Source organism: Klebsiella sp. GG_Kp173, from assembly GCF_040062415.1.
Lineage (GTDB): Bacteria > Pseudomonadota > Gammaproteobacteria > Enterobacterales > Enterobacteriaceae > Klebsiella > Klebsiella quasipneumoniae.
Window position 1 is genome coordinate 167,638 of sequence record NZ_JBEAFZ010000089.1, and the last position, 56,908, is coordinate 224,545.

A 56,908-nucleotide genomic window follows, 5' to 3' on the forward strand; every position below is an offset into this window, starting at 1 on the left:
CTTCCGGATCGCCCTCGTTGGTGCTGGTGGAGAGCTTACGGCCATTGTGCGCGTAGCGGGTGCCGTCCAGCGGCAAAGAGCCATGATAGCCACCGGAAGGATCTTTTTGCAGATAGGCGCGTAGCAGCAGCGAGGTATCGCTGTCCGGCTGCCACAGCAGGGAAGGTGAAATGGCGTAGCGCTCTTCGCGGGTATGGTCATACTGCGTGTCGCTGCTGCGGGTCATACCGATCAGCCGCCATGCCCACTGCTCATTGATGGCGTCGGTGTAATCGAAGGCCGCACCTTTGGTATTTTGCGTCCCGCCAGTCAGGCGGACGTGGCCCTGCTGACTGAACTGCGGGCGCTTGGAGGTCAGGTTGACCACGCCGCCCGGCACGCTCTGCCCGTAGAGCGCGGAGGAGGGGCCGCGGATCACATCGACGCGTTCGATAAACCACGGGTCGATCTGCACCACGTTATGGCTGCCGCCGTCGCTCATCAGACGCATGCCGTCGAGGAACAGGTTATCGACGTCGCCGCCGTGGTAGCCGCGCAGGGAGATAGCGTCAAACCGGGTGGCGCCACCGCCGAAGCTGGAGTAGACCCCCGGGGTATATTCCAGCGCCTGGCTGATGGTATTCGCCCCCTGATCCGCCATCTGCTGGCGGGTGACAACCGACACCGACTGGGCGGTGGTGATTAACGGCTGGTCGGTTTTCGTCGCCCCGAGCGAGGTGCTGGCGCTATAGCCCTCAGTCGGCGCGCTGGCGGATGCCGGCGGGCTGGCCGTTACCACCACCGTCTCTTCGGCCTGCGCGGTGAAGGGAAGTGCGATCGCGAGGGCGTACAGCAGCCCCGGGCGTTTGCGAGAAATAGCCACGTTCATAAGATCATCCTGAACCTGCGCGGTCTGGTACTCCTGTACGCCGCCGCGGGAAAAACGAATCTGTCATTATTCGTTAAAAAGTAATGCGAATTATTATTGTTTGTATTTATGCGATCAAGCGAAAAGGTGATCTGTTCAGCGCGAGGGGATGGAGAAGGGTTTCCCGCGAGCCGCAGAATGGGCCTGCGCGGGACGGTAGTGAGCAGGGAGACCGCTTCCCCCTACCGATTTTGGTAGGGGGGCGGCAAAGCGTCAGGAGCCGGTCTTTTGCGGTTCCGCAGGGGCGGGGTCGTTAGCCGCGGGCGCCGCAACAGGTTTGTCCTGCGGTGAAGGCGTTGTCGCCGGACGGGTAGCAGGCAGCGCATCGCAGGGTTTCTCCTGCGGGCAGATCAGATCCAGCATCTTAAGGGTGACGCCGTTGGTCCAGCCAAAGCCGTCCTGCAGTGGATATTCCCCACCGCCGCCACCGGTGCCGGTTGAGCTTACGTCATACTTCTCCACCAGCTTTTGCTTGCTGTCATAGGTATGCTGCACATTGGTCAGGAAGCGCCAGGTGACCTCCATGGCGATCTTCTGCTGACCATAGTTTTGCAGCCCCTCGACGGCCACCCACTGCAGCGGCGCCCAGCCGTTGGGGGCGTCCCACTGCTGGCCGCTGTTGACGGTGGTGGTGGTCAGCCCGCCGGGTTTGAGCAGCCGCGACTCGGCGGCGGCCGCCACTTTCGTCGCCCGCTCGCGCGACGCGGCATTGACGTACAGCGGGAACAGCGCCGCGGCGGTCAGCTGATTGCGCACCTTGTGGGTTTTCAGATCGTAATCGGCGTACCAACCCTCTTTTTCATTCCACAGGTATTTCTCGATAGCCTGCTGGCGGGCGTTGGCCAGCGCGTCGTACCGGGTAGCGCCGGCGCTGTCCCCCGCTGCTTTACTGGCGCGGGCGAGGGTTTTCTCCAGATGGAACATCAGGGCATTGAGATCGACCGGGATAATCGAGGTGGTGCGAATGGTGGCGAGCTGCTGCGGATTGTCCATCCAGCGGGAGCTGAAATCCCAGCCGGAAGCGGCGGCGGAGCGCAGGTCGCGATAGATCTCGGTGGCCGGACGATTCGGGTTGCTTTTGGCGGTTTTGACGTCGTCAAGCCAGGACTCGGGGCGTGGGGTGTCATTATCGTCCCAGTAGCGGTTGAGCAGCGCGCCATCCGCCATCCGCACCGCCCGTTTGTCGGCGCTGCCGGGTGCCAGCGCGTCCGCCCCGGCCATCCAGTAGCGATACTCTTTCTCCAGCTGCGGCTGGTAGGTTTTCAGCACCTGGTCGCCATCGTGCGTCGCCAGCAGGCTTACCATAAAGGAGAAGAAGGGGGGCTGCGAACGGCTGAGGTAATAGGTGCGGTTACCGTTGGGGATATGGCCCCAGGTGTCAATTTCCGCAGCGAAGTTGGCGACCATATCTTCGACTTTATCCCAGTGACCGCTTTCGGCAAGACCCAGCATGGTGAAATAGCTGTCCCAGTAATAGACTTCGCGAAAGCGTCCTCCGGGGACCACGTAGGGCTTAGGCAGCGGCAGCAGCGAGTCCCACTTTTCCACCTCGACGGTGCTGCGGGTCAGGACCGGCCACAGGCCGTCGATATGCTGACGCAGGGTTTGCCCTTTGGGCGGCACATAGGCGTCGTTCTCTTTCGGCAGCGTGAAGTTCAGCTCAACGAAGTGACGCAGGTCGAAGCTGGCCTGGTTTTTTTGCATCCGGTAATCGGCAAGGATCATCAGCGGATCGCTGTTCGGAATGGCGTCAGCGAACGTTTTCTGATCAGAAAACAGTTTCGCGCTTTGCACATCATTAAACAGCGGACCGAGCAGGATATCGGGTGATTGCGGGATTGGACGGGTTTCTTCAGCCTCAGCGGTCAGCGTCGCCAGGGCGATAAACGCACCCCCTAGCGCCAGACGAAGAGCATAAGGCAGGGTAGCGGGGCGACGGGAAAAGGGACTCGTCATGGATTGTTCTCCTTATCATTGCAGACTCATGTGCCACTGCATTTGGCCATCAGAAAACCATAGACGAATATCCGCCGCTGCGCGTGTCGAAGCTAACATTTTGCGCTAAAACAGAGAATTTACCGCTCACCGGGTGCTATCCAGGCGGCACTCTTCTGCTCAGCCGAATATTATATCCTTAATTATATAAATGCTGGCTAGTGTTATTTTTGCTGTGAATGTTTCTGGGTAGATAATAAGCGTCATTCGATAGCGGCATCCGAAAAAAGAACGGATGTTTATCTGTAACAATAAGGTTCGTATTTATCGCATTTTAAAAATTGCGCAACGGATGAAGGCTGTGATCTGTCAGGCAAAAATACCGGGGTTAATATGACTGAAGGTCGGCAGGATCACATAAATTAAAAAACATAAATAATTAATAAAAAAACATAATGGCGCCGCGCATAGCGGATAAGTAAAAAATGCAGACACTACAGAAACCGGTTTCATTTTGCATAAAGGAGTGGTGTATGTCTGCTGGCGAAAAAATTTCTGTCAGAGAGAAAATAGGTTATAGCCTGGGGGACGCAGCCAGTCACATCGTATTTGACTCGTCTGTGGCTATTCTGGCTTATTTTTATACCGATATTTATGGCCTGCCGCCCGCCGTAATGGGGACGATGTTTTTGCTGGTGCGTCTGCTGGATGCGATTACCGATCCGATTATGGGCGCGATTGCTGACGCCACCTCAACCCGCTGGGGCCGCTTTCGCCCCTGGCTGTTGGCGATCTTCGTGCCCTTTGCGGTGAGCTGCGTGCTGGTGTATTCCATTCCCTCCTTTTCCGACTCCGGAAAAATTGCCTACGCTGTGGCGGCTTATATATTTATGACACTGATGTATACGGCGATTAATATTCCGTACTGCTCGCTGGGCGCGGCGCTGACCTCCGATCCGCGCGAAAGCCTCTCGCTGCAGTCCTGGCGTTTCGCTATCACCCCAATCGGCGGCGCGCTCGGTACTGCGTTTATTTTACCGCTGGCTGATTTTCTCTATCCCGGCGATCGCGCGACCGGTATTCAGGTCTCGATGGCCCTGTTTGGCGTTATCGGCTGCCTGATGTTTATCACCTGTTTCGCCACGACTAAAGAACGCGTGCAGCCGATTAAAGAACAGAACCTGAACATCGCGCGGGACGTGAAAATACTATTTCGTAACGATCAGTGGCGTATTCTTTCCGTTTACAATTTTATGATGCTGGTCGCCGTGGTAATTCGCGGTGGCGCCGTCGGCTATTATGTTAACAGCGTCCTGCATAAAGGCGCCGACGTGATTACCATATTCATGCTCGGCGGTATGTTTGCCTCCATGCTGGGTTCGGTGCTGGCCAAGCCCTTTGGGACGCGCTTTTGTAAGGTCCGATTCTCTTTCTGGATTAATCTTCTCACCGCCGCGCTGGGCGTGGTCTGCTTTATCGTCCCGGTACAATATTGGATTGCGGTGCTCGGCGTGCATATTCTGATTTCTATCATTCAGGGCGGCAACGGCGCGTTGCAGTGGTCGATGATTACCGACGTGAATAACTATGGCGAATGGAAAACCCAGCGGCGTATTACCGGTATGAATGTCGCAGCAAATATCTTTGTCATCAAGCTGGGCGTCGCCGTCGGCGGGGCCATCCTCGGCTGGATATTGGCCTATTTCCATTACGCCGCTAACACCACGGTGCAGTCGGCTTCAGCGGTGCAGGGCGTGGTGCTGTTGTTTACTCTGGTCCCTTCCGTGTTTTATGTGCTTACCGCCGTCTCGATTAAATTCTACGGCTTAACGGAAAACAGAATGAACGGCATCGTTGATGATTTAAAACACGGCACTTTCGCCGAATCCTGATTATTCCACGCTGTATTAAGAGGGCTATGCAGGTAATTCCCTGGATAGCCCGGCTATACCCTGGATGAAACATATAACAATGTAATTAGGGATGTTAATAATGAAAGTAAACTATATGGCTCTGATTATGAGTGGTCTGTTCTCCTCTGGCCTTTGGGCCGCGGCGAATAATCACCCGACGGATATTGAAAAACGTTTAGCGCAGCTGGAACAGCGCGTAATAAATGCTGAGCAACGAGCGGCCGATGCGGAAGCGAAAATCCAGACCTTAACCCGACAGCAGAACGTGGTGGCGAAAAGCACGCCAACTGTCAAAGTGGAGTCCGCCGAGCCCGTGGCACCGGGCGCGGAGCCGACAACACTAACGCTGTCCGGCTATGGGGATATCAAATTTTATGGTGATGTCGAATTTAACATGGATGGCGCCAGCAGCAGCGGGAGCCTGACTTCGGTAAAAACCACGGCAAATAAAGACTGGGCGCCGGGCAATAATGAACGCTGGGATATTAATGGCCGCCTGCTGTTAGGTTTTGACGGCATGCGCAAAATGGATAATGGCCGTTTTGCCGGTTTTTCCGTCCAGCCGCTGGCCGACCTGAACGGCAAAATGAATCTTGATGATGCGGTATTCTTTTTTGGCCAGGAGAACGACTGGAAGGTGAAGGTTGGTCGTTTCGAAGCCTACGATATGTTCCCGTTGAATCAGGATACGTTCGTGGAATACTCCGGGAACACCGCCAACGATCTGTACAGTGACGGCTACGGCTATATTTACATGATGAAGGAAGGGCGCGGTCGGAGCAACAGCGGCGGCAACTTCCTGATGAGCAAAACCCTTGATAACTGGTATTTCGAACTGAATACCCTGCTGGAGAACGGCAGCACGCTATTCCAGGACCAGCAGTATCATGGCACCGCACTGGAAAATGAGAAAAATGTGGCCTATTTGCGCCCGGTTATCGCGTGGAACAGCGGGCGTTTCTCCACTGCCATCGCCATGGAAAGCAACGTGGTAAATAACGCCTATGGCTATCACGATGCGAAAGGACGCTGGGTCGACCAGTCCAGCCGTACCGGCTATGGCTATACGATGACGTGGAATGGGCAAAAAACCGATCCGCAGGACGGCGTGGTGACCAACCTTAACGTCGCTTATATGGATGCCGAAGATGAGACTGACTTTACCGCGGGCGTTAACTCCCTGTGGCACGGTTTTGAGCTGGGCTACATTTACGCGCATAACAAAATCGACAGCTTTAACACCGCTGATTTTATCGCTAACTGCGACGATAATTGCTGGATCGCCGATCCGGGCAACTATGATATCCACACAATCCATGCGTCGTACCTGTTTCCGAACGTAATGAATATGAAGAACTTCAACATCTATCTTGGGGCCTACGCATCATGGATTGAATCCAACCCAAACAACGGCGACGGCCAGGAAGACTCCCGCTATGGCGGCCGGCTGCGCTTCAAGTATTTCTTCTGAGCAACACAGAGCCTGCACAGCGCAGGCTCTGTGCTATTCAGCCGCCTGTCGCTACGCGGCGTAGCTCGCGAAGCCTCAGCGTCCCGTGAATCCACTTGCCCCAAACTGGTGCGTTTAACGCTAACAACCGCCCACAAATAAGCAAAGTGTCTGGTTGTTTTTTAATCAACTCAAAGCCATGGCCTCACAGCGTAACGCTGCGCCGACGCGCTGTGTGACCTGGCATAATTAATGCTTATCTCTTATCGGGATTACCACAAAGTGAGTACAACCGGAGGAGACGGCCATGATAAAAATAACGCTTCCTGACGGGCATTATTATGACGAGATGCTGACCGCCCAGGGTGAGCAGCGGCCGCACTATAATGCCTGGTGGCAATGGTTTCGCAACACCGATCAATTCTCTATCCGGCAGAAAAAAGCGCAAGCGGAACTGCTTTTTCACCGTATCGGCATCACCTTTAACGTGTATGGCGAGGATGAGGGAACCGAGCGGCTGATCCCGTTTGATAGCGTGCCGCGGATCATACCCGCCGGGGAGTGGCAGCGCATTGACCGCGGCATTCGCCAGCGGGTGAAAGCGCTGAACGCTTTCCTCTATGACATCTATCATGAACAGAATATCCTGCGCGCGGGGCTGATACCGGCCGAGCAGGTGCTGGCCAACGAGCAGTATCAACCGTGCATGCAGGGCATCAACCTGCCAAACAACACCTATGCCCATATCACCGGCGTCGATATGGTGCGCAATAACGACGGCCAGTACTACGTGCTGGAGGATAATCTGCGCACGCCGTCCGGCGTCTCCTACATGCTCGAAAACCGTAAGATGATGATGCGCCTCTATCCGGAGATGTTCGAGCAGCATCACATTGCGCCGGTGGAGCGCTACCCGAGCTACCTCCTGCAGACCCTGCGCGAAAGTTCGCTGGTGGATGATCCCTGTGTCGTGGTGATGACCCCGGGTCGCTTCAACAGCGCCTACTTCGAGCACAGCTTCCTGGCGCAGCAGATGGGGGTCGAGCTGGTGGAAAGCGCCGATCTGTTTATTAAAAACGGCGCGGTGTATATGCGCACCACCGAGGGGCCGCGGCGGGTGGATGTGATTTATCGCCGCATCGACGACGCCTGGCTCGACCCGCTGGCCTTCCGCGCCGATTCGATGCTCGGCGTCCCGGGGCTGCTGTCCGTCTATCGCGCCGGCGGCGTAGTGCTGGCCAACGCCATCGGCACCGGGGTGGCTGACGACAAATCGATCTATCCGTACGTCCCGGAGATGATCCGCTTTTACCTCGGCGAACAGCCGATCCTCAGCAATATCCCCACCTGGCAGTGTCGGAAAGCGGAGGACCTGCGCTACGTGCTGAGCAATCTGGAGCTGATGGTGGTCAAGGAGGTCCATGGCGCCGGGGGCTACGGCATGCTGGTCGGCCCGCGTTCCACCAAAGAGGAGCGGGAGGCCTTCCGCCAGCGCCTTCTGGCCAATCCGGCCAACTATATCGCCCAGGACACCCTTGCGCTGTCGACCTGCCCAACCTTCGTTGATGAAGGGCTGTCGCCACGGCATATCGATTTACGCCCCTATGTGCTTTCCGGACAGGAGATGCGCCTGGTGCCCGGCGGCCTGACCCGCGTGGCGCTGACCGAAGGGTCGCTGGTGGTCAACTCGTCGCAGGGCGGCGGAACCAAGGATACCTGGGTGATGGAGGATGACGCATCATGCTAAGTCGTACGGCGAGTGAACTGTTCTGGATGGCCCGCTACCTTGAGCGGGCGGAGAGCTACGCCCGGGTGCTGGACGTGACCTGGAAATTATCAATGATCCCCCGCCACAGCCAGCAGTCGCGGGATCTGGCGCTACCGCTGAATTTGTCAATGACCCACGAGCTGTTTCAGGCGCGCCATGCCCGCTTTACCATGAGCAATCTGCTCAACTTTTTTGCCCTCGATGGCAACAACCCCTGCAGTATTTACAGCTGCGTGGAGATGGCGTGGAACAACGCGCACGCGGTGCGCGGCAGTCTCTCGGCCGAAGTGTGGGAGAGCATCAATGCCACCCGCATCGAACTGCGGACCCTCCGCCAGCAGGGGCTGGGCGAACTGGGGAGCGACGGCTTTTTCGAGTGGGTGAAAGAGCGGGTGCATCTGTTTCGCGGAGCGGTGATAGGCACGCTGCTGCGCAACGACGCCCTGAGCTTTATCGGTATCGGCACGCTGATCGAGCGCGCGTTCGCCACCACCCAGCTGCTGCTGATTAAGGATCAACAGCTGACCAACGATCCGGATCCGGTGCGCGAATACTACCGGCTGGATACCCTGCTCAATGCGGTCAGCGCCCGCGAGGCATACAACAGCCTCTACCGCCAGCCGGTCAGTCGCGAAACGGTGATGGACCTGCTGATCTTGCGTAACGATATTCCACGTTCGCTGCGCGCCAGCATTGCCGACCTGGTGGGCGAACTGGAGAAGATCGCCAACGATCGCTCTTATCAGCCGCTGCGCCTCGCCCATCAGCTCAACGTTGACCTGCGCTTCAGCACCCGTGACGACCTGGCGCAGGCGGACCTGCAGACCACGCTTAACGGACTGCTGGGGAGAATTAACGCCCTGTCCGACAGCATCAGACAAACCTATCTGGAGGCCTTATGAAACTGGTCATCGATCATCTCACTCGCTATGGCTACGATGAAGAAGTGAAGTTTTCCACCCAGTATCTGCGCCTGACCCCGCGCAGCACCGGACGGCAGACGATCACCGCCTGGACGCTGACCCTGCCGGACGGCGCGGCGGTGACCACGACCGACGGCTGGGGTAATGTGCTGCATGTGCTGACGCTGGATAACCCGCATAAAGAGATCACCATCCGCGCCAGCGGGATTGTCGATATCGCCGACGAGGGGGAAGAAACGCGTGATGAAGAGGCCGAGCTGCTGTCGCCGCTGGTTTTTCTGCGCAGTACGCCGCTGACCCGCGCCGATACGGCGATCCGTGAGTTCGCCCAGCGCCTCTATCGTCCCGATGCGGCGGAAGAGAGTTTGAATCAACTGATGGCGGATCTGCTGTTAAGAATGCCATACTCCCCCGGCGCGACCCAGGTCCAGGACTCCGCTGCCGACGCCTTCGCCCGGGCGAAGGGCGTGTGCCAGGATCATACCCATGTTTTTCTCGCCTGCTGCCGGGCGCTGGAGATCCCGGCGCGCTACGTCAGCGGCTATGTCTACAGCGATAACGCCCAGCATGTCGCGATGCATGCCTGGGCGGAAGTGTGGCTCGACGGCCGTTGGCTGTCGTTTGATATCACCAATAATACCCGTCGCCTGAATCAGCATCTGCGGCTGGCGACCGGACTGGATTATCTCGACGCCTGCCCGGTACGGGGCACCCGGCTGGGCGGCGGCGGGGAGATTATGTTAACCAACGCTGAAGTGCGCGAACACAGCCAGCAGGCGCAGCAGCAATAATACGGGAATAACCGCAATGACCTACTGTGTGGCCATGTGCCTGGTGGATGGACTGGTGTTTGCTTCCGACTCCCGCACCAACGCGGGCGTCGACCATATTGCCACTTTTAAAAAGCTGCACGTTTTCCATCAGGAAGGGGAACGGGTGCTGGTGCTGCAATCCGCCGGCAACCTGGCCACCACCCAGAGCGTGATAAGCCTGCTCAGCGCGCGGATCCGTACCCAGCAGGAGCCGAACCTGATGCAGGTAACTTCCCTCTACGACGCCGCCATGCTGATCGGTAAAACGCTGCTGGAGGTGATCCAGCGCGACAGCAGCAACCAGCAAAACTGCAGTAACACCAACTTCAACTGCAACCTGTTGCTTGGCGGCCAGATCGCCGGCGAAACCCATCGTCTGTTCCATATTTATCCGGAGGGCAACTTTATTGAAGCCACCCGCGACACGCCTTATTTCCAGATTGGCGAAAGCAAGTACGGCAAGCCGATCATCGATCGGGTGCTGACCATCGATACGCCGCTGGAGCAGGCGATGTGCTGCGCCTTGATCTCCATTGACTCGACGCTGCGCAGTAATCTGTCCGTTGGCCTGCCGCTGGATACGCTGCTCTACCGCAGCGGCAGCCTGAGCAGCGCCGGGCAGCATCGCATCACCGACAGCGATCCCTACTTCAACCGCATCCGCAAGGCGTGGTCCGAGGGGCTGTTGCACACCTTCCAGACTCTGCCGGCCTGGACGCCAGCAGAGCGGGAAGAGGAGTAGTTTCTTTGATGCGCTACAACTAACCTCGACGCGAAGATGGATAAGGCTATGGAGCCCTTAAGTGTCCTCGACCTGGCGGTAAAGTTACAGCGGTGTCGAGGCTGCCAACAGCGAGTTTCAACAAGAATGGTGAATTAATTAACGACAGGTCGCACGGATGGTAGGCCGGGCAAGGTGCCGTCGCCGCCCGGCACAAAAGCGACTCTACTGTTTTTGTCCGGCGGGGCTGCGCCTGCACCGGCCTGGATGGAGCGGGGGTGGGGATCATCCCGTAGGCCCGGCAAGCGCAGCGCCGCCGGGCAATGGATCTGTTTAAACGCCGCCAGCCTGTTGCGCCATGGACGGTATTTTTTGCCGTGCTCAATACAAACGCGCTTTTTGGCAAAGCTAAGTAAATTAAATACTTTGTTATTTAACGTGTTATCTCACATCTTCGTGGGGAATGAGGCAACACGGCAAGGTATCGGAAGTGACGGAAAAGAAGACGGCTGTCTATGTGGATGACCAACAGCGCATCCTGATCCGCCAGCTGGCGCGCAGCTGGCTGTGGCGCAGCGAGCTGCCGACCTGGCTGCTGTTGGTGACGGTTTACGGCGGCTGGTTTGCCTGCGTGGCGGGCTGGCGGACGCTGGGCCTGTTTCCGGCCACGCTGCTGCTGATCTGGTTTACCGCCTGGTATATGTCCTTACAGCATGAGCTGATCCATGGACATCCCACCCGGCTGGCATGGTTTAACCAGCTGCTGGGGACGCTGCCGCTGGCGGTCTGGTATCCCTATGGCGTCTATCGCGACAGCCATCTGGCGCACCATCGCAACCATCTGCTGACGCACCCCGAGGATGATCCCGAATCGTACTACGTGACCGCGGAAAGCTGGCAGCGCTTCTCAGCCTGGCAGCGCCGCCTTATCCACCTGCGCAATACCTTCTGGGGGCGTCTGCTGCTGGCGCCGCTGATGGATATCGTTCACACCCTGCGCAGCGCGCTGCGGGCTTTCCGCGAGGGCGACCGCCGCGCCATCGCCATGTGGAGCCTGCATCTGTTGCTGCTGACGGGCCTGCTGGCCTGGATGGCGGCGCAGGGTTTTTCCCCGCTGTGGTTTGTGCTGGCGGTGAGTTACCCGGCGCTGGCCCTGACCAAAGTGCGCTCTTTTCTCGAACACCGGGCCGCGGATGACCCGCTGGCCCGCTCGGTGATCAACGAGGCCGGGCTCCCCTGGCGAGTGCTGTTCCTCAATCTCAACTACCATGCGGTGCATCATGACCTGCCAGGGGTTCCCTGGTACGCTTTACGTCAGCTGTATCTGCATCGCCAGACGGCCTATCTGCAGCGTAATCAGGGGTTCCTGGTGCGTGGGTACGGTGAGTGGCGACGCCATTTTAGCCGCCGGGCGGTGGCGGTGAACGCCCATCCGGGCTTTGGCGAACAGGCGCAGGCGGGAGAAGAACATGGCTGAACGCATGACCTTTCCGATGTATGCCATCCACCGTCAACAGACCCAGGCTCTGTGGCAGGCGGTACAGTCGCTGCTGGCCGAACGCGGCGTGATGGTGGCGGGGGACCCGCCGGCGGATGACCCCGAGGATCTGCTAGCCCACTGGCGCCAGCCGAGGCTGTTGCTGAGTCAGACCTGTGGCTATCCGCTGGTGACCCAGCTGCCGGAGGTGCAGACGGTGGGCTGCTTCCACTACGCCGCGCCCGGTTGCGAAGGGCGCCGCTACCGCAGCCTGCTGGTGGTCCGCGAAGCGGATAGTCACCGGATGCTGGCGGACTTTTTTGGCCGCCGGGCCGTGTGCAATGCCGAGCACTCGCAGTCCGGTTACAACGTGCTGCGCAAAATGGTCGCGCCGCTCTCGCGGGAGGGGCGATTTTTTTCGGCTGTGGTGTTTAGCGGCAGCCATCGGCAATCGCTGCGCGAGCTGCAGCAGGAAAACGCCGATATCGCCGCCATCGACTGTGTGACCTACGCTCTGCTGCAGCGACATCAACCGCAGGCCCTGGCAGGACTGGTGGCGATCGGCTGGAGCCCGGATGCGCCAGGGCTGCCGCTGATCACTGCCGGCGCCACCCCGGCTTCGACGCTGAACAGCCTGCGCGAAGCGCTCCAGCAGTTAGTGAGCGATGCGCGCTATCGTTCCCTGTGCGACGCCTTGCTGATCTGCGGCTATAGCGATATGTCGCGGGAGGCCTATGCTCCGCTGCTGGCGTGGCGGGATGAGGCCGCGGCGCAGGGAGTCAGCCAGCTATAGGTAAAATGCTCCGGCCAGCGATCTGCGCCGGGGCGGGTCATGGCAGACTACGGCGTCGGCGGTAACGCGGGGCGGGAAGGGGCGGTAAAGCGGTTTGCCACCGCCGGCAGACCGAGCTTTTCACGCAGGGTGCCGGGCGGATAGCGGTCACGCATGACGCCGTTACGCTGCAGAAGCGGCACCACCTGGTCAACAAAGCGGTCAAAGTCTCCCGGCAGCAGCGGGAACATCAGGTTGAACCCATCGGCGGCGCCCGCCTGCCAGGTCTCCGTTAAGGTGGCGGCAATCTCCTCGGCGCTGCCCAGCAGCAGCCAGCTATCAGAACTCTGTAATAACAACTTCCCCAACTCCAGCAGAGTGAGCCGCGGATCGTACTGGCGGATAAGCTTCAGCGCGGTACGGATGCCGTCAAAGCTCTCTTCATCAGGGAGCGGCGGCAGGGGCTGGTCCCTCGGCAGGGCGCTGAGATCCATTCGAAGATAAGAGGAGAGCAGATCGATAGCCATCTGGTCACTCATCAGTTGCTCGTTAAGCTGCTGGCGGGCCGCCTTCTCCTCGTCGGAGTTCACCACCACCGGCAGGACCCCGGCGATGATTTTGAAATGGGCCGGATCACGCCCGTGCTGGCGCAGCCGCTGATTCATCTCTTCGCGATAGGCCAGCCCCTCGGCGATCGAGTGAATAAACACGAAGTGCATATCGGACCAGGCGGCGGCCAGCGCTTTCCCTGCTTCCGAAGAGCCGGCCTGCACCAGCAGTGGATGGCCCTGCGGCGGGCGAGGGACGTTGAGCGGGCCGCGCACGCGAAAGTACTCGCCCTGATACTCGAGATGATGCACCTTGTCGGCATCGGCAAATAATCCGCGCGCTTTATCGAAGATCGCCGCGCCATCTTCCCAGGAATCCCACAGACGAGTGACCACGTCGATGAATTCATTGGCCCGCTGGTAGCGCGTGCCGTGGCGGGGAAGCTGCTCCAGACCGAAGTTTGCTGCTTCTTCTTCCAGCCACGACGTGACCACATTCCAGCTTGCCCGGCCATTGCTGAGGAAATCCAGCGAGGCAAAGTAGCGAGCCAGGTTATAGGGTTCGTTATAGGAGGTGGACGCGGTGGCCATCAGGCCGATATGCTCCGTCACCGCGGCGAGGGCGGAGAGCAGCGTCAGGGGTTCAAGCCGGGCGTTGGCGTAGTGGGTCAGGCCGCTGGGCACCGTATCCCACACCGCGATATGGTCGGCGACAAAGATAGCGTCGAGGGTCGCCGCTTCGGCCTTGCGCGCCAGACTGGCGTAATAGTTGAGGGTAAATATGTCCGCTTCAGGCGCGTCAGGGTGACGCCAGGAGAAACGGTAATCCCCCTGTGGGTTATAAAAGAACAGGTTCAGGATCATGTGTCGGGTAGACATAGCGTGGACTCGCGGCTGAACGCCATCCGTGGCGGAGTGAAGGTCAGTGTTGGGATAGGTTGGCATTAACCCACTGGTCGGCGACGGCCGCTGGATCTTTATGCTGAAGATCTACCTGCTGGTTGAGGGCGATCAGCGTGGCATTGTCCAGTTTGCCGGAGACCTCATTGAGCACGGCGCCGATCTCCGGCGTCAGACTGGCTTTGCGCACCAGCGGCACCACGTTCTGACTCGGTTGCTCATGTTTATCATCTTCCAGAACCACCCATTTCTCTTTCGCCAGATTGCCCTGGGTGGAGACGACCGTCGCGACGTCGATTTTGCCCGAATTGAGCGCCAGCCGGGTCAGCGGCCCGCCCATGTCCAGCGATTTCACCGCTTTGAACTCAAGACCATAGACGCGTTTCAGCCCCGGCAGGCCCAGGGCGCGTACCGCCAGCTCCGGCGGTCCGCCGATCACCAGCTGCGGGGCGACGGGCTTCAGGTCGGAGAGGGTTCGCAGATGGTATTTCTCCGCGGTCTCGGCACGTACCGCCCAGGCGGTGATCGAGGTGGCCGGGGCCGGGTTCAACAGAGTGAAATCGGCAGGCAGGACCTGAGCCAACTCAGCGCTGACGTCCTGCTGGCTGGTGGCCTCGGTTTTGCCGTTATAGAAATTGAGCAGGGCGCCAAGATATTCCGGAACGATATCGATCTCACCGCTCTGCAGCGCCGGAATAATAATTTCCCGGTTGCCGAGGTTGAGACGGGTGTTGGCCTCGATATGATTTTTCTTTAGCGCGCTGGCGTAGATGTTGGCGAGAATGGAACTTTCGGTAAAGTTGGCCCCGCCCACCGTGACGCTGGCGGCATAGGTGTAAACGCTCAGGCTGAACAGCCCGGCGGCCAGCAACGAGAGACGAAATCGACGGGCGGTGACGGCCTTGCCAAATAATTGCTTCATAATACCTCTTTTATTTTCAGGTTAATCAGCGCCAGGCGCTGGGGTCATGTCAGTGTCACGCTAATAAGGCGCGGCAATACGGCGATGAACCAGGCGGCCGGCGCAGCGGGCGAAAAGCAGTTCGCCGCCTATCGCCAGCAGGGAAACCACCAGCGAGCCGCCGATCACCTGCGGGATATCCCGTTGCCCGAGTCCGTCGATCAGAAATCGTCCCAACCCGCCCAGACCGGCATAGGCTGCGACCACCGCTGTGGCGATAAGCTGAACCAGCGCGGTGCGCACTCCGGCGAGGATCAGCGGCGCCGCCAGCGGGATCCGCACCTGCCACAGGCTTTGCCAGGGGGTCATGCCCAGCGCGATGGCCGCATCGCACAGCGGGCGGTCGGCGTGATAAATCCCCACCCAGGTGTTAGTGAGAATCGGCGGAATAGAAAGCGCGATAAGCGCTGCCAGCACCGGGATATCGTTAAAGCCAAAAACGATGATGCATAATAAAATCAGCCCTAACGAAGGGATGGCGCGGCCAAGATTAAACAGGTTGATCACCACGAAGGCGCCTTTGCGCCAGTAGCCCAAGGCGATACCAAGCGGCAAGGCAATGGCGCAGGCCACGGCCATGCTGACCAGCACGTAATAAAGGTGTTGGCCCAGGCGCAGCAGGATGCCCTCGTCGCCCAGCCAGTGCTCCGGCTGGGTCAACCAGTGAAAGGTGGCGAGAAGCAGTGTCATCATTTCGTCCACGGCGTTAGCCAGTCCCCGAGACGGGCGATCAGCCCGTCAAAGACCAGCGACAGCAGCAGGCTCAGGACCAGGCTGACGATAATCGGCGTCAGAAAGTCCTGATTAAAACCCGCCAGCAGCAGCTGTCCCAGCCCGCCCTGGCCGATCAGCGCGGTGACGGTGACCAGGCCGACCAGCGTTACCGAGGCAATGCGCAGCCCGGCAAACAAGGAGGGCAGCAGCAGCCACAGCTCGATATCGAAGAAGCGGAATCCCCGGGTGTAGCCGAGCGCCCGCGCCGACTCCAGCGCCGCCTGTGGCAGCTTTTCTATGCCGGCCAGCATATTGCGCAACAGGATCAGCAACGAGTACAGCGTCAGGCCAATCAGCGAGGTAGTCAGCGACAGCCCGGTAAACGGCAGTAATAAAATAAAGAGCGCCAGCGAAGGAATGGTAAACAGCACGCCGCAAAGGGTGATGAGCGGCTGCGCCGTCGCGGGCCAGCGCAGGGTAATGGCTAACAGGCCGCCGGTGAGCAGGGAGCCGAAAAGTAGCGCCAGTAGGACCATCCGCGCATGCTGCCAGAGGAGATCGCCGATCATCGCGCGGTTATCGATAACCCAGCCCCAGTCAATCATGAGGTCTCACTCCCACCGCGCCGTCGAGCACTTGCTGCAGCAGGGCGTGAGACACCGCCCCCTGGTATTGTCCTTCGCCATCCACATGCACCAGCACGCCGGTCGCCACGTCGAGCAGCGCGCTATAGGCAAAACGCAGGCTGTGGCTGCTGGCGAGCGGGCGCTCCACCGGCAGGGTGAGACCCCGCTGCGGATCAAACCAGTGCAGCGGGCGTCGCTGGCGGTCAAGCACCAGGCGCAGCGGGCTGGCCAGCGGTGGATGGGCGCTGGCGATCGGCGTTAGCGCTTCGTCGAGCAGGGGGACATCGTGACGCGGCAGCTGGCCGACCTGTATCATGCCCAGCCGCTTCAGATTGGGTTCCGGGCCAATAAAGCGGCGCACGAACTCGCTTGCCGGGTGGGCCAGAATACGGTCGGGGGTATCAAACTGCGCCAGCACGCCGCCTTCTTGGAAAATGGCGATTTTATCGCCGAGACGGATCGCTTCATTGATGTCGTGGGTCACCAGTACAATGGTTTTCTGCAGCCGCTGCTGCAACAGCAACAGCTCGTCCTGGAGGCGTTCACGGACCACCGGGTCGATGGCGGCGAAGGGCTCATCCATCAGTAAAATCGGCGGATCGGCGGCGATGGCGCGGGCGATGGCTACGCGTCCCTGCTGGCCGCCGGAGAGCTGATGCGGATAGCGGTGCAGCAGATGGCTGTCGAGCGACATCAGCGCCACCAGTTCGTCAATGCGCGCGCGGATCCGCGCTTTGCTCCAGCCCGCCAGCCGCGGTACGGTGGCGATATTTTGCGCCACGGTACGATGGGGAAAGAGCGCGGCGCTTTGCATCACGAAGCCGATCTGGCGGCGGACCTGGATAATATCAGCGTCAGCGAGGCGGACGCCCTGAATATAGACGTCGCCGCTGTCGGGAATATCCAGCTGATTAATCATGCGCAGGATAGTCGTTTTTCCGCAGCCGCTCGGGCCGACGAAGGTGCAGAATTCGCCATGATCAATATCCAGACTGAGGTCGCGAATGGCCGGCTGGGCGCTGCCTGGATAGGTTTTGCAAAGATGCGTTAATTTAATCATGGTGGAATTCAACACTCTGAATAATAAAGTCCTGACCCGGATAAAGTAGCGCCGGGATCCTGGCTCAAACTACAGAGCGCCTGCGGGGAGGGCAAATACGTTATTTGCATTTGCATAGTGAAAAGCTGGTTAATCAGTTGCGGTGGAAGAAAAGCCGGAAGGTTGTTTTATGGATTTGTGATCGGCAACACAAATGACTCTCAAGCGGCCACCGTAAAAAATAAATTACCAGGGTTGATTTTAATCAAAGTATGACCGCCTGCGATAGGGCGGAAAAAGCCGCACCGTCCGCCGCACAAGAAAAACCAAATTGTGAATATAATGTTTCTTTGATGTAAATAATGCCTGTGCCCTTTTCCCGCCCGCCGCAGATAAAATGTGATGCCAAACCGACTTGTCGCTAAATAAGGGCGTTGATTACGTCTGCTTTTTATTCTTTACAGCATTAATTTAATTTTCGGCTTTCTTCTCATCCTGACAATGTTGGTCAAATAGCGTGCAAAAGGCGTATTTTTTATCGCCATTTTGCCGTCGATGTTATTGCCATCAATTATTTTTATCCCCGCATTCGGTCACGGCAAAAGACGTGCAAATATCGTTTGTGGTGCTTGTAATGTATTGATTTTAATTTATTTATTCTGACTTGTGACGCCTGCTCATCCGCCGCGGCAGAGCCTTTGTGAGAGCTCTCACATAACCCGGCGATCGCGATTTGTTACACTTTCCGCCGTCAACAAAGGAATGAAAGTGAGACGTGATGAATACTTTTTCTCTGCCTAAAACTCAGCATCTGGTGGTTTTCCAGGAAGTGATCCGCAGCGGGTCAATCGGGGCTGGAGCAAAAGCGTTAGGACTCACTCAGCCGGCGGTCAGTAAAATCATTGGCGACATGGAAAGCTATTTTGGCAGCGAGTTAATCGTTCGGCGAAATACCGGCGTCTCGCTCACCGAGGCCGGGCAGGTATTTCTTAACTGGTCAGAGACAATCACCCGTGAAATGAAAAATATGGTCAATGAAATGAATGCCCTGACCAACAGCACGGTAGTGGATGTCTCCTTTGGTTTCCCCTCGCTGGTGGGGTTTACCTTTATGTCGGAGATGGTGCATCAGTTCAAAATGACCTTCCCCAAGGCGCGGGTCTCAATGTATGAGGCGCAGCTCTCCGCCTTTTTGCCGGCAATCCGCGACGGCCGCCTCGACTTCGCCATCGGGACGCTGAGCGATGAGATGAAGCTGCAGGACCTGCACGTCGAGCCGCTGTTTGAGTCTGAGTTTGTGCTGGTGGCGAACCGGGCGCGGATCGGCAACGGCACCGTCCGCCTGGCCTCGCTCCAGCACGAGCAGTGGGTGCTGCCGGAGACCAATATGGGTTACTACAGCGAACTGCTGACCACCCTGCAGCGCAGCGGCATCCGCCGCGAAAATATTGTCAATACCGATTCGGTGGTGACGATCTATAACCTGGTGCTCAATGCCGATTTTCTGACGGTCATTCCCTGCGACATGACCACGCCGTTCGGCTCGAGCCAGTTTGTCACCATCCCCATTAAAGAGGCCTTGCCGGTGGCGCGCTATGCGGCGGTGTGGTCGAAAAATTACCGGCTGAAAACCGCGGCGGCGTCGCTGGTGGAGATGGCGAAACAGTATTCATCGGGGCAGGGCAACCGCCACTGGCAGCCAATAGAAATTGCCTGACTGATAGTTATTAAATAACCCAACACCCATCCTCGCTGTTATCAGCAGGATGACGCCCGGTTATTGACTTTATCTTAAGAAACAGAGGCCATCATGCATATTACCTACGATCTTCCAGTATCGATTAACGATATTCTCGAAGCGAAACAACGCCTGGCAGGAAAAATATATAAAACGGGTATGCCGCGCTCGAATTATTTTAGCGAACGCTGCAAGGGGGAAATATTTCTTAAATTCGAAAATATGCAGCGCACGGGCTCATTTAAAATTCGCGGCGCCTTTAATAAGCTCAGCGGGTTAACCGCGGCGGAAAAACGCAAAGGGGTGGTGGCCTGCTCAGCGGGCAACCACGCCCAGGGCGTCTCGCTCTCCTGCGCCATGCTCGGCATTGACGGGAAAGTGGTGATGCCGAAAGGGGCGCCGAAATCGAAAGTCGCCGCCACCTGCGATTATTCGGCGGAGGTGGTGCTGCATGGCGATAATTTTAACGATACCCTCGCCAAAGCCAGCGATATTGTTGAACTTGAAGGCCGTATCTTTATTCCCCCCTATGACGACCCGCAGGTTATTGCCGGGCAGGGCACCATCGGTCTCGAAATATTAGAAGATCTGTATGACGTGGATAATGTCATCGTGCCGATTGGCGGCGGTGGCTTAATTGCCGGCATCGCGATTGCGATTAAATCCATTAACCCGACGATCCGTATTATCGGCGTGCAGTCGGAGAATGTTCACGGCATGGCCGCCTCCTGGTACGCCGGAGAGATCACCAGCCATCGCCACGCCGGCACTTTAGCCGATGGCTGCGATGTCGCCCGCCCGGGGAAACTGACCTATGAAATCGCCCGCCAGCTGGTGGATGACATCGTCCTCGTCAGTGAGGACGACATTCGCCAGAGCATGGTCGCCTTAATTCAGCGCAATAAAGTGATCACCGAAGGGGCCGGGGCCTTGGCCTGCGCCGCGTTATTAAGCGGCAAATTAGACAGCTATATCCAGAACCGCAAAACGGTCAGCCTGATTTCCGGCGGCAATATCGATCTCTCGCGGGTCTCGCAAATTACGGGTTTTGTTGACGCTTAATTCAATACAGAAGTGAGGACAGGATATGAGTACGACTGAGAGCATTGCATCCAGCCAGACAAGCCTTTCGTCCTGGCGTAAATCTGACACCACCTGGACCCTGGGCCTGTTTGGCACCGCTATCGGCGCCGGGGTACTGTTTTTCCCCATCCGCGCCGGCTTCGGCGGGCTGATCCCGATCCTGGTGATGCTGGTGCTGGCCTATCCCATCGCCTTCTATTGCCATCGGGCGCTGGCGCGGCTGTGCCTGTCGGGGGCTAATCCCTCCGGCAATATCACCGAAACGGTGGAAGAGCATTTTGGCAAAACCGGCGGGGTGGTGATCACCTTTCTGTACTTCTTCGCCATCTGCCCGCTGCTGTGGATTTATGGCGTCACGATCACCAATACCTTCATGACCTTCTGGGAGAACCAGCTACAGATGCCGGCCCTCAACCGCGGGGTGGTGGCGCTGCTCCTGCTGCTGCTGATGGCGTTTGTCATCTGGTTTGGTAAAGACCTGATGGTCAAGGTGATGAGCTATCTGGTGTGGCCGTTTATCGCCAGCCTGGTGGTGATCTCCCTGTCCCTGATCCCTTACTGGAATAGCGCGGTGATTGACCAGGTGAACCTCAGCGATATCGCCTTAACCGGTCATGACGGCATTCTGGTGACAGTCTGGCTGGGCATCTCCATTATGGTGTTCTCCTTCAACTTCTCGCCGATCGTCTCCTCGTTTGTGGTCTCCAAACGCGAAGAGTATGAAGCGCAGTTTGGCCGGGAGTACACCGAACAAAAATGTTCGCAGATTATCTCCCGGGCCAGCATGCTGATGGTGGCGGTGGTGATGTTCTTCGCCTTCAGCTGCCTGTTTACCCTCTCGCCGCAGAACATGGCGGACGCCAAGGCGCAGAATATCCCGGTGCTCTCCTATCTGGCGAATCACTTTGCCTCGATGTCGGGCACTAAATCCACCTTTGCCACCCTGCTGGAATATGGCGCGTCGATTATCGCCCTGGTGGCCATCTTCAAATCGTTCTTCGGCCACTATCTCGGCACCCTCGAGGGGCTGAACGGGCTGATCCTGCGCTTCGGCTATAAAGGGGATAAAACCCGCGTCTCCAGCGGCAAGCTCAATACCCTGAGCATGGTGTTCATCATGGGCTCGACCTGGGTGGTGGCGTATGCCAACCCCAATATCCTCGACCTGATTGAGGCCATGGGCGCGCCGATTATCGCCTCGCTGCTGTGCCTGCTGCCGATGTACGCCATTCGTAAAGCGCCTTCGCTGGCCAAATACCGTGGACGTCTCGACAACCTCTTTGTGACTGCTATTGGTCTGCTGACCATCCTCAACATCGTTTACAAACTGTTCTAATCCGGCTCAGGCCACGCGGAGTACAACATGACTGAATTTCCGGTAGTTCTGGTGATCAACTGCGGCTCGTCGTCGATCAAATTTTCCGTGCTGGACGCCGCCAGCTGCGACTGCCTGCTCAACGGCGTGGCCGAGGGCATCAACGCAGACCAGGCGTCTCTCTCGCTTAACGGCGGCAAACCGGTGGCGCTGGCGCCGCGCGGCTACGAAGGCGCCCTGCAGGCGATTGCCGGGGCATTAGCCCAACGCGACCTCATCGGCAGCGTGGCCCTGATTGGCCACCGCGTCGCCCACGGCGGCGACCTCTTCACCGAGTCGGTCATTATCAGCGAGGAGGTTATCGACAATATTCGCCAGGTGTCGTCCCTGGCCCCCCTGCATAACTACGCCAGCCTCAGCGGCATCGCCTCGGCGCAGCGGCTGTTCCCGGAGGTGATGCAGGTGGCGGTCTTTGATACCAGCTTTCACCAGACCCTGGCCCCGGAAGCTTTTCTCTATGGTCTGCCGTGGGAGTATTACCAGAACCTCGGGGTGCGCCGCTATGGCTTCCACGGCACCTCGCACCGCTATGTCTCCCGGCGCGCCCTGGCGCTGCTCGGGTTGCCGGAGCAGGAGAGTGGTCTGGTGATCGCCCACCTGGGCAATGGCGCTTCGGTCTGCGCAGTGCGCAACGGCCGCAGCGTGGACACCTCGATGGGGATGACGCCGCTGGAGGGGCTGATGATGGGCACCCGCAGCGGCGATGTCGACTTCGGCGCCATGGCGTGGATTGCCGCGGAAACCCGGCAGACCCTCAGTGACCTGGAGCGGGTGGCCAACACCGCCTCCGGCCTGCTGGGGATCTCCGGCCTTTCCTCCGACCTGCGGGTGCTGGAGCAGGCCTGGCATGAGGGCCATGCCCGCGCCCGCCTGGCGATCAAAACCTTCGTCCATCGCATCGCCCGCCATATCGCCGGCCACGCCGCCGCGCTGCAGCGTCTCGACGGCATTATTTTTACCGGCGGGATTGGCGAAAACTCGGTGCTGATCCGCCGGCTGGTAAGCGAGCGGCTGGCGGTCTTTGGCCTTGAGATGGACGCCGCCCGCAACCAGCAGCCCAATTCGGACGGCGAGCGTCTGATCTCCGCCGACGGCAGCCGGGTGCGCTGTGCGGTTATCCCCACCAATGAAGAGCGCATGATTGCCCTCGATGCGATCCGCTTAGGCCGGATCCATACCGCGGCGGCGCTGGCCTGATTTTTTATTCTGTAGAGAGACGATGTTCATGAAAGTAGATATCGACACCCACGACGCACAATACGCCGACGCCTGGCAGGGCTTTCGCGGTACGGCGTGGCAAACGCAGATTAACGTTCGCGACTTTATTCAGCATAACTACACCCCTTACGAGGGCGATGAGTCTTTCCTCGCCGACGCGACGCCGGCCACCACCGCCCTCTGGGAGCAGGTCATGGCCGGGATCCGCGTCGAGAACGCCACCCATGCGCCGGTGGATTTCGACACCAATGTCGCTACCTCCATCACCGCCCACGCGGCGGGCTATATCAACCAGCCGCTGGAAAAGATCGTCGGCCTGCAAACGGACCAGCCGCTGAAGCGCGCTCTGCATCCCTTTGGCGGCATCAATATGATCAAAAGCGCCTTCGAGGCCTATGGTCGCGAAATGGATCCTGACTTTGAGTATCAGTTTACGGCGCTGCGCAAGACCCACAATCAGGGCGTTTTTGACATCTATTCCCCGGATATGCTGCGCTGCCGTAAATCCGGGGTGCTGACCGGGCTGCCGGACGGCTACGGTCGCGGACGGATCATCGGCGATTACCGCCGCGTGGCGCTGTACGGCATTCGCTTTCTGGTCCGCGAACGTGAGCTGCAGTTTGCCGACCTGCAGCCGGCCCTTGAACGCGGCGAGGCGCTGGAGGCCACCCTGCGCCTGCGCGAAGAGCTGGCCGAACAGCGGCGCGCGCTGCAGCAGATGCAGGAGATGGCGTCCCGCTACGGCTGCGATATTTCCCACCCGGCGCGCACTGCCCGTGAGGCGGTACAGTGGCTCTACTTCGCCTACCTGGCGGCAGTGAAGTCGCAGAACGGCGGCGCCATGTCGCTGGGGCGCACGGCCACCTTCCTCGACATCTATATTGAACGCGATCTGCGCGCCGGCTTACTGAATGAGGAGCAGGCCCAGGAGCTGATTGACCACTTCATCATGAAGATCCGCATGGTGCGTTTCCTGCGCACCCCGGAATTTGATTCGCTGTTCTCCGGGGATCCCATCTGGGCGACGGAAGTGCTGGGCGGCATGGGGCTGGATGGTCGCACCCTGGTCAGCAAAACCACCTTCCGCTATCTGCATACCCTGCACACCATGGGCCCGGCGCCGGAGCCCAACCTGACCGTGCTCTGGTCGCAGGCGCTGCCGGTGGCGTTTAAAAAATACGCCGCCCGGGTCTCTATCGCCACCTCGTCGCTGCAGTATGAGAACGACGACCTGATGCGCAGCGATTTCCACAGCGACGACTACGCCATCGCCTGCTGCGTCAGCCCGATGGTCATCGGCAAGCAGATGCAGTTCTTCGGCGCCCGCGCCAATTTGGCCAAAACGTTGCTCTACGCAATTAACGGCGGGATGGATGAGAAACTGAAGATCCAGGTGGGGCCGAAAACCGCGCCGCTGCGCGATGAGGTGCTGGACTACGACACCGTGATGGCCAGCCTCGACCACTTTATGGACTGGCTGGCGGTGCAGTACATCAGCGCGCTGAACATCATCCACTGCATGCATGATAAATACAGCTACGAGGCGGCGCTGATGGCCCTCCACGACCGCGACGTTTACCGCACGATGGCCTGCGGCATCGCCGGCCTGTCGGTGGCGGCGGATTCGCTGTCGGCAATAAAGTACGCCCGGGTGAAGCCGGTACGCGACCATCACGGGCTGGCGGTGGACTTTGTCATTGAGGGGGATTATCCGCAGTATGGCAACAACGACGATCGCGTCGATGCCATCGCCTGCGACCTGGTGGAGCGCTTTATGCGCAAAATTCAGGCGCTGCCCACCTGGCGCCAGGCGGTGCCGACCCAGTCGATCCTGACCATCACCTCCAACGTGGTGTACGGGCAGAAAACCGGCAACACGCCGGACGGACGTCGGGCGGGGACGCCGTTCGCCCCGGGTGCCAATCCGATGCATGGCCGCGATCGCAAAGGGGCGGTGGCGTCGCTGACCTCGGTGGCGAAACTGCCGTTTACCTACGCCAAAGATGGCATCTCGTACACCTTCTCCATCGTGCCGGCGGCCCTCGGCAAAGCGCCGTCGGCGCAGGAAAACAACCTGGTGGGGCTGCTGGACGGCTACTTCCATCACGAGGAGACGGTGGAGGGGGGACAGCATCTCAACGTCAATGTGCTGAACCGGGAAAAGCTGCTCGATGCGATAGAACATCCGGAGCAGTATCCGAATCTGACGATTAGGGTCTCTGGCTATGCGGTCCGCTTTAACGCGCTGACCCGCGAGCAGCAGCAGGATGTGATCTCCCGAACGTTCACCAGCCAACTCTGAGCGGCCGCCGGGCCACAGGGGAGCCCTTAACGGGCTCTCCTGTTATCATCTTCACATTACCGCAACAAAATAATCACCACTGTTGATCATATTCGCATTTTTGCACCACGCTGGCGCGCAGCGAGCGCTAACTGCATCTATGTTTAGCTCACGGGCCGGTACGGATACCGCGTTGTCCGGCTCGCCACGTGATGGCAACCGATCTCCTGACCTGAAAGGGAATGCGCCCTTGCCGGATGCGGCACGGGTTGCCGTCGCGTGCGCACCGACCGGGGCGTCCGCTCTCCGGCGGGCCCTCTCTACCTGGCGGGATTTTTGCTTCTTCCACCCTGGCCGTCCTGGCGCTGCGCCTGCGTCGGCACCACACGGTAAGTGATATTTTCTGCGTCATTCCATGACGCCAGGCTCTAAATCGCTGAGGAATATCCGAATGTCTTTGAAACTGAAAACAATGACGCTTCATGTTGTGATAGCAGGTTGTATGAGCATGGCCTTTTACGCCCAGGCTGACGTGAAGATCGGCGTCGCCGGGCCCTTCACCGGCCCCAACGCTACCTACGGCGCCCAGTACTGGAAAGGGGCCTCGCAGGCGGTAGCTGATATCAATGCCGCCGGCGGCATCAAAGGCGAAAAAATTGTGCTGGTGCAGGGGGATGACGCGTGCGAACCGAAACAGGCGGTAGCGGTGGCTAACCGGCTGGTGGACGAAGCGAAAGTCTCCGCCGTGGTGGGGCACTTTTGCTCTTCCTCAACGATGCCGGCCTCCGAGGTGTATGACGAAGCCGGGATCCTGACCATTACCCCCGGCTCCACCAACCCGCAGATCACCGAGCGCGGCATGAAGGATCTCTTCCGCATGTGTGGTCGCGACGATCAGCAGGGGGCGATTGCCGCCAACTATATGCTGGACGTGCTGAAGGCGAAGAAAATTGCCGTCATCCATGATAAAGACACCTATGGCCAGGGGCTGGCCGATGCCACCCGCGCAGCGCTGGCGAAGCGGGGCACCAAAGAAGTTTTGTACGAAGGCCTCTCCCGCGGTGAAAAAGACTTTAACGCCCTGGTGACCAAGATCGGCGCCCTCAAGCCGGACGTGGTCTACTTTGGCGGCTGCCACCCTGAGGCCGGCCCGCTGGTGCGACAGATGCGCGAGCAGGGGGTGCAGGCGAAGTTCTTCTCCGGCGACTGTATCGTCACCGAGGAGCTGGTGACGGCCGCCGGCGGGCCGCAGTTCACCAACGGCGTGCTGATGACCTTTGGTCAGGACCCGCGCACCCTCCCGGAAGGCAAAGCGGTGATCGAGAAGTTCCGCGCCAGCGGCTTTGAGCCAGAAGGCTATACCCTCTACGCCTACGCCTCCATTCAGGCTATTGCCGCGGCCTGGAACGCCGTCGGCACCGATAACGCCAAAGCCAGCGACTGGCTGAAGAACCACGACGTCGAGACGGTGATGGGCAAGAAAGCCTGGGATGGCAAAGGTGACCTCAAGGTGTCCGACTACGTGGTCTATCAGTGGGACGACAAGGGCAAATATCACCAGCTCTGATCGGCCACGACCTGAGGACGCTCTGTCCTTTTGACTTGCGAATCGTCACATGACGGCGGTCGACCGGGTACCCATCCCGGCGGCCGTCGGCCTGGCGGCTGGAGGGGCTATGACGGCGTTTTTTCTGCAACAATTGATCAATGGGCTGACGCTGGGGGCGGTGTACGGCTTAATCGCCATCGGCTACACCATGGTGTAGGGGATCATCGGCATGATCAACTTCGCTCACGGCGAGGTGTATATGGTCTCCGCCTACCTGTGCGCCATCGGCCTGGCGCTGCTCTCTTTCTTCGGGATCCACTCCTTTCCGCTGCTGATTTTCGCCACCCTGGTGTTCACCATCGTGGTCACCGGCGTGTACGGTTGGGCGATCGAGCGCATCGCCTACCGGCCGCTGCGCAACTCGACGCGCCTGGCGCCGCTGATCTCGGCTATCGGGATGTCGCTGATCCTGCAGAACTATGTCCAGCTGAGCCAGGGGCCGAACCAGCAGGGGATCCCGACGCTGCTCAGCGGCGCGCTGCGGATGACGGTGGGCGATGGGGTGGTGCAGATCACCTGGACTAAGGTGTTTATTCTCGTCGCGGCGCTGGCGGGGATGCTGATCCTGACCTGGATTATTCAGTACACCCGGCTGGGGCGCATCTGCCGTGCCACCCAGCAGGACCGGCGCATGGCGGCGATCCTTGGCATCAATACCGACCGGGTGATCTCCCTGGTGTTTGTCATCGGCGCGGCGATGGCCGGCCTGGCCGGGGTGCTGGTGACCATGAACTACGGCACCTTCGACTTCTACATCGGATTTATTATCGGTATCAAAGCCTTCACCGCCGCGGTGTTGGGCGGGATTGGCTCGCTGCCTGGCGCGATGCTGGGTGGTCTGCTGCTTGGGGTGGCCGAAGCCCAGTTCGCCGGGCTGGTGAATTCAGATTACAAAGACGTTTTTTCCTTTGCGCTGCTGGTGGCGATCCTGATTTTTCGCCCGCAGGGGCTGCTGGGTCGTCCGCTGGTGGCCAAGGTCTGAGGGGGCTCTATGGGTGAACTGACGCGCCAGCCTGCGCGGGAAATCAAAAGCGCGCTGATCGACAGCGTGCTGGCCGGTCTTTGCGCATTAATTGTCTTTGGCCCGATCGTCGGCGTGGTGCTCAAAGGGTATGGCTTTACCCTCGCGCCCGCGCGGGTGGCGATTCTGGTGGCGGTGGTGATGGCCGGCAGGCTGGCGCTCAGCCTGCTGCTGCAGAGCCACAGGGGAAAAGCCTTTATTGCCCGCTTTGAGGGGGCGGATGACGGGGTGTACGTCCGGCCGCCGGGCTACCGCTCGCGGCTGCGCTGGATAATGCCGATGCTGGTGGGCCTGGCCATTGTCTTTCCGTTTCTCGCCACAAAATATCTGCTGACCGTGGCCATCCTTGGGCTGATCTACGTTCTGCTTGGCCTGGGGTTAAATATTGTGGTGGGCCTCGCGGGGCTGCTCGATCTGGGCTATGTGGCGTTTTACGCCATCGGCGCCTACGGCCTGGCGCTGGGCTACCAGTACCTCGGGCTCGGCTTCTGGGCGATGCTGCCGCTGGGGGCGGTGATGGCGGCCCTCGCCGGGGCGTTGCTCGGCTTTCCGGTGCTGCGTATGCATGGCGACTATCTGGCCATCGTCACCCTCGGCTTTGGCGAAATTATCCGCCTGGTGCTCAACAACTGGGTGAGCTTCACCGGCGGTCCCAACGGCGTACCGGTGCCGTCCCCTACGCTGTTTGGCCTCGAATTTACCCGCCGGGCTAAGGATGGCGGCATCCCCGTCCATGAGTTCTTCCACGTCAGCTACAACCCCAACCTGAAATTCATCTTTCTCTACGCCGTGCTGTGCCTGGTGGTGATGCTGGTGCTGCTGGTGAAGCATCGCCTGACGCGGATGCCCATCGGCCGCGCCTGGGAGGCGCTGCGCGAGGATGAGATCGCCTGTCGGGCGATGGGGCTCAACCACGTGCTGGTCAAGCTTTCGGCGTTTATGCTCGGCGCGTCGACCGCCGGCATCGCCGGGGTGTTCTTCGCCAGCTATCAGGGATTTGTTAACCCGACGTCGTTCACCTTTTTTGAGTCGGCGCTGATCCTGGCGATTGTGGTGCTGGGGGGAATGGGCTCCACCCTGGGGGTGGTGCTGGCGGCGTTTGTCCTGACGGTCACCCCGGAGCTGCTGCGCGGGTTTGACGAATATCGCGTGCTGCTGTTTGGCGTACTGATGGTGATGATGATGATCTGGCGGCCGCGCGGCCTGGTGCGCACCAGCCGCAGCGGGGTTGCGTGGCGAAAAGGAGTCGCGCCATGACCGACAGCATCTTACGCGTTGAGCATCTGATGATGCATTTCGGCGGCATCAAAGCGCTGAATGACGTCAATCTGGAGGTGGAGCGGGGGTCGATCACCGCCCTGATCGGCCCCAACGGCGCGGGCAAAACCACGGTATTTAACTGCCTGACCGGCTTTTACCGGGCGACGGGGGGGAGCATCGTGCTGCGGGCGCGGGAAAAGGTCACCGATGTCATTCAGGTGCTGGGGCAAAAGCTTCACCCGGACGATTTTCTCCACCCGGCGCAGCTGGGGCGGCGGATCTATTACAAGATGTTCGGCGGCACCCATCTGGTGAACCGCGCCGGCCTGGCGCGTACCTTCCAGAATATTCGCCTGTTCCGCGAGATGTCGGTGATTGAGAACCTGCTGGTGGCCCAGCATACCCAGGTTAACCGCCATCTGCTGGCCGGGATCCTCAATACCCGCGGCTATCGGCAGGCGGAGAGTCAGGCGCTGGATCGCGCTTTTTACTGGCTGGAGGTGGTGGAGATGGTGGACTGCGCCAACCGTCTGGCGGGAACGCTTTCCTACGGACAGCAGCGGCGGCTGGAGATCGCCCGCGCCATGTGCACTCGCCCGGAGATGATCTGTCTGGAGGAGCCGGCGGCCGGACTCAACCCGGTGGAAACCCAGGCGCTGAGCCGGATTATCCGCTTTCTGCGTCAGCAGCACGGCATCACGGTGCTATTGATCGAACATGATATGGGGATGGTGATGGAGATTTCGGATCATATCATCGTCCTCGACCACGGGGACGTCATCGCCCGCGGCGCGCCGCAGGCGATCCAGGCCAACGCCAGCGTGATTGCCGCCTATCTTGGCGCTGAGGAAGAGGAGACCCGCCGATGAGCCAGCCACTGCTTGCCTTTGATGAGGTGGATGTCTTCTATGGGCCGATCCACGCCCTGAAGCAGGTCTCCCTCACCGTCAACGAGGGGGAGACGGTGGCGCTGATTGGCGCCAACGGCGCCGGTAAATCAACGCTGCTGATGTCGGTCTTCGGCCAGCCGCGCATTGCCGGCGGGGAGATTTACTATCGCGGGGAGGCGATCAGCCGGAAATCGACTCACTTTATCGCCAGCAACGGCATCGCCCAGGCTCCGGAAGGGCGGCGCATTTTTCCCGATATGACCGTCGAGGAGAATCTGCTGATGGGGACCATTGCCATCGGCAACCGCTATCAGGCCGAGGACAAGGCCCGGATGTACCAGCTGTTCCCCCGGCTGGAAGAGCGGCGGGGACAGCGGGCGATGACCCTCTCCGGCGGCGAGCAGCAGATGCTGGCCATCGCCAGGGCGCTGATGAGCCGGCCGCGCCTGCTGCTGCTGGATGAGCCGAGCCTGGGTCTGGCGCCGCTGGTGGTGAAGCAGATATTTCAGATCCTGCGCGAGCTGACGGCCCAGGGAATGACGCTGTTTCTGGTGGAGCAGAACGCCCGCCATGCCCTCAACCTGTCGGACCGCGCCTATGTGATGGTGAACGGCCAGATCCGCCTGAGCGGTAGCGGCCAGGCGCTGCTCAACGACCCGGAGGTGCGTATGGCGTATCTGGGGATCAGCGGCGGAGAGAGTTAATCCTGCGCTTCGTTACGGGTTTTAATGTGCTGCCAGAAACGTTCGGCGGCCTGGTTAAGCCGCGAGCCGGAGCGGTAGAGCCAGGCGCCGATCGGCAGCGACAGGCTCTCATCGAGGATCGTCAGACGGCCTTCGTCCAGCTCGCGCTGAATAGAGTACTGCGGCAGCCAGCCCACGCCGTCGCCATTGAGGATCATGCGCTTGAGCAGCTCGCTCATGGAAGAGACAAAGGTAAGGGAGAAGGTGATCTCCGGCGTGCGGTCGATAACCTGGTTCACCTGGCGCCCCATATAGCTGTCGTTGGCGTATTTCATCAGCGGCAGCACGCCGCGATGTAAATGAAACAGCGGCCGGCCATGTTCGTCGCAGGGGGAGACCAGGTGCAAGTAAGAATCAAAAATTTTATGATTAATAAACGGATAGTTCATTAATTCTTCATTATAGAAGGAGAGGATAAAATCGCTTTTACCTTCTTTCAGGTTAAATACGGCGTCGTTGACGTTAATCGATTCAACATGAAAAGTCTTATTTTTACGGTCGGTGTAACCGGCGATAATTTCCGGCAGCAATAACACCGACAGCGAAGGCGCGGCATCGATTCTTATTTTTTGCGTGGTGTTATTTAAGCCTTTAATTCGGCTGATCTGAAAATCCATATCGTCGAGCATATTTCGCGCATAGCCGACAAAAATCTTCCCGCGATTGGTCAACTGCAGGGGGTTGGCGCTGCGGTCGAAGATGCTGAATCCGAGGGAAGCCTCCAGCGACTGGATGCGTCGGCTGAACGAGGACTGGGAGATATTGCGGGCTTTGGCCGCCAGGGTAAAGCTGCGTGACTCCTCGAGAGCAATCACATCATACAGCCATTTAACTTCCAGATTTGCCAACACCGATCCAGTCCTCAAAAACGCAATAAAGGCTATGCAATTTTAGCATAGCGCATAGAAACTATGCAATTAACATAATTATCGACAGGTGTTAACATTTTTTGGAAAGTTGAGATTTATGAATGCGTATCGGCGACCCTACATGAGCACGATATGAAATCGCGACTCCCAGTTATTTATTGCTTTATTTCATTGCCCCGGAATTATCTTATTCAATAGCGGGCGACGAAGATGAAAGCAATGAATAACCCAGGCCTCTTACCTTAAATAGTTTTTCAGGAGTTCCATGTCACAACAAATTGAATCAGTAAAAATGGCTCTGCAGGAGCTGGGGATTAATGCAAGCGGCGAATTGTTTTACAACCCTGATTACGATTTGCTTATTGCACATGAAACCTCCCCTGAGCTGACCGGCGCGGCCCGCGGCGTGATGACCGACTCTGGCGCTGTGGCAGTGGATACCGGTATCTTCACCGGCCGCTCGCCGCGCGATAAATATATCGTCAGAGACGAGCAGACGCGCGACACCGTATGGTGGGCTGACTCCGGCCTCGGCCGCAATGACAATAAGCCGTTATCGCCAGACGTGTGGCGCAGCCTGAAAAGCCTGGTCGCAGGCCAGCTGAGCGGCAAAAAACTGTACATCATAGATGCCTGGTGCGGCGCCAGCCCGGACACCCGCCTTGGCGTACGCTTCGTCACCGAGGTGGCATGGCAGGCCCACTTTGTCAAAAACATGTTTATCGTGCCGAGCGCCGACGAGCTGGCCAGCTTTACGCCAGACTTCGTGGTGCTCAACGGCGCCGGCTGCACCAATGCCAACTGGCAGGCGCAGGGCATGAACTCCGAGAACTTCGTCGCCTTTAACCTGAGCGAGCGTATTCAGCTCATCGGCGGCACCTGGTACGGCGGCGAAATGAAAAAAGGGCTGTTCTCGGTCATGAACTACCTGCTGCCGCAGAAAGGCATCGCGTCGATGCACTGCTCGGCCAACCGTGGCGAAGCAGGGGACGTCGCGCTGTTCTTCGGCCTCTCCGGTACCGGCAAAACCACGCTGTCCACCGATCCGCATCGTCAGCTGATTGGCGATGATGAGCACGGCTGGGACGATGACGGGGTGTTTAACTTCGAAGGCGGCTGCTACGCCAAGACCATTAATCTCGACCCGCAGGCGGAGCCGGAGATTTATGGCGCCATCCGCCGCAATGCGCTGCTGGAAAACGTGGTGGTGCGCGCCGACGGCAGCGTGGATTATGCCGACGGCAGCAAAACCGAGAATACCCGCGTCTCCTATCCGCTGTCGCATATCGACAATATCGTCAAGCCGGTGTCCCGCGCAGGCCATCCGTCGAAGGTCATTTTCCTTGCCGCTGACGCGTTTGGCGTCCTGCCGCCGGTCTCCCGTCTGACCACGGAGCAGATGCAGTACCATTTCCTGTCGGGCTTCACCTCGAAGCTGGCGGGCACCGAGCGTGGCATTACCCAGCCGACGCCGACCTTCTCCGCCTGCTACGGCGCGGCGTTCCTGCTGCTTCACCCGACCCAGTACGCCAGCGTCCTGGCGGCGAAGATGGCGGAATCCGGTGCGGAAGCCTGGCTGGTCAACACCGGCTGGAACGGCGAGGGCAAACGCCTGTCGCTGCGCGATACCCGCAGCATCATTAGCGCAATCCTCAACGGCACCACCGGCCCGCTGCGCGATGAGGCGATCCCGGTATTCAATCTTGCGATCCCGCAGAGCATTCCGGGAGTCGACAGCGCGGTGCTGGATCCGCGTAATGGCTGGAGCTCAGCGGATAAGTGGCAGGAGAAGGCGGAGAGTCTGGCTCAGCTGTTTATGGATAACTTTAAGCAGTACAGCGATACCGAAGCGGGCGCGCGTCTGGCGCTGGCCGGTCCGCAGCTGCAGAATAGCGCGGTCGAAGCCTGATCCGCGGCCAGCAGGTCGACGCCTGGCGCCGACCTGCTGGCGAGCCGCTTTACTCCGCAAAGGCCCGCAGCGCATCGCCCGTGAGGCGATAACGCACCCACTCATCCTGCGGCAGCGCGCCAATGCTCAGATAGAAATCAATCGCCGGCTGGTTCCAGTCGAGCACGCTCCACTCCAGACGCCCGCACTGACGCTGTACAGCATATTGCGCGATGGTTTTCAGCAGCGCTTTTCCGGCGCCGATCCCGCGATAGTCGGGGGTCACGTACAGATCTTCCATATAGATGCCATTGCGGCCAAGCCAGGTGGAGTAGCTGGTGAAGAACACGGCGTAGCCCACCGCTTTGCCCGCCACTTCGCAGATCAGCGCCTCAGTTTTGCTGCTGCTGGCAAACAGCGTCTCTCTGATCTCCTCTGCCGTCGTCACCACCTCTTCGGGGGCTTTCTCGTAGACCGCGAGTTCATAAATCATGTCGTAAATGGCGGTGGCGTCGTCCGGGGTGGCCTGGCGGATCGTGATGCTCATGGGTCGTCCTGTCTGAATGGTATCAAGGAAAGCAACATTGCTGACCCAGAGCATAAGCGGTATTGTGAAAAGAATTAAGTGCAATGAAATCAGCAAATGATGAATATTATGCATCCAGTCCTGCGCCGGATTGACCTCAACCTGCTGCCGGTCTTTGACGCGGTCTATCGCTCCCGCTCGGTGCGCCTGGCGGCGGAAGAGCTGGCGATGAGCACCTCGGCGCTGAGCCATGCGCTTTCCCGGCTGCGCAGCGCCCTCAACGACCCGCTGTTCTATCGCGAAGGCCACCGGATGTGTCCCAGCGTCTATGCCAGCCAGCTGGCGCCCTCTATCGCTTCGGCGCTGAAATTTCTCAATCAGGAGCTGACGCCGCCGGCGGCGTTTGTGCCGAGCGCCAGCACCGACTGCATGCAGATTGCGATCACCGATTTCACCGCATTCTGCGTCTTTCCGACGCTGATGCACCGCCTGCAGCGGGAGGCGCCCGGGCTGCGGTTTGAGCTTCGTTATCTGCCCCATAGCCCGGCGCTGACCGAGCTGCTGGCGGGCGAGGTCGACCTGGCTCTCGGGTTCAACACCCCTGACGAGCCAGCCCATCCCGATCTTGAGGAGATCAACTGGCTGCGGGACGAATATGTGGTCATCAGTCAGGCTGACCGCACGGCGCTGACCCTGGACGCCTATCTTGCGGCCCGTCATCTGGTGGTAACCCCGTGGAATGAGCGGCAGGGGGTGCTGGACTGCGAGCTGGAGCGGCAGGGCTATTCGCGGCAGGTGGCGATGAAAACCCCCTCGATGCTGAGCGCGCCCTTTATTATTGAGCAGAGCGACCTGTTGATGGCGCTGCCCCGGCGAGCGGCGGAGACGATGGCCCGCGCCGCCCGGCTGACCATTTTCCCGCTGCCGTTTCCGGTTCCGCCGTTTGACGTCAAGATTTACGCCCATAAACGCAGCGGGAAACGCGAGGCCACCCGCTGGCTGATCTCCCTGCTGCAGACGCTGGGGAACGTCGCCGCGGCGCCGGCACCCTGAGGTCACGTCCGGGTTATTAACCTGTCGCCGCTGCGTATCGCGTTAACCGTCCCGGACCGGGCATGTCTTATACCGTCTGGGGCGCAACCGCGTACCCTGGCCTCGGTCACAAAACGGAAAACTCACATTTTCATCTCCACCACCGATGCTGAGGGTACAGAAAGTGTTAAATGATTGTATATAAAAGTAATGTTAATTAGCTAAATGTTATTTATGCGTAAATTGCATCAATGGATGCGTTTATTACGCTTATTTCATACCGGGTTCTGTTTCAGTCTTCAGCAACAGGCGCGCGACAACGCGTGGATAACAAACTGGAGACCTGCATGCATTCGACAACCTCACTGATGAGTACCCGTGATCGGCTCGGCGCCATTCTGCGCGTCACGTCCGGTAACTTTCTCGAACAGTTCGACTTTTTCCTGTTCGGGTTTTATGCCACCTACATCGCACATACCTTTTTTCCGGCCAGCAGTGAATTCGCCTCGCTGATGATGACCTTTGCGGTCTTTGGCGCCGGCTTTCTGATGCGGCCCATCGGCGCCATCGTGCTTGGCGCCTATATCGACAAGGTTGGGCGGCGCAAAGGGCTGATTGTGACCCTGTCGATCATGGCCACCGGCACCTTCCTGATCGTGCTGATCCCCTCTTACCAGACCATTGGCCTGTGGGCGCCGTTGCTGGTGCTGATCGGCCGTCTGCTGCAGGGCTTCTCCGCCGGCGCTGAGCTGGGCGGGGTATCCGTCTATCTGGCCGAGATCGCCACCCCGGGCCGCAAAGGGTTTTACACCAGCTGGCAGTCGGGCAGCCAGCAGGTCGCCATCATGGTGGCGGCCGCGATGGGCTTTGCCCTCAACGCCGTGCTGGAGCAGAGCGCCATCAGCGACTGGGGATGGCGTATTCCGTTCCTTTTCGGCTGCCTGATCGTGCCGTTCATTTTTGTGCTGCGCCGTAAGCTGGAGGAGACCCAGGAGTTTACTGCCCGCCGCCATCACCTGGCGATGCGTCAGGTGTTCGCCACCCTGCTGGCGAACTGGCAGGTGGTCATCGCGGGGATGATGATGGTGGCGATGACCACCACCGCGTTCTACCTGATCACCGTCTATGCGCCGACCTTTGGCAAAAAAGTGCTGATGCTCAGCGCCTCTGACAGCCTGCTGGTCACGCTGCTGGTGGCGATTTCCAACTTCTTCTGGCTACCGGTGGGCGGGGCGCTGTCCGACCGCTTTGGCCGCCGGCCGGTGCTGATTGCCATGACGCTGCTGGCGCTGGCTACTGCCTGGCCTGCGCTGACCATGCTGGCGAACGCGCCGAGCTTTTTGATGATGCTGAGCGTGCTGCTGTGGCTGTCGTTTATCTACGGCATGTACAACGGGGCGATGATCCCGGCGCTGACCGAAATTATGCCCGCCGAAGTGCGCGTGGCAGGCTTCTCGCTGGCCTATAGCCTGGCGACCGCGGTGTTTGGCGGCTTCACGCCGGTGATCTCCACGGCGCTGATCGAATATACCGGTGATAAAGCCTCCCCAGGCTACTGGATGAGCTTTGCCGCCGTCTGCGGTCTGCTGGCCACCTGCTACCTCTATCGCCGCAGCGCCGTCGCGCTGCAGACGGCACGTTAATCAGGGAGAGGATGATGCGTAAAACGACAGGAACCCTGCTGGCCACGCTGCTGCTGGCCGCCACCGGCGGCAGCGCGCTGTCCGCTGAGGTCACCGTGATGATCTCCGGCGGCTTCAAAGCGGCGCTGGAAAAGCTGGCCCCGGCGTGGGAAAAACAAACTGGCAACCATCTCGTGGTGATCCCCGGCCCGTCAATGGGGAAAACGCCGCAGGCGATCCCTAACCGCCTGGCGCGGGGCGAACACGCGGACGTGGTGATTATGGTCGGCGACGCGCTGACCAGCCTCGAGAAAGCGGGCCGAACGCAGCCGGATTCGCGCCGGGAGCTGGCCGACTCGCCCATCGGCGTGGTGGTGAAAGCGGGAGCGCCGCTGCCGGCCATCCGCAGCGCAGACCAGCTGCGGGCGGCGCTGCTGGCTGCCCCGTCGGTCGCGTACTCCGACAGCGCCAGCGGACGCTATGTCAGCTCGACGCTGTTCCACCGCCTGGGCATTGATGAGGCGATGCAGAGCAAAGCGCAGATGGTGGAGCGTATTCCGGTGGCCTCGGAAGTGGCGAAGGGACGTTATGCGATCGGTTTTCAGCAGGTGAGCGAACTGCTGCCGGTGCCCGGCGTAACCTTCGTCGGCGAACTGCCGGATAACCTGCAGTACATCACCCGCTTTGCCGGGGCGGTGACCGTCAGCGCCGACCACCCGCAGGAAGGAAAGGCGCTGCTGACCTATCTGGCCTCACCAGCGGCGCAGGAGACCATCCACGCCACCGGTATGCGAAGCGTGGTCGCCGCTGCGCCGGTCAGCCAGAAGGATACTGTTCAATAATCAGCTTCTCCAGCTCTGCCGCTACGTAGGACTGAATACGGCCGCTGAGGCGGATCAGGCCTACCGTGCGGGTGACCACCGGGTCGGTGAGCGGCACGGCGCGGAGAACGGAATGCTCCCCAGCGGGCATTGACATCGCGGGTACGGCGGCAATGCCGATGCCCGCTTCCACCATCCCCAGCATCGTGGTGACGTGGCGGGTTTCGCAAATGCTTGGCCGCGCCGGCGTCAGATGCGCCAGCTCCCGGTCGAGCAGCGTCCGGTTGCCGGAGACCCGATCGAGGCCAATATAATCCTGTTCAAAATATGCCTGCCAGCTGAGGTGCGTCCTGCCTGCCAGCGGATGATCATGCCGACAGGCGGCGACATAGCGGTCGTCGGCCAGCGGGGTGAATTCGATGCTGGCCGGCAGGTTTTTGGCAAAGCAGAGCCCAAAGTCAGCCTGTCCGCTGCTGACCGCCTCGATCACATTCCCGACGCTGCTGTCAATCAGCCGGATACGCACCTGGGGATAACGCGCCTGAAAGCTGCGGATGATGTCCGGCATAAAGTAGTAGGCGGCAGAGGGTACCGTCGCCACCGTCACCAGCCCGGTGCGCGCCTTGCTGACCTGGCTGATATCCGCCAGCACCGTCTCGACGTGGGCCAGCAGCTGCTCTGAACGTTCGGCAAAATTCTGTCCATACAGCGTAAGGGTCACGCGTCGGGTGGTGCGCTCGAACAGCCGGTTGCCCAAGGCGGTCTCCAGCTTTTCGATGCGCCGGCTGAGGGCCGACTGCGACAGGCAAATGGATTCTGCGGCCAGCCGAAAGCTGCCATACTCCATCAGGGCGCGAAAGGCATAGAGATCGTTGAAGTCAAAATTTACGGGCATGGCGGCGGCATCCTTATCGGCTGTCTGACGCCTCGCCCCGTCCGGTGAGGGGCGATGGCGACGAAAATCGGCTCGGCAGGTGACTGGGCGCGCGGCTGACCGCACGCCGGGTCGTCAAACCTTGAGCAGTTTTACCGTGGCATCGATATCGATTTCGTCTTCCGAGAAGATCAGGGTTGTCCCCTGAAAGGTGGTGATCGCCAGCTTTTTCACCGAGCGCATCTCTCCCGGCTGCACCGTGGATTTTGGCCGGATGCTGTTCATCAGCAGCCCGACCGACAGCACTGCGTTTTCTTTATCCACGCGGGTCTCGACCGGCTCTTCTTCCCGGTAAACCACATAGGACTTAATGGAGGTCAGCTTCAGCCGCTCGCCGGCGATATAGATATATTTGCTCTCCGGAATGACCTTCACCGCGTAGGCCGACAGCCCTTTATTGTTGGTGGTTGGTTCGAAAGTCACCGCCGCGTCTTTCTTGATGAGATCGGGATTGGCGACCTTAATCACATGAAAATACCGGTTTTCGCCGTTTTCATCTTTGATAAATCCAAAACCTTTATCTTTAAACCACGTTGTGATTGTTCCGTTCATCGCCATTACCGTTCTTACTCGTTGGTTAACTCAAATTTTGCAGCGCGCAGTGTAAAGCACATTGCCTGCGCAGACCATGCCTTTACGATAAGTGTGGGTGATAAATGACACCGCCGCGAGGGCGGATCGTGCGCCAGCATCGTACCGGCGGACAAAATGGGGTACTATCGCCAGCCACTCCTTCTTCGGGCCGCCTGATGTCCACCATTATCGATACCTTTGTCGCGCCGCCGTGCCGCGACCAGATCACCCTCTTGTATCAGGATGAACACCTGCTGCTGATCAATAAACCGGCCGGGCTGCTGAGCCTGTCAGGCAAAGATCCGCGCAACCTCGACTCTGTCCATCATCGACTGGTCCAGCGCTTTCCGGGCTGTACCCTGGTACACCGCCTTGACTTCGGCACTTCCGGTCTGATGGTGGTCGCCCGCAACAAGGGGATTAACGCTGCGCTGTGCCAACAGTTCAGCCAGCGCACGGTGGGTAAGGTCTATACGGCGCTGCTGTGCGGCCATCTGCCGGAAGACGAGGGGGTCGTGGAGGCGGCGATCGCCAAAGACCCGGCCCGTTTCCCGCGCATGTCGATCAGTGTCCGGCACGGCAAACCGGCGCGTTCGCGCTACCGGGTTATTGACCGCCTGTACCAGACGCGGGAAGGGGAGAGGGCGCTGGCGCTGACGAGGGTGGCGCTTAGCCCGGAGACCGGGCGCACCCATCAGCTGCGGATCCACTGTCAGCTGCTGGGCTATCCGATCCTTGGCTGCGATCTGTATGGCGGCCGGGAATTGCCGGGCACGGAACAGGCTCCGCGGCTGATGCTGCACGCCAGCGAGCTGCGCTTTGTCCATCCCGTCAGCCGCGAGCCGATGCATATCCAGCAGGCAAGCTCGTTCTGATCGCCTGCCGCCGGAAGCCCGCGATCACCACATCAGGTCGTCGGGCACCTTAAAGTCGGCGTACGGATCGTCTTCATCCTGTTCATCCTGACTCAGGGCGCTGTGCAACACGATGCTGCTGGCATCGCGCTGGGCAATTTTCTCTGCCACGACCGCCGGAATAATCGCATATTCCCCTTCAGGTTTGTTATCCACCGCCAGGCGGGCAATCGCCAGGCGGCCGTTAATCAGCTGGGTTTGGGTGGTCTTGTCGACCATGATTTTTTTGATCAGATTATTATCGGTAAAGTTAAAGCCGATATCGCCCCGGGCGACCGTAATGCGGTTCATCTCAATCAGCTGCTTGACCTGGGCTTTATACTCTTTCGCCAGCACCGCCTGCTTTTGCTGCTCGCTGAGCAGTTTATCGCGCTCCAGCTGGGCTTTTTTATTCTCTTCCACCGCTTCCCGGGCCTCACGGGCCTGCACGCGGGATTTTTTCGCCGTTCTCTGGACTTTGGCCATTTTTTTGCTGCTGACCAGGCCGGCTTTGAGCATCTGCTCTTGTAAGGTAAGTTTTGTCATTTGCGTATCTGAAGCTTAGGAAACATCTGGCCAGTATACCTGCATTGGCGGAAACGACGCCAGACCCGCGGACGTGCTGGGCCGCTGTGGCCAGTAGCGCGAGACTGGCGGGGGATTACTCCCGGGGCTGGAGCTGATAAATCCAGGCGCTGACCTGCTGTCCATCGTCGGTGGTCACCTCAACCGACACCCGATCGTACCCCTCCTCAAACTCGTCCAGCATGGGCCAGTGCGCCGCCAGCCGGTCGGACAGAAACAGATAGCCGTTGACCCGCGGGCCGTTGGCGTCAAGGACGATCCCCGGAAAATCAGCGGCAGCGCCCCAGCCGCGCGCGTAAAAGGTGCCAGTGACGTAGCCCGGACGCCACTCGCCCCCGATCGTCTCCAGAATATGCGCATTGCTGCGACCGGGACAGAGCGTCCCATAGACAAATAACGGTTTCATTGTTCCTCTCGCGATCGTGACTTCACCCGCCCACAGCGGAAACCCAAAATACGGGGTAATGTAGCGCCTGGCAATGGCCGGGTGTTGATCCGCCACCTCAACCGCCAGCAGTACCTTGACGCTCGCTCCGCCCGCTAATTCTCGCGCTGACAGACATCATGATGACTACACATACAGACCTCCGCTATTAAACCAATGGCGACCCGCGCACCCTGGCCGACTTTATTGCGCTGCGTTCAGAAATGAACAAGCTCAACCACCCGGCGCGGCCGAATATTAACTGGCCGTATGCCGAGCAGCTTGCCCGCGGAACACCTCACCGGCTGGGCGGAGGGCATGCGGCAGCTGCAACGGCTCGCCGGTCAGCTCAATGCCCTCGACGAGCAGAAGGGGAAGCACCTGACGGTGAGCGAACTGAAAACGGCGGTGTTTGCCATCATGCAGTCGCTTAACCGCGCCGTTCCGCTGGAAGAGCAATTGCGCGAGCTGGCCGCGCTCCCCGTGGGTCAACCCTGGTCTGCCGCCCGCGGCAGCCTCGCCGAACTGCATTTGCAACAGCCGATCGTGGAGTATGCCCTGCTGAAGCGAAATCAGCCGGCCTCGCCGCCCGCTGCGCTCCCCGAAACCGGTGAGGCCTTGATGAGTGAGGCGGTGAAATAAAATGTGCGCATGGCAACATTTTCTTTACATCATGATTGCAAGAACCGAACGCCCTTCGTAGTCTGAAAATGATTTAAATATACCGTTTGTGTTTATATTGAAAATTTTATTTCGACCTCTGAGGGCATGCTATGAAGCACTGTAAAATCATCCTGTTAGTAGGCCTTCTGGCCAGTTCCGCTTCGGCGTTAGCGGAGAAGATCGGCGTCTCGATGGCTTACTTCGATCAAAACTTTCTCACCATTATCCGTCAGTCCATTGAGAAAGAAGCTCAAGCCCGTCACGTCGATGTGCAGTTCGAAGACGCCCGCGGCGACACCGGACGCCAGGCCGATCAGGTGCAGAGCTTCATCGCCTCCGGCGTGGACGCCATCATCGTGGACCCCGTGGACTCCGCCAGCACCCCGCAGCTGACGAAGATGGCGCAGCAGGCCAGAATGCCGCTGGTGTATGTGAACCGGACGCCGGGGGATAAAACGTTACCGCCTGGCGTGGTGTTTGTCGGATCGGACGAGCGGGAGTCCGGTACATTACAGATGGAAGCGCTGGCGAAGCTGGCAAACTACAAAGGCAACGTCGCCATCATGATCGGCAATCTCACCGATGCCGGCGCGCTGCAGCGCACCAAAGACGTAGAGCAGGTGGTGGCCAAATACCCGGCGATGAAAGTGGTGCAGAAACAGCCGGCCAACTATTCCCGCAGCGAGGGAATGGATCTGATGCAGAACTGGGCAGGTAACGGGGAAGAGATTGATATTGTGGCGGCGAACAACGATGAGATGGCGATTGGCGCGGCGATGGCGCTGGAGAAGAGCCAGAAGAAGTTGCTGATCGGCGGGATCGACGCCACGCCGGATGGGCTAAAAGCGTTGGCCAGCGATAAGATCCAGGTAACAGTCTTCCAGGATGCCGTTGGTCAGGGCAAAACGGCCTTAGCGGTGGCGCTGAAGCTGATTAAAGGAGAAAAAGTCGAGTCCCATGTCTGGATCCCGTTTGAGTTAGTGACCAAAGAAAATATGCAGACCTATGTGGAAAAGAGTCATTAACGGCAAGGCGGAAGTGTTCGAACTTTGCTGATAAAACCGGGCTGAGAATGTGTCGCCCGGGCAATGAAACCGGAGGATAAGACATGGCAATGGCAAAAAGCGGTTATACGCTGCAAGTGATAAAGGCAGGGCAGCAGGGGCATGTTGAAATGAGGTGGGGGCATCTCGCGGAAGTCGATACACGCGCGGCGGCGGCGACCATCGCGCAGCATATCGGGCGACCCTCGTCTGCGGCGGATCCGCAGGAGATTAGCCTGTCGCTGACCAATGCTTCCAGCGGCATCTCGGTGGAGCTTCATCACCCGGCCTCAGGGGAAAGCGCCACCCCGGCTTTTATTGAGGACGAGTTAAAAAAGATTGTGCAGATCGTTGATGGCTACGAAGCGGCAGAAGAGACCCATATCGTGGAGTAGCGCGCCGCCTGGCGCACGAAAAAAAATCCACGCCGGAGCGTGGATTTTTTATTACTCGATGGCGGCAGAAACGCCAGCCAGCGGGATCAGACGTTGAACAGGAAGTTCATCACATCGCCATCTTTGACGATGTAGTCTTTACCTTCAGCGCGCATTTTACCGGCTTCTTTCGCGCCCTGTTCGCCTTTGTAGGCGATAAAGTCTTCATAAGCGATGGTCTGCGCGCGGATAAAGCCTTTCTCGAAGTCGGTGTGGATCTTACCGGCTGCCTGCGGCGCGGTCGCCCCTACCGGGATGGTCCATGCGCGCACTTCTTTCACCCCAGCGGTGAAGTAGGTCTGCAGGTTCAGCAGGGCGTAACCAGCGCGGATCACGCGGTTCAGACCCGGCTCTTCGAGGCCCAGCTCAGCCATAAACTCGTCACGTTCTTCATCGTCCAGCTCGGCGATGTCCGCTTCAACCGCGGCGCACACCGGCACCACCACAGACCCTTCCTGCTCGGCGATGGCGCGAACCTGATCGAGGTACGGGTTGTTCTCGAAACCGTCTTCATTGACGTTCGCGATGTACATGGTCGGCTTCAGGGTCAGGAAGCTCAGATAGCGGATGGCGTCTTTCTCTTCTTTGGTCAGATCCAGCGCGCGCAGCATACCGGCGTTTTCCAGCTGCGGCAGGCATTTCTCCAGCGCGGCCAGCTCAACTTTCGCGTCTTTATCGCCGCCTTTGGCTTTTTTGGAGACGCGGTGAATCGCGCGTTCGCAGGTATCAAGGTCAGACAGCGCCAGTTCGGTGTTGATAACGTCGATATCTTCCGCCGGGTTCACTTTCCCCGCGACGTGAATGATATTGTCGTTTTCGAAGCAGCGAACCACGTGACCGATAGCTTCGGTTTCGCGGATGTTGGTCAGAAACTGGTTGCCGAGACCTTCGCCTTTGGACGCGCCTTTAACCAGGCCCGCGATATCAACGAACTCCATGGTGGTCGGCAGGATACGCTGCGGTTTGACGATTTCAGCCAGCTTGTCCAGACGCGGATCGGGCATCGGTACGACACCGGTGTTCGGCTCAATGGTACAGAAGGGGAAGTTGGCCGCTTCAATACCCGCTTTGGTGAGCGCATTGAACAGGGTGGATTTGCCGACGTTGGGCAAACCGACGATACCGCATTTGAATCCCATGATTTAAATCACCTTAATCTTTGGATAATCAATCTGTTACAAGGAACAGATTGCAGAAAATTGAATAGCTTTGCCTATTATACACGGTGCGCGGCAAAAATGCCGCACGACAACGGCTTATTGCGCCTTAAAGGCGTGTAAACGGTTGGTCGCTTTGGTGAGACCATCCTTTAACCAGATTTCCGTACAGCGCGCCGCTTCGTCGACGGCATCATCAATCAGTTTCTGCTCGCTGGCCGGCGGTTTGCCGAGCACAAAGCCGACAACCTTGTTTTTATCGCCCGGATGGCCGATCCCGACGCGTAAGCGGTGAAAGTTCGGGTTATTGCCGAGCTTGCTGATGATGTCCTTCAGGCCGTTGTGGCCGCCATGGCCGCCGCCAAGCTTAAATTTCGCCACGCCCGGCGGCAAATCCAGCTCATCATGGGCAACCAGAATTTCGTCCGGGTTGATGCGATAAAAGGTTGCCATCGCGGACACGGCTTTACCGCTAAGGTTCATAAAGGTGGTGGGCACCAGCAGGCGAACATCCTCGCCCGCCAGGTTGATGCGCGAGGTGTAGCCGAAGAATTTGCTCTCTTCGCGCAGCGGCGCGCGATGGCGATCCGCCAGTAAATCCACATACCAGGCGCCAGCGTTGTGCCGGGTGGCGGCATATTCCGCACCGGGGTTGGCCAGGCCGACAATCAGTTTAATGGTCACGTTTTCTATCCTGCATGGGGCATTCTCTGCCGCGTAGTGTACTGTCTGCGGGCGCGCTTGACAAAATTCTGGCTATAAGACAATACCAGTGTTGATGATTTACTCACTAAATCATTAGAATTTGATATGGTTCATAGACTTATTTGTAAATTTTTGTCTATTCGCTGTTCACTAATGTGATCGTGGGCGCACTCCGCAGAAGAGACCTTGTCTATACTACACCTATAAGATTTGGGGACATTCCCTGGCAACCCAAAGTCCGGAGGTGACACATGAAACGCAAAAACGCTTCGTTACTCGGTAACGTACTCATGGGGTTAGGGTTGGTGGTGATGGTTGTGGGGGTGGGTTACTCCATTCTGAACCAGCTTCCGCAGCTTAACCTGCCACAATTCTTTGCGCATGGCGCTATCTTAAGCATCTTCGTCGGTGCTGTGCTCTGGCTGGCCGGAGCCCGTATTGGCGGCCACGAGCAGGTCAGCGACCGCTACTGGTGGGTGCGCCACTACGATAAACGCTGCCGTCGTAACCAGCATCGTCACAGCTAACCGCAACCGCATTTTCCGCATCGGCCTTCCGCGGCCGATGCGTTTTCTCTGTCTCTCGTTATCGCTTCTTCTTTTTCCCGCCATATGACGACCCCCATTCCGACCTGAGCTTCGTGATGCTATGGTTGCCGCCAAAAGTGAATATTAAGCGCGTTTTATGCTTGACCCTGACGTTACGTCAGGCAGCAGAGTAGCGGACCTGGCCACAGAGAGGAGCAGTCATGTTAATTCAGGTGGGAGAGCTGGCGAAGCGCGCCGGACTGACGGTGCGTACGCTGCATCATTATGAACAGACGGGGCTGTTAACGCCTTCGGCCAGAAGCGAGGCGGGCTATCGGCTCTATAACCTGTCAGCGGTTCAGCGCCTGCATATGATAAAGGCGCTGGCGCAGACCGGGCTGACGCTCGCCACCATCAAGGACTATCTCGATCGGCAAACGCTGTCGCTGCCTGAGCTGCTGACGCAGCAGATAGAGACGCTGAATGACCAACTGCGTGATGTCGCCAGGCTGCGCGACCGGCTGTTGGCGCTGCGCGAGGCGCTGGCGAGCGGCAATGAACCCGATCTGGAGTCCTGGCTACAGACGCTGGAGTTAATGAAAATGTACGATCGTTGGTTTAGTCAACAGGAGTTAGCCGCGCTGCCGTTTGCGGCACAGGATGAACAGCGCGCCCAGGCGTGGCACGAGCTAACGGAGGAGGTGCAGACGCTGATGGCGAGCGGCTGCCCGACGGACAGTCCGCAGGCGATGAGTCTGGCGACGCGCTGGATGGAGCGCCTGGAGCAGGATACAGCAGGGCGCCCGGAGTTTCTGACCCGCCTGAACGCGATGCATGCCGCCGAGCCGCAAATGGTTGAACAGACCGGCGTCACCCCGGCCATCATCGCCTTTATCACCGAGGCCTTTGCCGAAAGCAAACTGGCCATCTGGGCGCGGTATCTCGACGACGAGGAGATGGCGTTCACCCGCCGGCACTATTTCGACCGGCTACAAGAGTGGCCTGCGCTGGTGGCGAAGCTGCATCAGGCGTGCCGGGAGGGCATAGCGCCGGATTCAGCGTCGGGTCAGGCGCTGGCCCGGGCGTGGCTTGAGCTGTTTCAGTCCTACGCCGGTACCCGGCCGCAGACGTTGCAGAAGTTTCGTCGGGCAATGGAGCAGGAGCCGCATTTGATTAAGGGCACCTGGATGACGCCGGCGGTGCTGAGCTGGCTACAACAGGCGACGGGGGCGTTGATGCGGCAGGCGCAGGGGCCTGCCGCCGGGTGATCACAGGTCAGCCAGCGCGGCCTGACGATCGGGGTAGAAGCTCAGGCGGCCTGGCAGCGGCTTGACGCCGGCGCGCGCTAACGTGCGTAGCGGCTGAAACTCGAGGTTAGATACGCGCAATTCACAGCCTTCCGGCAGCTTGTTCACAAAGCGCTGGAAGGCATCCAGACCGCCGGCGTCGAGAACCGGCACCGCGTCCCACTTCAGCACCACGATGCGCTTGCCGGCGATCCGGGTCTCCAGATCGTTGAATAAACCTTCGGCGGCGGCAAAGAATAGCGGACCGATCACCCTCAGCACCAGCACATCGTCTGGCACTTCGACGTTGACCGGCGCCAGATGCGTCATGCGCGCGATACGGCGCATAAACAACAGCGAAGCCAGCACGATCCCGACGCTGATGGCGATCACCATATCAAACAGCACCGTCAGCGACATGCACATCAGCATCACCACGATGTCGTCCTTCGGCGCGTGGCGCAGCAGATTGATGACTTTATGCGCCTCACTCATGTTCCATGCCACCATCAGTAGCAGGGCGGCCATCGCCGACAGCGGCAGCCAGGAGAGCAGCGGGGCGAGGATCAGCAGCGCCATGATCACCAGCAGGGCGTGGATCACGGCGGCAACCGGCGATGTGGCGCCGGCGCGCACGTTCGCCGCCGAGCGGGCAATCGCTGCGGTGGCGGTGATCCCGCCGAAGAACGGCGCAACGATGTTGCCCAGCCCCTGGCCAATCAGCTCGCTGTTGGCTTTATGCTTGGTACCGGTCATACCGTCGAGCACCACCGCGCACAGCAGAGATTCAATCGCGCCGAGCATCGCCATGGAGAAGGCGGCAGGCAGCAGCGCCTGCAGCGAAGCCCAGCTCAGGGTAAAGCTGGAGCCCGGCATATCCCAGGGCAGCACCAGCTGCGGCAGCAGCTGCGGAATGCCGTTGCCCTGAGTGCCGTCCGCCAGCTGATAGTGAAACTGCGAGCCGATCGTCGCCACATCGCCGCCGAGCAAGTTGACTACCAGCATCACCGCGCAGCCGGCCAGCAGCGCGGGGAGGTGGCCCGGCAGGCGGATACCCAGCCGCGGCCAGAAGATCAGGGTGCCGAGGGTGACGACGCCGATGGCGGCGTCCCCGACGTTAATGGTCGGCAGGGCCATCGCCAGCGCGGCCACTTTCTGCAGATAATGCTCCGGCACATGGGGCATCTGCAGGCCGAGAAAATCCTTAATCTGCATGGTACCGATAGTGATACCGATCCCGGATGTGAAGCCGAGGGTGACCGACAGCGGGATATATTCGATCAGGCGGCCAAAGCGCGCCAGGCCGAAAAGGATTAAAAAGATCCCCGACATCAGCGTCGCCACCAGCAGCCCCGCCAGGCCGAACTGCTGGGAAACCGGATAGAGGATCACCACAAAGGCGGCGGTCGGGCCGGAAACGCTAAAGCGCGACCCGCCGGTTAAGGCGATCACAATCCCTGCCACCGCTGAGGTATAGAGGCCGTACTGCGGCGGCACACCGCTGCCAATCGCCAGCGCCATCGCCAGCGGAATCGCAATGATCCCGACGGTGATCCCGGCGATCAGGTCACGCGTGAAGCGGGCGGTGGTGTACTGTTCTTTCCAACAAGCGTCGATGAGGGCGCGGAAAGGCATCACATGTGAGGAAAATAATCTGTTCACAATAATGTTTCATCCATGAGCGCATCATCTGTCAACTAAATGGCAGGTGAAGGAGGCATTGATCATTTCCACGTCATCCTTCGGGATGCCTCTGTGTTGGCTGCGTTCATTTACCCCGGTCACGTACTGCCTGTACGCTCCCGGGGATTCATTCACTTGCCGCCTTGATGCATGCCGAATGATGTTGTGGAAGAATTAAAAATGCAGAGACAAAAAAACCCGCCGCAGCGGGTTTTTGTGCTCGGCTCGATTAATGTTCGAACATAGCAGAGATTGATTCTTCATTGCTGATACGGCGAATAGCTTCAGCCAGCATACCGGAGAGCGTCAGAGTACGCACTTTATCCAGCGCTTTAATTTCTGGTGCCAGCGGAATGGTATCGCAGACGACAAATTCATCGATCACAGAGTTTTTGATGTTCTGGATTGCGTTGCCGGAGAAGATTGGGTGCGTCGCGTAAGCGAATACGCGTTTCGCGCCGCGCTCTTTCAGCGCTTCTGCCGCTTTACACAGGGTGCCGCCGGTGTCGATCATATCGTCGACCATCACGCAGTCACGACCAGCGACGTCGCCGATGATATGCATCACCTGGGAGACGTTGGCGCGCGGACGACGCTTGTCGATGATGGCCATATCGGTATCGTTCAGCAGTTTAGCGATAGCGCGAGCACGAACTACGCCGCCGATGTCTGGAGAAACCACGATCGGGTTGTCCAGGTTCAGCTGCAGCATATCTTCCAGCAGGATTGGGCTGCCGAACACGTTATCAACTGGCACATCGAAGAAGCCCTGGATCTGTTCTGCGTGCAGGTCAACGGTCAGCACGCGGTCAACGCCGACGCTGGACAGGAAATCCGCCACCACTTTCGCGGTGATTGGCACACGAGCAGAACGAACACGACGGTCCTGACGAGCATAACCGAAGTAAGGGATAACGGCGGTGATACGACCTGCCGAAGCACGACGCAGAGCATCAACCATAACAACCAGTTCCATCAGGTTGTCATTGGTGGGAGCACAAGTGGACTGGATGATGAAAATATCACCACCGCGTACGTTTTCATTGATTTGTACGCTGACTTCGCCGTCGCTAAAACGACCTACAGCGGCGTCGCCAAGAGAAGTGTACAGGCGGTTGGCAATACGTTGTGCTAGTTCCGGGGTGGCGTTACCAGCAAAAAGCTTCATATCAGGCACGAGAAGAACCTCAGGCATGCGTCCAGTGGTGGATGAATGGGCCAATAATGTGCGGGCTGGCGCCATTCGATCCAGTCGGTGTATTTAAAGAGCACGATGCAACGTCTGGAACAGGGTGACGTTGTCACCGTAACTCAATTTCCCCGGCTGACTCATGATCGTTGCGCCATCACAGCGCAGGAATCAGAGCAGGGCCTGCTTGAGCGGCGAGAGATTGACTCCGCGCGCCACAAAGCCATTTAGCCATGCCGGGGCAGTGTCCAGCACCTGACGGGCAGCGGATTCGGTGTTAAATTCAGCAAACACACAGGCCCCTGTGCCGGTCAGGCGTGACGGCGCATATTCTAACAGCCAGGAAAGCGCGGCATCAACCTCGCGAAAACGTTTTCTTGCGATAAGCTCGCAATCGTTGCTGAATTCACAATTTAATAACGTATTAATTGACCGGCGCGGGGTATTTCGTGGTAGCTCCGGGTCGCGAAAAATGATCGGCGTCGGAATACTGACGCCTGGATGAGCCACCAGGTACCATTTTTCCTCGGGGTCCACCGGCGTGAGAATTTCACCCACTCCCTCGGCAAAGGCGGCATGGCCGCGCACGAAGACCGGCACATCGGCCCCCAGCTGCAGGCCAAGGGTCGCCAGCTCATCTTCCGAAAGCCCGCAGCCCCAGAGATGGTTAAGCGCCACCAGCACGGTGGCGGCATTGGACGAGCCGCCACCCAGGCCGCCGCCCATCGGCAGGCGTTTATCGATACTGATATCAGCGCCGCTGCCCGTCGGCAGGCGGCCGCTTTCGCCGGCGGCGCGCATCAACAGACGCGCGGCGCGAATAATCAGATTTTCTTCATCCGGTACACCGGCCACCGGCGTCAGCAGACGCAGTTCGCCGTCAGCGCGCGGTTCGATGGCCAGCGTATCGCCATAGTCGAGGAACTGAAACAGCGTCTGCAGGGTGTGGTAACCGTCGGCCCGCTGGCCGGTGATATATAAGAACAGATTCAGTTTTGCAGGTGAGGGCCAGCGGCTCATCATTTCACGATCCAGTTATCCATCTTCAGCTTGATGCGCTGGGCGCCATTGTTTAGCTCGACATTAGACGGCAGGGCTGGCTGGGTATCGGTGGTGTAGCCGCCGTAGGTGACGTGCCAGGTTTTGCCGTTTTGCGTGTAGTTCAGTTCGCGCAGACGGTACCGATCGTCCAGCGAATAGTCGGTGGCGTCACCCGGCAGGCCGATGATCCACTGGCGCAGGCTGTTCAGCGGGATCGGCATCCCGGTCAGGCGGCCAATCATCTCTTCGGCATCGGTGGCGGTATAGGTCTGGCCTTTGTTGTCGATCAGCTGCACGCTGCCCGGCTGCGCTGTCAGCGACAGCTCGGTGCTGCCCAGCGGGTTAGTTAGCAGCAGGCGATAGCGGTCCTGACCGGTTTGCTGCCAGAAGAAGCGGGCATAGACTTTTTGCTCGTCGGAGAGATAGGCAAACGCCCCGCGGGTCTGGAACTGGTTGAGGCTGCGAACAGCCTGCTGGTGCTGGCGCCACTGCGGCGAATCCGGGCTTTTGCCAGGCCCCTGGGGGGTATGAACAGAACAAGCGGTCAGGACGAGGCTGGCCAGCGGCAGCAGGCGGAACAGTCGATTCATAATGATGACAAATCCTTGATGTCTACAGTGAAATCCGGCGGCAGGGGAACAGCGGGCCGATTTGTGTAGCAGGTTACATTTATAACCCTTAATGCTAGCGTCGCCGGGCGATAGCGTCTACGTTCAAGTTGTCTGAAATCAAAAAATTAACCTTAATGGCGGTCTTGCTTTGGCTATTACTCCAAAAGGGGAGCCTCTCTTTTATTGATTACGCGCATCCTGTATGATGCACTCAGACTAACCTTAGCAACGCTGGTACTACTCCCTCACAATGACCCTTTTAGCTCTTGGCATCAATCACAAAACAGCTCCGGTCGCCCTGCGAGAACGCGTCACGTTTTCGCCGGAAACGCTCGATAAGGCGCTGGAGAGCTTGCTGGCACAGCCGATGGTGCAGGGTGGAGTGGTGCTGTCGACCTGCAATCGCACGGAACTCTATCTCAGCGTCGAAGAGCAGGATAACCTGCAGGAAGCGCTGATCCGCTGGCTGTGCAATTACCACGGCCTCAATGAAGAAGACCTGCGTAAAAGCCTCTACTGGCACCAGGATAACGACGCCGTCAGCCATCTGATGCGCGTCGCCAGCGGCCTTGATTCGCTGGTGCTGGGCGAACCGCAGATCCTCGGTCAGGTGAAAAAAGCCTTCGCCGATTCCAGCCGCGGCCACCTCAACGTGAGCGAACTGGAGCGGATGTTCCAGAAATCGTTCTCGGTGGCCAAGCGCGTGCGTACCGAAACCGATATCGGCGCCAGCGCCGTTTCCGTCGCCTTCGCCGCCTGTACCCTGGCGCGGCAAATCTTTGAATCCTTGTCGAGCGTGACGGTGCTGCTGGTCGGCGCCGGTGAAACCATCGAACTGGTGGCGCGTCATCTTCGCGAACATCACGTGCGCAAAATGGTGATCGCCAACCGCACTCGTGAACGCGCCCAGGCGCTAGCGGAAGAAGTGGGCGCCGAGGTGATTGCCCTTAGCGATATCGACGAACGGCTGAAAGAGGCCGACATCATTATCAGCTCCACCGCTAGTCCGCTGCCGATCATCGGCAAAGGCATGGTGGAGCGCGCGCTCAAGGCGCGGCGTAACCAGCCGATGCTGCTGGTGGATATCGCCGTCCCGCGCGACGTCGAACCGGAGGTCGGTAAACTGGCTAACGCCTACCTCTACAGCGTCGACGATCTGCAAAACATCATTCAGCATAACCTGGCGCAGCGTAAGGCCGCGGCGGTGCAGGCGGAATCGATCGTCGAGCAGGAGACCAGCGAATTTATGGCCTGGCTGCGCGCGCAGAGCGCCAGCGAGACCATTCGTGAGTACCGTTCGCAGTCTGAGCAGGTCCGTGAGGAGCTGACGGCGAAGGCGCTGGCCGCGCTGGAGCAGGGCGGCGATGCCCAGGAAATTATGCAGGATCTGGCGCGTAAGCTCACCAACCGCCTGATCCATGCGCCAACCAAATCTCTTCAGCAGGCCGCCCGTGACGGGGACGACGAACGCCTGCATATTCTGCGCAACAGCCTCGGGCTGGAATAGCGCACCTTTCTCTTATTTTCAGGACAGGGTGAATTCACGCCTATGAAGTCTTCTATTGTTGCCAAACTGGAAGCGTTGTACGAGCGCCACGAAGAAGTGCAGGCGCTGCTCGGCGATGCCGCGACGATTGCCGATCAGGATAAATTCCGCGCGCTGTCGCGGGAGTATGCTCAACTGAGCGATGTGGCGCGCTGCTATACCGACTGGCGTCAGGTGCAGGAGGATATTGAAACCGCACAGATGATGCTCGACGATCCGGAAATGCGCGAAATGGCGCAGGAAGAGCTGCGGGACGCCAAAGATAAAGGCGAACAGCTGGAGCAACAGCTGCAGGTCCTGCTCCTGCCGAAAGATCCCGATGACGAGCGTAACGCCTTCGTGGAAGTACGCGCCGGGACCGGCGGCGACGAAGCGGCGCTGTTTGCCGGCGATCTGTTCCGCATGTACACCCGTTACGCGGAATCGCGCCGCTGGCAGGTGGAGATCCTCAGCGCCAACGAAGGTGAACACGGCGGCTTTAAAGAGGTGATCGCCAAGATCAGCGGCGACGGCGTCTACGGCCGGCTCAAATTTGAATCCGGCGGTCATCGTGTGCAGCGCGTGCCGGCCACCGAGTCGCAGGGGCGTATCCACACCTCCGCCTGTACGGTGGCGGTGATGCCGGAGCTGCCGGAGGCGGAAATGCCGGATATCAACCCGGCGGATCTGCGCATCGATACCTTCCGCTCCTCCGGCGCGGGCGGGCAGCACGTTAACACCACCGACTCGGCGATCCGTATTACCCACCTGCCCACCGGCATCGTGGTGGAGTGTCAGGACGAACGTTCTCAGCATAAAAACAAAGCCAAGGCGCTGTCGGTGCTGGGTGCGCGGATCCGCGCCGCCGAAGTGGCCAAGCGTCAGCAGGCGGAAGCCTCCACGCGCCGCAACCTGCTGGGCAGCGGCGACCGCAGCGATCGCAACCGTACCTACAATTTCCCACAGGGCCGCGTGACCGACCACCGCATCAACCTGACCCTTTACCGTCTGGATGAGGCGATGGAGGGCAAACTCGACATGCTGATTGAGCCGATTGTCCAGGAACACCAGGCCGATCAGCTGGCGGCGCTGTCCGAGCAGGAATGATGACCTTTCAGGCCTGGCTGCAGCAGGCAATCGCCCGCCTGGCGGAGAGCGACAGTCCGCGACGCGACGCCGAGATCCTGCTGGGACACGTCACCGGCCGGGCGCGCACCTGGATCCTGGCCTTCGGCGAAACGACGCTCTCCGCTGACGAGGCGACGACGCTGGAGGCGCTCCTGCAGCGACGCCAGCGCGGGGAGCCCATCGCCCATCTGGTCGGGCAGCGGGAGTTCTGGTCGCTGCCGCTGTTTGTCTCCCCGGCGACGCTGATCCCCCGCCCGGATACCGAATGTCTGGTAGAGCAGGCGCTGGCGCGTCTGCCCGTCGCGCCGTGCCGTATTCTCGACCTCGGCACCGGGACCGGCGCCATTGCCCTGGCGCTGGCCAGCGAGCGTCCGGACTGTGAGATCACCGCGGTGGACGTCATGCCGGACGCCGTGGCGCTGGCGTTGCGTAATGCCGCCCATCTGGGCATCGCTAACGTGACGATACGGCAAAGCGACTGGTTTGCCGCGCTGGCCGGGCAGCGTTTCGCCATGATCGTCAGCAATCCCCCCTATATCGACGCTGCAGACCCGCATCTCGCCGAGGGCGATGTGCGCTTTGAGCCGCTAACGGCGCTGGTGGCGGGCGATGAGGGGCTGGCCGATCTGGCGCAGATTATCCGCGAGGGGCGGCAGTATCTGCAGCCCGGCGGCTGGATGCTGCTGGAGCATGGCTGGACCCAGGGCGAAGCGGTGCGCGCGCTGTTCCGCGAAGCGGGCTATCTGGACGTCGCGACCTGTCGCGACTATGGCGACAATGAGCGTCTGACCCTCGGACGTTTACCCGACATGGAGAACGTTGGCTGATGAACTTATTCACGGCTGTCCTCTATCTGCACATCGCCAGCGTGGTGGTGTCGGTAGGATTGTTCGTTTTACGTTACTGGTGGATGTATCACCAGAGCCCGCTGCTGAACCAGCGGTGGGTGCGAATTGCGCCGCACTGCAGCGATACGCTGCTATTTCTCAGCGGTGCGGGATTAATGGCGATAACGCACTACCTGCCGTTCACAGAAGACGGCGCATGGCTGACTGAAAAGCTGTTTGGCGTTATCATTTATATCGCATTAGGTTTTATCGCGCTGGGCCGTCGTCGTCCGCGCAGCCAGCAGAGCCGCTTTATCGCGTTCCTGCTGGCGCTGGTGGTGTTGTTTATCATCATTCAACTCGCCATCACAAGAATACCGATACTGGGGTAGGTCATGGGGTCATTAGCGGATTTCGAATTTAACAAAGCGCCATTGTGTGATGGCATGGTCCTCATTTCTGAACAGGTTCGCGACGATTTTCCGACGCGTTTTGTCGAGGAAGAGCTGCAGCGGCTGCTGCGCCTCGCGCAGGAGGAGATTGCGCCTTCGTGGGACCAGGAACGCCAGATAGAACGCCTGCTGGCGCTGTTTTACGAGGAGTGGGGCTTTGGCGCCTCGCAGGGCGTTTATCGTCTTTCCGACGCGCTTTGGCTGGATAAAGTGCTGGTCAACCGTCAGGGGAGCGCGGTGTCGTTAGGCGCGATCCTGCTGTGGATCGCCCAGCGTCTGGGGCTGCCGGTGGTGCCGGTGATCTTCCCGACCCAGATGCTGCTGCGTGCGGACCCGGAAACCAGCGAAGAGATGTGGCTGATTAATCCGTTCAATGGCGAAACCCTTGACGAACATACTCTGGAGGTATGGCTGAAGGGCAACATCGGGCCGGTAGCGGAACTGTTTAATGAAGATCTCGACGAAGCGGATAACGCCGAGGTGATCCGCAAGCTGCTGGACACCCTGAAGTCGGCGCTGATGGAAGAGCGGCAGATGGAGCTGGCCCTGCGCGCCAGCGAAGCGCTGCTGCAGTTTAACCCGGAAGACCCGTATGAGATCCGCGACCGCGGGCTGATATATGCCCAGCTGGATTGCGATCACGTGGCGCTGCTGGACCTGAGCTATTTTGTCGAGCAATGTCCGGAGGATCCGATTAGCGAGATGATCCGCGCACAAATCAACACGATTTCGCACAAACAAATTACATTGCATTAGTCTGGAACCATTCCGGTTACACCCTGATAAGGCGAACTTATGAAACAAAAAGTGGTTAGCATTGGTGATATCAACGTAGCGAACGACCTGCCGTTCGTGCTGTTCGGCGGGATGAACGTGCTGGAGTCACGCGACCTGGCGATGCGTATCTGCGAACATTACGTCACCGTTACGCAGAAGCTCGGCATCCCCTACGTCTTCAAAGCCTCCTTTGATAAAGCCAACCGTTCCTCCATCCACTCCTATCGTGGGCCGGGTCTGGAAGAAGGGATGAAGATTTTCCAGGAGCTGAAGCAGACCTTTGGCGTGAAAATCATCACCGACGTTCATGAAGCCAGCCAGGCGCAGCCGGTGGCTGACGTCGTGGACGTGATCCAGCTTCCCGCCTTCCTCGCGCGCCAGACGGACCTGGTGGAAGCGATGGCCAAAACCGGGGCGGTGATCAACGTCAAGAAACCGCAGTTCGTCAGCCCGGGCCAGATGGGCAACATCGTCGATAAGTTCATCGAGGGTGGTAACGACAAAGTGATCCTCTGCGACCGCGGCGCTAACTTTGGTTACGACAACCTGGTCGTGGATATGCTTGGCTTCGGCGTGATGAAGAAAGCCTCCAACAACTCACCGGTTATCTTCGACGTCACCCACGCGCTGCAGTGCCGCGACCCGTTTGGCGCTGCCTCCGGCGGTCGCCGTGCGCAGGTGAGCGAGCTGGCCCGCGCCGGTATGGCGGTAGGTATCGCCGGTCTGTTTATCGAAGCGCATCCGGATCCGGACCACGCGAAATGCGACGGCCCGTCCGCGCTGCCGCTGGATAAACTGGAGCCGTTCCTCAAGCAGATGAAAGCGATTGACGATCTGGTGAAAAGCTTCGACGAGCTGGATACCAGCAAGTAAGCCTGACCTCATCAGTTAAAAAGCCTGCCGGCGTCAAAACCGGCAGGTTTTTTTTCGCCCGGACTCCGCCGGGCGGGGAAGCGAGGTCAGGCGAAAATGGTCATCAGGTAGGCGGCGAAAAGCGCCAGATGGGCCG

Annotated in this window: 54 protein-coding genes and 2 pseudogenes (2 of these 56 running past the window's edge); 34 read left to right on the top strand and 22 right to left on the bottom strand. The window is 59.2% G+C overall.

The window, feature by feature from the left end:
• Together ABLU50_RS25460 and ABLU50_RS25465 are read right to left on the bottom strand one after the other, a co-directional pair.
• A protein-coding gene (locus tag ABLU50_RS25460; RefSeq protein WP_087832183.1) for a TonB-dependent siderophore receptor crosses the window boundary here: on the bottom strand, positions 1–868 show its start. The gene continues 1,253 nt to the left of window position 1, outside the view; only the first 868 of its 2,121 coding nucleotides appear in the window; its start codon is at positions 866–868; the stop codon falls past the left edge of the window.
• A gap of 252 nt (positions 869–1,120) precedes the next feature.
• Positions 1,121–2,863: an alpha,alpha-trehalase gene (locus tag ABLU50_RS25465; RefSeq protein ID WP_004203294.1), complete on the bottom strand. Its 1,743-nt coding sequence runs from the start codon at positions 2,861–2,863 to the stop codon at positions 1,121–1,123.
• A gap of 512 nt (positions 2,864–3,375) precedes the next feature.
• On the opposite strand from ABLU50_RS25465, the gene ABLU50_RS25470 reads away from it, so the two are divergent.
• From ABLU50_RS25470 to ABLU50_RS25505, 8 genes are all read left to right on the top strand, one after another.
• Positions 3,376–4,734, top strand: coding sequence for a glycoside-pentoside-hexuronide (GPH):cation symporter (locus tag ABLU50_RS25470; RefSeq protein ID WP_087832184.1), 1,359 nt, complete (start codon positions 3,376–3,378; stop codon positions 4,732–4,734).
• Positions 4,735–4,834: 100 nt separating this feature from the next.
• Positions 4,835–6,226 (top strand): carbohydrate porin, encoded by a 1,392-nt coding sequence (locus tag ABLU50_RS25475; RefSeq protein WP_032411414.1) that lies wholly within the window; start codon positions 4,835–4,837, stop codon positions 6,224–6,226.
• Between the two features lie 286 nt (positions 6,227–6,512).
• Positions 6,513–7,952 carry a circularly permuted type 2 ATP-grasp protein gene (locus ABLU50_RS25480; RefSeq protein ID WP_004180417.1) on the top strand — a complete coding sequence of 480 codons (1,440 nt, stop codon included), beginning with the start codon at positions 6,513–6,515 and terminating at the stop codon, positions 7,950–7,952.
• Positions 7,946–8,875 (top strand): alpha-E domain-containing protein, encoded by a 930-nt coding sequence (locus ABLU50_RS25485; RefSeq protein ID WP_087832185.1) that lies wholly within the window; start codon positions 7,946–7,948, stop codon positions 8,873–8,875. The genes ABLU50_RS25480 and ABLU50_RS25485 overlap by 7 nt, the downstream gene beginning before the upstream one ends.
• Positions 8,872–9,687, top strand: coding sequence for a transglutaminase family protein (locus ABLU50_RS25490; protein WP_004203291.1), 816 nt, complete (start codon positions 8,872–8,874; stop codon positions 9,685–9,687). Before ABLU50_RS25485 ends, ABLU50_RS25490 begins: the two co-directional genes overlap by 4 nt.
• Before the next feature lie 16 nt (positions 9,688–9,703).
• Positions 9,704–10,450 (top strand): proteasome-type protease, encoded by a 747-nt coding sequence (locus tag ABLU50_RS25495; protein WP_087832186.1) that lies wholly within the window; start codon positions 9,704–9,706, stop codon positions 10,448–10,450.
• A 469-nt stretch (positions 10,451–10,919) separates the two neighbouring features.
• Complete coding sequence (locus tag ABLU50_RS25500) at positions 10,920–11,906, top strand: fatty acid desaturase (protein ID WP_176391511.1); 987 nt, start codon at positions 10,920–10,922, stop codon at positions 11,904–11,906.
• Positions 11,899–12,699, top strand: a complete 801-nt coding sequence (locus ABLU50_RS25505) for a PhnD/SsuA/transferrin family substrate-binding protein (protein WP_023318591.1) — start codon at positions 11,899–11,901, stop codon at positions 12,697–12,699. The genes ABLU50_RS25500 and ABLU50_RS25505 overlap by 8 nt, the downstream gene beginning before the upstream one ends.
• 47 nt (positions 12,700–12,746) lie before the next feature.
• On the opposite strand, the gene ABLU50_RS25510 is transcribed toward ABLU50_RS25505, so the two are convergent.
• The 6 genes from ABLU50_RS25510 to ABLU50_RS25535 all read right to left on the bottom strand — a co-directional run bounded on the left by ABLU50_RS25510 (position 12,747) and on the right by ABLU50_RS25535 (position 18,047).
• Entirely contained in the window at positions 12,747–14,171 is a 1,425-nt protein-coding gene (locus ABLU50_RS25510) for an LLM class flavin-dependent oxidoreductase (RefSeq protein WP_306052944.1), read from the bottom strand.
• Positions 14,149–15,048, bottom strand: a complete 900-nt coding sequence (locus tag ABLU50_RS25515; protein ID WP_032456285.1) for an ABC transporter substrate-binding protein — start codon at positions 15,046–15,048, stop codon at positions 14,149–14,151. Before ABLU50_RS25515 ends, ABLU50_RS25510 begins: the two co-directional genes overlap by 23 nt.
• A gap of 60 nt (positions 15,049–15,108) precedes the next feature.
• Positions 15,109–15,777: an ABC transporter permease gene (locus ABLU50_RS25520; protein ID WP_004203269.1), complete on the bottom strand. Its 669-nt coding sequence runs from the start codon at positions 15,775–15,777 to the stop codon at positions 15,109–15,111.
• Positions 15,777–16,406: an ABC transporter permease subunit gene (locus ABLU50_RS25525; RefSeq protein ID WP_004203268.1), complete on the bottom strand. Its 630-nt coding sequence runs from the start codon at positions 16,404–16,406 to the stop codon at positions 15,777–15,779. The genes ABLU50_RS25520 and ABLU50_RS25525 overlap by 1 nt, the downstream gene beginning before the upstream one ends.
• Positions 16,399–17,487 (bottom strand): ABC transporter ATP-binding protein, encoded by a 1,089-nt coding sequence (locus tag ABLU50_RS25530; RefSeq protein WP_023318588.1) that lies wholly within the window; start codon positions 17,485–17,487, stop codon positions 16,399–16,401. Before ABLU50_RS25530 ends, ABLU50_RS25525 begins: the two co-directional genes overlap by 8 nt.
• 437 nt (positions 17,488–17,924) lie before the next feature.
• Positions 17,925–18,047 (bottom strand): hypothetical protein, encoded by a 123-nt coding sequence (locus ABLU50_RS25535; protein WP_228708535.1) that lies wholly within the window; start codon positions 18,045–18,047, stop codon positions 17,925–17,927.
• A gap of 197 nt (positions 18,048–18,244) precedes the next feature.
• Here ABLU50_RS25535 and tdcA point away from each other — a divergent pair, with 197 nt between their 5' ends.
• The 5 genes from tdcA (at position 18,245) to pflB (ending at position 25,182) form a co-directional block, all read left to right on the top strand.
• Complete coding sequence (gene tdcA, locus ABLU50_RS25540; RefSeq protein WP_004203266.1) at positions 18,245–19,183, top strand: transcriptional regulator TdcA; 939 nt, start codon at positions 18,245–18,247, stop codon at positions 19,181–19,183.
• Positions 19,184–19,276: 93 nt separating this feature from the next.
• On the top strand, positions 19,277–20,266 hold the full coding sequence (gene tdcB / locus ABLU50_RS25545) for a bifunctional threonine ammonia-lyase/L-serine ammonia-lyase TdcB (RefSeq protein ID WP_004203265.1): 990 nt from the start codon (positions 19,277–19,279) through the stop codon (positions 20,264–20,266).
• Positions 20,267–20,291: 25 nt separating this feature from the next.
• The gene (tdcC, locus tag ABLU50_RS25550) at positions 20,292–21,623 is read left to right on the top strand and encodes a threonine/serine transporter TdcC (protein WP_004203264.1); all 1,332 of its coding nucleotides are present in this window, start codon (positions 20,292–20,294) and stop codon (positions 21,621–21,623) included.
• Positions 21,624–21,650: 27 nt separating this feature from the next.
• Entirely contained in the window at positions 21,651–22,859 is a 1,209-nt protein-coding gene (tdcD, locus tag ABLU50_RS25555) for a propionate kinase (RefSeq protein ID WP_017899865.1), read from the top strand.
• Between the two features lie 28 nt (positions 22,860–22,887).
• Positions 22,888–25,182, top strand: coding sequence for a formate C-acetyltransferase (gene pflB / locus ABLU50_RS25560; RefSeq protein ID WP_087832189.1), 2,295 nt, complete (start codon positions 22,888–22,890; stop codon positions 25,180–25,182).
• Positions 25,183–25,233: 51 nt separating this feature from the next.
• Here the strand turns inward: pflB and ABLU50_RS25565 are convergent, their stop codons facing one another.
• Positions 25,234–25,380 carry a hypothetical protein gene (locus tag ABLU50_RS25565; protein WP_032425919.1) on the bottom strand — a complete coding sequence of 49 codons (147 nt, stop codon included), beginning with the start codon at positions 25,378–25,380 and terminating at the stop codon, positions 25,234–25,236.
• 289 nt (positions 25,381–25,669) lie between these two features.
• On the opposite strand from ABLU50_RS25565, the gene ABLU50_RS25570 reads away from it, so the two are divergent.
• From ABLU50_RS25570 to ABLU50_RS25590, 5 genes and pseudogenes are all read left to right on the top strand, one after another.
• Complete coding sequence (locus ABLU50_RS25570) at positions 25,670–26,728, top strand: branched-chain amino acid ABC transporter substrate-binding protein (RefSeq protein ID WP_025999207.1); 1,059 nt, start codon at positions 25,670–25,672, stop codon at positions 26,726–26,728.
• Positions 26,729–26,837: 109 nt separating this feature from the next.
• Positions 26,838–27,752, top strand: a pseudogene (locus ABLU50_RS25575) (branched-chain amino acid ABC transporter permease LivH).
• A 9-nt stretch (positions 27,753–27,761) separates the two neighbouring features.
• Positions 27,762–29,048, top strand: a complete 1,287-nt coding sequence (gene livM / locus ABLU50_RS25580; protein WP_004203256.1) for a high-affinity branched-chain amino acid ABC transporter permease LivM — start codon at positions 27,762–27,764, stop codon at positions 29,046–29,048.
• A complete protein-coding gene (locus tag ABLU50_RS25585) occupies positions 29,045–29,920 on the top strand; it encodes an ATP-binding cassette domain-containing protein (RefSeq protein WP_087832190.1) in 876 nt (291 codons plus the stop codon). Before livM ends, ABLU50_RS25585 begins: the two co-directional genes overlap by 4 nt.
• Positions 29,917–30,645 (top strand): ABC transporter ATP-binding protein, encoded by a 729-nt coding sequence (locus ABLU50_RS25590; RefSeq protein WP_087832191.1) that lies wholly within the window; start codon positions 29,917–29,919, stop codon positions 30,643–30,645. Before ABLU50_RS25585 ends, ABLU50_RS25590 begins: the two co-directional genes overlap by 4 nt.
• Here the strand turns inward: ABLU50_RS25590 and ABLU50_RS25595 are convergent.
• Positions 30,642–31,535: a LysR substrate-binding domain-containing protein gene (locus ABLU50_RS25595; protein ID WP_004203253.1), complete on the bottom strand. Its 894-nt coding sequence runs from the start codon at positions 31,533–31,535 to the stop codon at positions 30,642–30,644. The two genes, ABLU50_RS25590 and ABLU50_RS25595, sit on opposite strands and share 4 nt — an antisense overlap.
• Positions 31,536–31,818: 283 nt before the next feature.
• On the opposite strand from ABLU50_RS25595, the gene pckA reads away from it, so the two are divergent.
• Positions 31,819–33,462: a phosphoenolpyruvate carboxykinase (ATP) gene (gene pckA, locus ABLU50_RS25600; RefSeq protein ID WP_004203251.1), complete on the top strand. Its 1,644-nt coding sequence runs from the start codon at positions 31,819–31,821 to the stop codon at positions 33,460–33,462.
• A 49-nt stretch (positions 33,463–33,511) separates the two neighbouring features.
• On the opposite strand, the gene ABLU50_RS25605 is transcribed toward pckA, so the two are convergent.
• Entirely contained in the window at positions 33,512–33,988 is a 477-nt protein-coding gene (locus ABLU50_RS25605) for a GNAT family N-acetyltransferase (RefSeq protein ID WP_032456282.1), read from the bottom strand.
• Positions 33,989–34,087: 99 nt separating this feature from the next.
• Between ABLU50_RS25605 and ABLU50_RS25610 the strand changes: the two genes are divergently transcribed.
• From ABLU50_RS25610 to ABLU50_RS25620, 3 genes are all read left to right on the top strand, one after another.
• A complete protein-coding gene (locus tag ABLU50_RS25610) occupies positions 34,088–35,020 on the top strand; it encodes a LysR family transcriptional regulator (protein WP_087832218.1) in 933 nt (310 codons plus the stop codon).
• Positions 35,021–35,346: 326 nt separating this feature from the next.
• Positions 35,347–36,642 (top strand): MFS transporter, encoded by a 1,296-nt coding sequence (locus tag ABLU50_RS25615; protein ID WP_023318579.1) that lies wholly within the window; start codon positions 35,347–35,349, stop codon positions 36,640–36,642.
• A gap of 11 nt (positions 36,643–36,653) precedes the next feature.
• On the top strand, positions 36,654–37,463 hold the full coding sequence (locus ABLU50_RS25620; protein WP_176391512.1) for a substrate-binding domain-containing protein: 810 nt from the start codon (positions 36,654–36,656) through the stop codon (positions 37,461–37,463).
• Here the strand turns inward: ABLU50_RS25620 and ABLU50_RS25625 are convergent.
• Positions 37,438–38,337, bottom strand: a complete 900-nt coding sequence (locus ABLU50_RS25625; RefSeq protein ID WP_017899856.1) for a LysR family transcriptional regulator — start codon at positions 38,335–38,337, stop codon at positions 37,438–37,440. The two genes, ABLU50_RS25620 and ABLU50_RS25625, sit on opposite strands and share 26 nt — an antisense overlap.
• A 114-nt stretch (positions 38,338–38,451) precedes the next feature.
• On the bottom strand, positions 38,452–38,934 hold the full coding sequence (locus tag ABLU50_RS25630; RefSeq protein ID WP_004203243.1) for a cold shock domain-containing protein: 483 nt from the start codon (positions 38,932–38,934) through the stop codon (positions 38,452–38,454).
• A 191-nt stretch (positions 38,935–39,125) separates the two neighbouring features.
• Here ABLU50_RS25630 and ABLU50_RS25635 point away from each other — a divergent pair, with 191 nt between their 5' ends.
• A complete protein-coding gene (locus ABLU50_RS25635; protein ID WP_087832193.1) occupies positions 39,126–39,824 on the top strand; it encodes an RluA family pseudouridine synthase in 699 nt (232 codons plus the stop codon).
• Between the two features lie 24 nt (positions 39,825–39,848).
• On the opposite strand, the gene ABLU50_RS25640 is transcribed toward ABLU50_RS25635, so the two are convergent.
• Positions 39,849–40,388: a DUF2058 domain-containing protein gene (locus tag ABLU50_RS25640; protein ID WP_017899854.1), complete on the bottom strand. Its 540-nt coding sequence runs from the start codon at positions 40,386–40,388 to the stop codon at positions 39,849–39,851.
• 115 nt (positions 40,389–40,503) lie between these two features.
• A complete protein-coding gene (locus ABLU50_RS25645) occupies positions 40,504–40,833 on the bottom strand; it encodes a gamma-glutamylcyclotransferase family protein (RefSeq protein ID WP_004203231.1) in 330 nt (109 codons plus the stop codon).
• 300 nt (positions 40,834–41,133) lie between these two features.
• On the opposite strand from ABLU50_RS25645, the pseudogene ABLU50_RS25650 reads away from it, so the two are divergent.
• From ABLU50_RS25650 to ABLU50_RS25660, 3 genes and pseudogenes are all read left to right on the top strand, one after another.
• Positions 41,134–41,493 (top strand): annotated as a pseudogene (locus ABLU50_RS25650) (VasL domain-containing protein); the annotation flags it as partial.
• Between the two features lie 131 nt (positions 41,494–41,624).
• Complete coding sequence (locus ABLU50_RS25655; RefSeq protein WP_017899852.1) at positions 41,625–42,539, top strand: sugar ABC transporter substrate-binding protein; 915 nt, start codon at positions 41,625–41,627, stop codon at positions 42,537–42,539.
• Positions 42,540–42,622: 83 nt separating this feature from the next.
• The gene (locus ABLU50_RS25660; RefSeq protein ID WP_087832195.1) at positions 42,623–42,952 is read left to right on the top strand and encodes a DUF1869 domain-containing protein; all 330 of its coding nucleotides are present in this window, start codon (positions 42,623–42,625) and stop codon (positions 42,950–42,952) included.
• 86 nt (positions 42,953–43,038) lie between these two features.
• On the opposite strand, the gene ychF is transcribed toward ABLU50_RS25660, so the two are convergent.
• Positions 43,039–44,130, bottom strand: coding sequence for a redox-regulated ATPase YchF (gene ychF, locus ABLU50_RS25665; protein ID WP_004203224.1), 1,092 nt, complete (start codon positions 44,128–44,130; stop codon positions 43,039–43,041).
• 117 nt (positions 44,131–44,247) lie between these two features.
• Positions 44,248–44,832: an aminoacyl-tRNA hydrolase gene (pth, locus tag ABLU50_RS25670; protein WP_060656035.1), complete on the bottom strand. Its 585-nt coding sequence runs from the start codon at positions 44,830–44,832 to the stop codon at positions 44,248–44,250.
• A 272-nt stretch (positions 44,833–45,104) separates the two neighbouring features.
• On the opposite strand from pth, the gene ychH reads away from it, so the two are divergent.
• Positions 45,105–45,380 (top strand): stress-induced protein YchH, encoded by a 276-nt coding sequence (gene ychH, locus ABLU50_RS25675; protein ID WP_002910437.1) that lies wholly within the window; start codon positions 45,105–45,107, stop codon positions 45,378–45,380.
• Between the two features lie 221 nt (positions 45,381–45,601).
• Positions 45,602–46,648: a MerR family transcriptional regulator gene (locus ABLU50_RS25680; protein ID WP_087832196.1), complete on the top strand. Its 1,047-nt coding sequence runs from the start codon at positions 45,602–45,604 to the stop codon at positions 46,646–46,648.
• Here the strand turns inward: ABLU50_RS25680 and dauA are convergent, their stop codons facing one another.
• The 4 genes from dauA to lolB form a co-directional block, all read right to left on the bottom strand.
• A complete protein-coding gene (gene dauA / locus ABLU50_RS25685) occupies positions 46,649–48,328 on the bottom strand; it encodes a C4-dicarboxylic acid transporter DauA (protein ID WP_004203219.1) in 1,680 nt (559 codons plus the stop codon).
• 250 nt (positions 48,329–48,578) lie between these two features.
• Positions 48,579–49,526 carry a ribose-phosphate diphosphokinase gene (gene prs / locus ABLU50_RS25690; RefSeq protein WP_002910407.1) on the bottom strand — a complete coding sequence of 316 codons (948 nt, stop codon included), beginning with the start codon at positions 49,524–49,526 and terminating at the stop codon, positions 48,579–48,581.
• A gap of 183 nt (positions 49,527–49,709) precedes the next feature.
• Positions 49,710–50,558: a 4-(cytidine 5'-diphospho)-2-C-methyl-D-erythritol kinase gene (gene ispE, locus ABLU50_RS25695; RefSeq protein WP_176391515.1), complete on the bottom strand. Its 849-nt coding sequence runs from the start codon at positions 50,556–50,558 to the stop codon at positions 49,710–49,712.
• Positions 50,558–51,169, bottom strand: a complete 612-nt coding sequence (gene lolB, locus ABLU50_RS25700) for a lipoprotein insertase outer membrane protein LolB (RefSeq protein WP_004203216.1) — start codon at positions 51,167–51,169, stop codon at positions 50,558–50,560. Before lolB ends, ispE begins: the two co-directional genes overlap by 1 nt.
• Positions 51,170–51,440: 271 nt before the next feature.
• Between lolB and hemA the strand changes: the two genes are divergently transcribed.
• Genes hemA through kdsA form a run of 6 tightly spaced genes read left to right on the top strand, consistent with a single transcriptional unit; the run spans position 51,441 to position 56,772 of the window.
• Positions 51,441–52,697, top strand: a complete 1,257-nt coding sequence (gene hemA / locus ABLU50_RS25705; RefSeq protein ID WP_002910404.1) for a glutamyl-tRNA reductase — start codon at positions 51,441–51,443, stop codon at positions 52,695–52,697.
• Positions 52,698–52,739: 42 nt separating this feature from the next.
• Entirely contained in the window at positions 52,740–53,822 is a 1,083-nt protein-coding gene (gene prfA / locus ABLU50_RS25710) for a peptide chain release factor 1 (protein WP_004203214.1), read from the top strand.
• Positions 53,822–54,670, top strand: a complete 849-nt coding sequence (gene prmC, locus ABLU50_RS25715; RefSeq protein WP_017899848.1) for a peptide chain release factor N(5)-glutamine methyltransferase — start codon at positions 53,822–53,824, stop codon at positions 54,668–54,670. The genes prfA and prmC overlap by 1 nt, the downstream gene beginning before the upstream one ends.
• Positions 54,670–55,062: an invasion regulator SirB2 gene (sirB2, locus tag ABLU50_RS25720; RefSeq protein ID WP_008804389.1), complete on the top strand. Its 393-nt coding sequence runs from the start codon at positions 54,670–54,672 to the stop codon at positions 55,060–55,062. Before prmC ends, sirB2 begins: the two co-directional genes overlap by 1 nt.
• Positions 55,063–55,065: 3 nt before the next feature.
• Positions 55,066–55,878, top strand: coding sequence for an invasion regulator SirB1 (sirB1, locus tag ABLU50_RS25725; protein ID WP_017899847.1), 813 nt, complete (start codon positions 55,066–55,068; stop codon positions 55,876–55,878).
• Between the two features lie 39 nt (positions 55,879–55,917).
• Entirely contained in the window at positions 55,918–56,772 is an 855-nt protein-coding gene (gene kdsA, locus ABLU50_RS25730) for a 3-deoxy-8-phosphooctulonate synthase (protein WP_002910393.1), read from the top strand.
• An 86-nt stretch (positions 56,773–56,858) separates the two neighbouring features.
• Here kdsA and chaA read toward each other — a convergent pair whose 3' ends face one another.
• A protein-coding gene (chaA, locus tag ABLU50_RS25735; RefSeq protein ID WP_004203207.1) for a sodium-potassium/proton antiporter ChaA crosses the window boundary here: on the bottom strand, positions 56,859–56,908 show its 3' end. 1,051 nt of this gene lie beyond the right edge of the window; only the last 50 of its 1,101 coding nucleotides appear in the window; its start codon lies off the right edge, out of view; the stop codon is at positions 56,859–56,861.

Bases quoted from the DNA above. Each gene is read 5' to 3' on its own strand.
- ABLU50_RS25530 (WP_023318588.1), bottom strand. From the start codon at position 17,487: ATGATTAAATTAACGCATCTTTGCAAAACCTATCCAGGCAGCGCCCAG.
- ABLU50_RS25610 (WP_087832218.1), top strand. From the start codon at position 34,088: ATGAATATTATGCATCCAGTCCTGCGCCGGATTGACCTCAACCTGCTG.
- ABLU50_RS25590 (WP_087832191.1), top strand. From the start codon at position 29,917: ATGAGCCAGCCACTGCTTGCCTTTGATGAGGTGGATGTCTTCTATGGG.
- hemA (WP_002910404.1), top strand. From the start codon at position 51,441: ATGACCCTTTTAGCTCTTGGCATCAATCACAAAACAGCTCCGGTCGCC.
- ABLU50_RS25525 (WP_004203268.1), bottom strand. From the start codon at position 16,406: ATGATTGACTGGGGCTGGGTTATCGATAACCGCGCGATGATCGGCGAT.
- ABLU50_RS25660 (WP_087832195.1), top strand. From the start codon at position 42,623: ATGGCAATGGCAAAAAGCGGTTATACGCTGCAAGTGATAAAGGCAGGG.
- ABLU50_RS25620 (WP_176391512.1), top strand. From the start codon at position 36,654: ATGATGCGTAAAACGACAGGAACCCTGCTGGCCACGCTGCTGCTGGCC.
- ispE (WP_176391515.1), bottom strand. From the start codon at position 50,558: ATGAGCCGCTGGCCCTCACCTGCAAAACTGAATCTGTTCTTATATATC.
- ABLU50_RS25475 (WP_032411414.1), top strand. From the start codon at position 4,835: ATGAAAGTAAACTATATGGCTCTGATTATGAGTGGTCTGTTCTCCTCT.
- ABLU50_RS25490 (WP_004203291.1), top strand. From the start codon at position 8,872: ATGAAACTGGTCATCGATCATCTCACTCGCTATGGCTACGATGAAGAA.
- ABLU50_RS25520 (WP_004203269.1), bottom strand. From the start codon at position 15,777: ATGACACTGCTTCTCGCCACCTTTCACTGGTTGACCCAGCCGGAGCAC.
- ABLU50_RS25505 (WP_023318591.1), top strand. From the start codon at position 11,899: ATGGCTGAACGCATGACCTTTCCGATGTATGCCATCCACCGTCAACAG.
- livM (WP_004203256.1), top strand. From the start codon at position 27,762: ATGGGTGAACTGACGCGCCAGCCTGCGCGGGAAATCAAAAGCGCGCTG.
- ABLU50_RS25485 (WP_087832185.1), top strand. From the start codon at position 7,946: ATGCTAAGTCGTACGGCGAGTGAACTGTTCTGGATGGCCCGCTACCTT.
- ABLU50_RS25495 (WP_087832186.1), top strand. From the start codon at position 9,704: ATGACCTACTGTGTGGCCATGTGCCTGGTGGATGGACTGGTGTTTGCT.
- ABLU50_RS25510 (WP_306052944.1), bottom strand. From the start codon at position 14,171: ATGCCAACCTATCCCAACACTGACCTTCACTCCGCCACGGATGGCGTT.
- ychH (WP_002910437.1), top strand. From the start codon at position 45,105: ATGAAACGCAAAAACGCTTCGTTACTCGGTAACGTACTCATGGGGTTA.
- ychF (WP_004203224.1), bottom strand. From the start codon at position 44,130: ATGGGATTCAAATGCGGTATCGTCGGTTTGCCCAACGTCGGCAAATCC.
- ABLU50_RS25680 (WP_087832196.1), top strand. From the start codon at position 45,602: ATGTTAATTCAGGTGGGAGAGCTGGCGAAGCGCGCCGGACTGACGGTG.
- ABLU50_RS25515 (WP_032456285.1), bottom strand. From the start codon at position 15,048: ATGAAGCAATTATTTGGCAAGGCCGTCACCGCCCGTCGATTTCGTCTC.
- pckA (WP_004203251.1), top strand. From the start codon at position 31,819: ATGTCACAACAAATTGAATCAGTAAAAATGGCTCTGCAGGAGCTGGGG.
- ABLU50_RS25585 (WP_087832190.1), top strand. From the start codon at position 29,045: ATGACCGACAGCATCTTACGCGTTGAGCATCTGATGATGCATTTCGGC.
- ABLU50_RS25480 (WP_004180417.1), top strand. From the start codon at position 6,513: ATGATAAAAATAACGCTTCCTGACGGGCATTATTATGACGAGATGCTG.
- ABLU50_RS25640 (WP_017899854.1), bottom strand. From the start codon at position 40,388: ATGACAAAACTTACCTTACAAGAGCAGATGCTCAAAGCCGGCCTGGTC.
- sirB1 (WP_017899847.1), top strand. From the start codon at position 55,066: ATGGGGTCATTAGCGGATTTCGAATTTAACAAAGCGCCATTGTGTGAT.
- ABLU50_RS25570 (WP_025999207.1), top strand. From the start codon at position 25,670: ATGGCCTTTTACGCCCAGGCTGACGTGAAGATCGGCGTCGCCGGGCCC.
- tdcB (WP_004203265.1), top strand. From the start codon at position 19,277: ATGCATATTACCTACGATCTTCCAGTATCGATTAACGATATTCTCGAA.
- prmC (WP_017899848.1), top strand. From the start codon at position 53,822: ATGACCTTTCAGGCCTGGCTGCAGCAGGCAATCGCCCGCCTGGCGGAG.
- kdsA (WP_002910393.1), top strand. From the start codon at position 55,918: ATGAAACAAAAAGTGGTTAGCATTGGTGATATCAACGTAGCGAACGAC.
- ABLU50_RS25615 (WP_023318579.1), top strand. From the start codon at position 35,347: ATGCATTCGACAACCTCACTGATGAGTACCCGTGATCGGCTCGGCGCC.
- prfA (WP_004203214.1), top strand. From the start codon at position 52,740: ATGAAGTCTTCTATTGTTGCCAAACTGGAAGCGTTGTACGAGCGCCAC.
- sirB2 (WP_008804389.1), top strand. From the start codon at position 54,670: ATGAACTTATTCACGGCTGTCCTCTATCTGCACATCGCCAGCGTGGTG.
- ABLU50_RS25645 (WP_004203231.1), bottom strand. From the start codon at position 40,833: ATGAAACCGTTATTTGTCTATGGGACGCTCTGTCCCGGTCGCAGCAAT.
- pflB (WP_087832189.1), top strand. From the start codon at position 22,888: ATGAAAGTAGATATCGACACCCACGACGCACAATACGCCGACGCCTGG.
- tdcC (WP_004203264.1), top strand. From the start codon at position 20,292: ATGAGTACGACTGAGAGCATTGCATCCAGCCAGACAAGCCTTTCGTCC.
- ABLU50_RS25470 (WP_087832184.1), top strand. From the start codon at position 3,376: ATGTCTGCTGGCGAAAAAATTTCTGTCAGAGAGAAAATAGGTTATAGC.
- tdcD (WP_017899865.1), top strand. From the start codon at position 21,651: ATGACTGAATTTCCGGTAGTTCTGGTGATCAACTGCGGCTCGTCGTCG.
- tdcA (WP_004203266.1), top strand. From the start codon at position 18,245: ATGAATACTTTTTCTCTGCCTAAAACTCAGCATCTGGTGGTTTTCCAG.
- ABLU50_RS25635 (WP_087832193.1), top strand. From the start codon at position 39,126: ATGTCCACCATTATCGATACCTTTGTCGCGCCGCCGTGCCGCGACCAG.
- ABLU50_RS25605 (WP_032456282.1), bottom strand. From the start codon at position 33,988: ATGAGCATCACGATCCGCCAGGCCACCCCGGACGACGCCACCGCCATT.
- ABLU50_RS25655 (WP_017899852.1), top strand. From the start codon at position 41,625: ATGAAGCACTGTAAAATCATCCTGTTAGTAGGCCTTCTGGCCAGTTCC.
- lolB (WP_004203216.1), bottom strand. From the start codon at position 51,169: ATGAATCGACTGTTCCGCCTGCTGCCGCTGGCCAGCCTCGTCCTGACC.
- ABLU50_RS25625 (WP_017899856.1), bottom strand. From the start codon at position 38,337: ATGCCCGTAAATTTTGACTTCAACGATCTCTATGCCTTTCGCGCCCTG.
- ABLU50_RS25630 (WP_004203243.1), bottom strand. From the start codon at position 38,934: ATGGCGATGAACGGAACAATCACAACGTGGTTTAAAGATAAAGGTTTT.
- ABLU50_RS25465 (WP_004203294.1), bottom strand. From the start codon at position 2,863: ATGACGAGTCCCTTTTCCCGTCGCCCCGCTACCCTGCCTTATGCTCTT.